52 protein-coding genes (1 of these 52 only partly in view) are annotated in these 55,938 nt (G+C 72.7%); 26 read left to right on the forward strand and 26 right to left on the reverse strand.

The genetic code is table 11. The features are described from left to right. Window positions 1–90: 90 nt before the first annotated feature. The gene (locus K7G60_RS21605) at window positions 91–1,614 is read left to right on the forward strand and encodes a glycoside hydrolase family 3 protein (protein ID WP_225802584.1); all 1,524 of its coding nucleotides are present in this window, start codon (window positions 91–93) and stop codon (window positions 1,612–1,614) included. A 68-nt stretch (window positions 1,615–1,682) separates the two neighbouring features. On the opposite strand, the gene nagB is transcribed toward K7G60_RS21605, so the two are convergent. Then, window positions 1,683–2,468: a glucosamine-6-phosphate deaminase gene (gene nagB / locus K7G60_RS21610; protein WP_225802585.1), complete on the reverse strand. Its 786-nt coding sequence runs from the start codon at window positions 2,466–2,468 to the stop codon at window positions 1,683–1,685. A 510-nt stretch (window positions 2,469–2,978) separates the two neighbouring features. Between nagB and K7G60_RS21615 the strand changes: the two genes are divergently transcribed. Next, window positions 2,979–4,445: a sensor histidine kinase gene (locus K7G60_RS21615; protein WP_225802637.1), complete on the forward strand. Its 1,467-nt coding sequence runs from the start codon at window positions 2,979–2,981 to the stop codon at window positions 4,443–4,445. A 150-nt stretch (window positions 4,446–4,595) separates the two neighbouring features. Here the strand turns inward: K7G60_RS21615 and K7G60_RS21620 are convergent, their stop codons facing one another. Both K7G60_RS21620 and K7G60_RS21625 read right to left on the reverse strand, forming a co-directional pair. After that, window positions 4,596–4,853: a WhiB family transcriptional regulator gene (locus K7G60_RS21620; protein ID WP_003953983.1), complete on the reverse strand. Its 258-nt coding sequence runs from the start codon at window positions 4,851–4,853 to the stop codon at window positions 4,596–4,598. Between the two features lie 319 nt (window positions 4,854–5,172). After that, entirely contained in the window at window positions 5,173–6,141 is a 969-nt protein-coding gene (locus tag K7G60_RS21625; protein ID WP_225802586.1) for a diacylglycerol kinase family protein, read from the reverse strand. A gap of 108 nt (window positions 6,142–6,249) precedes the next feature. Between K7G60_RS21625 and K7G60_RS21630 the strand changes: the two genes are divergently transcribed. After that, a complete protein-coding gene (locus tag K7G60_RS21630; protein WP_225802587.1) occupies window positions 6,250–6,666 on the forward strand; it encodes a hypothetical protein in 417 nt (138 codons plus the stop codon). 6 nt (window positions 6,667–6,672) lie between these two features. Here the strand turns inward: K7G60_RS21630 and K7G60_RS21635 are convergent, their stop codons facing one another. The 3 genes from K7G60_RS21635 to K7G60_RS21645 form a co-directional block, all read right to left on the reverse strand. Further along, entirely contained in the window at window positions 6,673–7,713 is a 1,041-nt protein-coding gene (locus K7G60_RS21635) for an RNA polymerase sigma factor SigF (protein WP_225802588.1), read from the reverse strand. Next, a complete protein-coding gene (locus K7G60_RS21640; RefSeq protein ID WP_030688746.1) occupies window positions 7,710–8,123 on the reverse strand; it encodes an anti-sigma regulatory factor in 414 nt (137 codons plus the stop codon). The genes K7G60_RS21635 and K7G60_RS21640 overlap by 4 nt, the downstream gene beginning before the upstream one ends. Window positions 8,124–8,383: 260 nt before the next feature. Next, complete coding sequence (locus K7G60_RS21645) at window positions 8,384–8,644, reverse strand: UBP-type zinc finger domain-containing protein (RefSeq protein WP_225802589.1); 261 nt, start codon at window positions 8,642–8,644, stop codon at window positions 8,384–8,386. A gap of 40 nt (window positions 8,645–8,684) precedes the next feature. Between K7G60_RS21645 and K7G60_RS21650 the strand changes: the two genes are divergently transcribed. Further along, window positions 8,685–10,280: a Na+/H+ antiporter gene (locus K7G60_RS21650; protein ID WP_225802590.1), complete on the forward strand. Its 1,596-nt coding sequence runs from the start codon at window positions 8,685–8,687 to the stop codon at window positions 10,278–10,280. 15 nt (window positions 10,281–10,295) lie between these two features. Here K7G60_RS21650 and K7G60_RS21655 read toward each other — a convergent pair whose 3' ends face one another. Then, window positions 10,296–11,258 (reverse strand): 1-aminocyclopropane-1-carboxylate deaminase/D-cysteine desulfhydrase, encoded by a 963-nt coding sequence (locus K7G60_RS21655; RefSeq protein ID WP_225802591.1) that lies wholly within the window; start codon window positions 11,256–11,258, stop codon window positions 10,296–10,298. A 52-nt stretch (window positions 11,259–11,310) separates the two neighbouring features. Then, a complete protein-coding gene (locus K7G60_RS21660) occupies window positions 11,311–11,901 on the reverse strand; it encodes an N-acetylmuramoyl-L-alanine amidase (RefSeq protein ID WP_225802592.1) in 591 nt (196 codons plus the stop codon). A gap of 253 nt (window positions 11,902–12,154) precedes the next feature. On the opposite strand from K7G60_RS21660, the gene K7G60_RS21665 reads away from it, so the two are divergent. Both K7G60_RS21665 and K7G60_RS21670 read left to right on the forward strand, forming a co-directional pair. After that, complete coding sequence (locus tag K7G60_RS21665) at window positions 12,155–13,570, forward strand: family 2B encapsulin nanocompartment shell protein (protein WP_225802593.1); 1,416 nt, start codon at window positions 12,155–12,157, stop codon at window positions 13,568–13,570. Between the two features lie 119 nt (window positions 13,571–13,689). Then, complete coding sequence (locus K7G60_RS21670) at window positions 13,690–14,733, forward strand: family 2 encapsulin nanocompartment cargo protein polyprenyl transferase (protein ID WP_225802638.1); 1,044 nt, start codon at window positions 13,690–13,692, stop codon at window positions 14,731–14,733. Window positions 14,734–14,748: 15 nt separating this feature from the next. Here the strand turns inward: K7G60_RS21670 and K7G60_RS21675 are convergent, their stop codons facing one another. After that, window positions 14,749–15,324 (reverse strand): TetR/AcrR family transcriptional regulator, encoded by a 576-nt coding sequence (locus K7G60_RS21675; RefSeq protein WP_225802594.1) that lies wholly within the window; start codon window positions 15,322–15,324, stop codon window positions 14,749–14,751. Between the two features lie 101 nt (window positions 15,325–15,425). Here K7G60_RS21675 and K7G60_RS21680 point away from each other — a divergent pair, with 101 nt between their 5' ends. Genes K7G60_RS21680 through K7G60_RS21690 form a run of 3 tightly spaced genes read left to right on the forward strand, consistent with a single transcriptional unit; the run spans window position 15,426 to window position 16,765 of the window. Next, entirely contained in the window at window positions 15,426–16,007 is a 582-nt protein-coding gene (locus K7G60_RS21680) for a dihydrofolate reductase family protein (RefSeq protein ID WP_225802639.1), read from the forward strand. Window positions 16,008–16,063: 56 nt separating this feature from the next. Then, a complete protein-coding gene (locus tag K7G60_RS21685; protein ID WP_225802595.1) occupies window positions 16,064–16,303 on the forward strand; it encodes a hypothetical protein in 240 nt (79 codons plus the stop codon). Window positions 16,304–16,345: 42 nt separating this feature from the next. Next, window positions 16,346–16,765: a DUF6304 family protein gene (locus K7G60_RS21690; RefSeq protein WP_225802596.1), complete on the forward strand. Its 420-nt coding sequence runs from the start codon at window positions 16,346–16,348 to the stop codon at window positions 16,763–16,765. A 52-nt stretch (window positions 16,766–16,817) separates the two neighbouring features. Here K7G60_RS21690 and snpA read toward each other — a convergent pair whose 3' ends face one another. Further along, entirely contained in the window at window positions 16,818–17,471 is a 654-nt protein-coding gene (gene snpA / locus K7G60_RS21695; RefSeq protein ID WP_225802597.1) for a snapalysin, read from the reverse strand. A gap of 186 nt (window positions 17,472–17,657) precedes the next feature. Between snpA and K7G60_RS21700 the strand changes: the two genes are divergently transcribed. Continuing rightward, window positions 17,658–18,623 carry a LysR family transcriptional regulator gene (locus tag K7G60_RS21700; RefSeq protein WP_225802598.1) on the forward strand — a complete coding sequence of 322 codons (966 nt, stop codon included), beginning with the start codon at window positions 17,658–17,660 and terminating at the stop codon, window positions 18,621–18,623. Then, window positions 18,620–19,117, forward strand: coding sequence for a GNAT family N-acetyltransferase (locus K7G60_RS21705; protein ID WP_225802599.1), 498 nt, complete (start codon window positions 18,620–18,622; stop codon window positions 19,115–19,117). The genes K7G60_RS21700 and K7G60_RS21705 overlap by 4 nt, the downstream gene beginning before the upstream one ends. Before the next feature lie 59 nt (window positions 19,118–19,176). Here K7G60_RS21705 and sodN read toward each other — a convergent pair whose 3' ends face one another. Continuing rightward, window positions 19,177–19,572, reverse strand: a complete 396-nt coding sequence (sodN, locus tag K7G60_RS21710) for a superoxide dismutase, Ni (protein ID WP_030688769.1) — start codon at window positions 19,570–19,572, stop codon at window positions 19,177–19,179. Between the two features lie 162 nt (window positions 19,573–19,734). Between sodN and sodX the strand changes: the two genes are divergently transcribed. Next, window positions 19,735–20,169, forward strand: a complete 435-nt coding sequence (gene sodX, locus K7G60_RS21715) for a nickel-type superoxide dismutase maturation protease (protein WP_225802600.1) — start codon at window positions 19,735–19,737, stop codon at window positions 20,167–20,169. Here the strand turns inward: sodX and K7G60_RS21720 are convergent. Beyond that, entirely contained in the window at window positions 20,073–20,702 is a 630-nt protein-coding gene (locus tag K7G60_RS21720) for an ABATE domain-containing protein (protein ID WP_225802601.1), read from the reverse strand. The genes sodX and K7G60_RS21720 overlap by 97 nt on opposite strands. 94 nt (window positions 20,703–20,796) lie before the next feature. On the opposite strand from K7G60_RS21720, the gene K7G60_RS21725 reads away from it, so the two are divergent. Continuing rightward, window positions 20,797–21,546, forward strand: a complete 750-nt coding sequence (locus tag K7G60_RS21725; RefSeq protein ID WP_225802602.1) for a trans-aconitate 2-methyltransferase — start codon at window positions 20,797–20,799, stop codon at window positions 21,544–21,546. A 56-nt stretch (window positions 21,547–21,602) separates the two neighbouring features. On the opposite strand, the gene K7G60_RS21730 is transcribed toward K7G60_RS21725, so the two are convergent. From K7G60_RS21730 to K7G60_RS21740, 3 genes are read right to left on the reverse strand one after another with little or no spacing between them, the layout of a single operon-like run. Further along, window positions 21,603–22,370, reverse strand: a complete 768-nt coding sequence (locus K7G60_RS21730) for an amino acid ABC transporter ATP-binding protein (protein WP_308081793.1) — start codon at window positions 22,368–22,370, stop codon at window positions 21,603–21,605. Continuing rightward, window positions 22,367–23,317 (reverse strand): amino acid ABC transporter permease, encoded by a 951-nt coding sequence (locus K7G60_RS21735; RefSeq protein WP_225802603.1) that lies wholly within the window; start codon window positions 23,315–23,317, stop codon window positions 22,367–22,369. Before K7G60_RS21735 ends, K7G60_RS21730 begins: the two co-directional genes overlap by 4 nt. A 31-nt stretch (window positions 23,318–23,348) precedes the next feature. Further along, window positions 23,349–24,314 carry an ABC transporter substrate-binding protein gene (locus K7G60_RS21740; RefSeq protein WP_225802604.1) on the reverse strand — a complete coding sequence of 322 codons (966 nt, stop codon included), beginning with the start codon at window positions 24,312–24,314 and terminating at the stop codon, window positions 23,349–23,351. A 536-nt stretch (window positions 24,315–24,850) separates the two neighbouring features. Between K7G60_RS21740 and K7G60_RS21745 the strand changes: the two genes are divergently transcribed. The 3 genes from K7G60_RS21745 (at window position 24,851) to K7G60_RS21755 (ending at window position 28,690) form a co-directional block, all read left to right on the forward strand. Continuing rightward, the gene (locus tag K7G60_RS21745) at window positions 24,851–26,062 is read left to right on the forward strand and encodes an NADP-dependent malic enzyme (RefSeq protein ID WP_225802605.1); all 1,212 of its coding nucleotides are present in this window, start codon (window positions 24,851–24,853) and stop codon (window positions 26,060–26,062) included. Between the two features lie 195 nt (window positions 26,063–26,257). After that, the gene (locus tag K7G60_RS21750; protein WP_030688786.1) at window positions 26,258–27,223 is read left to right on the forward strand and encodes a zinc-binding dehydrogenase; all 966 of its coding nucleotides are present in this window, start codon (window positions 26,258–26,260) and stop codon (window positions 27,221–27,223) included. Window positions 27,224–27,313: 90 nt separating this feature from the next. Continuing rightward, window positions 27,314–28,690, forward strand: a complete 1,377-nt coding sequence (locus K7G60_RS21755) for a cellulase family glycosylhydrolase (protein WP_225802606.1) — start codon at window positions 27,314–27,316, stop codon at window positions 28,688–28,690. Window positions 28,691–28,813: 123 nt separating this feature from the next. On the opposite strand, the gene K7G60_RS21760 is transcribed toward K7G60_RS21755, so the two are convergent. Next, window positions 28,814–29,713 carry a PadR family transcriptional regulator gene (locus K7G60_RS21760; RefSeq protein WP_225802607.1) on the reverse strand — a complete coding sequence of 300 codons (900 nt, stop codon included), beginning with the start codon at window positions 29,711–29,713 and terminating at the stop codon, window positions 28,814–28,816. A 1-nt stretch (window position 29,714) separates the two neighbouring features. Next, complete coding sequence (locus K7G60_RS21765) at window positions 29,715–30,590, reverse strand: DUF4097 family beta strand repeat-containing protein (protein ID WP_225802608.1); 876 nt, start codon at window positions 30,588–30,590, stop codon at window positions 29,715–29,717. 150 nt (window positions 30,591–30,740) lie between these two features. Here K7G60_RS21765 and K7G60_RS21770 point away from each other — a divergent pair, with 150 nt between their 5' ends. Continuing rightward, window positions 30,741–31,556, forward strand: coding sequence for a hypothetical protein (locus tag K7G60_RS21770; RefSeq protein ID WP_225802609.1), 816 nt, complete (start codon window positions 30,741–30,743; stop codon window positions 31,554–31,556). A gap of 33 nt (window positions 31,557–31,589) precedes the next feature. Here the strand turns inward: K7G60_RS21770 and K7G60_RS21775 are convergent, their stop codons facing one another. Next, on the reverse strand, window positions 31,590–31,775 hold the full coding sequence (locus K7G60_RS21775) for a DUF6104 family protein (protein WP_024761804.1): 186 nt from the start codon (window positions 31,773–31,775) through the stop codon (window positions 31,590–31,592). Window positions 31,776–31,874: 99 nt separating this feature from the next. Here K7G60_RS21775 and K7G60_RS21780 point away from each other — a divergent pair, with 99 nt between their 5' ends. The 7 genes from K7G60_RS21780 (at window position 31,875) to fxsT (ending at window position 43,463) form a co-directional block, all read left to right on the forward strand. Then, window positions 31,875–32,312 (forward strand): CU044_2847 family protein, encoded by a 438-nt coding sequence (locus K7G60_RS21780; protein WP_225802610.1) that lies wholly within the window; start codon window positions 31,875–31,877, stop codon window positions 32,310–32,312. Beyond that, on the forward strand, window positions 32,309–34,342 hold the full coding sequence (locus K7G60_RS21785) for a trypsin-like peptidase domain-containing protein (protein ID WP_225802611.1): 2,034 nt from the start codon (window positions 32,309–32,311) through the stop codon (window positions 34,340–34,342). The genes K7G60_RS21780 and K7G60_RS21785 overlap by 4 nt, the downstream gene beginning before the upstream one ends. Window positions 34,343–34,568: 226 nt before the next feature. Continuing rightward, window positions 34,569–35,585, forward strand: coding sequence for a MoxR family ATPase (locus K7G60_RS21790; protein WP_225802641.1), 1,017 nt, complete (start codon window positions 34,569–34,571; stop codon window positions 35,583–35,585). 7 nt (window positions 35,586–35,592) lie between these two features. Next, entirely contained in the window at window positions 35,593–38,733 is a 3,141-nt protein-coding gene (locus K7G60_RS21795; RefSeq protein ID WP_225802612.1) for an SAV_2336 N-terminal domain-related protein, read from the forward strand. A 90-nt stretch (window positions 38,734–38,823) separates the two neighbouring features. Next, window positions 38,824–39,030 (forward strand): hypothetical protein, encoded by a 207-nt coding sequence (locus tag K7G60_RS21800; protein ID WP_225802613.1) that lies wholly within the window; start codon window positions 38,824–38,826, stop codon window positions 39,028–39,030. A gap of 78 nt (window positions 39,031–39,108) precedes the next feature. Then, the gene (locus tag K7G60_RS21805; protein WP_225802614.1) at window positions 39,109–40,386 is read left to right on the forward strand and encodes an HEXXH motif-containing putative peptide modification protein; all 1,278 of its coding nucleotides are present in this window, start codon (window positions 39,109–39,111) and stop codon (window positions 40,384–40,386) included. Window positions 40,387–40,445: 59 nt separating this feature from the next. Beyond that, entirely contained in the window at window positions 40,446–43,463 is a 3,018-nt protein-coding gene (gene fxsT, locus K7G60_RS21810; RefSeq protein WP_225802615.1) for an FxSxx-COOH system tetratricopeptide repeat protein, read from the forward strand. A 78-nt stretch (window positions 43,464–43,541) separates the two neighbouring features. Here fxsT and K7G60_RS21815 read toward each other — a convergent pair whose 3' ends face one another. The 6 genes from K7G60_RS21815 to K7G60_RS21840 form a co-directional block, all read right to left on the reverse strand. Next, window positions 43,542–47,312, reverse strand: coding sequence for a multifunctional oxoglutarate decarboxylase/oxoglutarate dehydrogenase thiamine pyrophosphate-binding subunit/dihydrolipoyllysine-residue succinyltransferase subunit (locus tag K7G60_RS21815; protein ID WP_225802616.1), 3,771 nt, complete (start codon window positions 47,310–47,312; stop codon window positions 43,542–43,544). 331 nt (window positions 47,313–47,643) lie between these two features. After that, on the reverse strand, window positions 47,644–48,696 hold the full coding sequence (locus tag K7G60_RS21820; protein ID WP_374115659.1) for an ATP-binding protein: 1,053 nt from the start codon (window positions 48,694–48,696) through the stop codon (window positions 47,644–47,646). Between the two features lie 56 nt (window positions 48,697–48,752). Next, window positions 48,753–49,490 carry a response regulator transcription factor gene (locus K7G60_RS21825; protein ID WP_030688813.1) on the reverse strand — a complete coding sequence of 246 codons (738 nt, stop codon included), beginning with the start codon at window positions 49,488–49,490 and terminating at the stop codon, window positions 48,753–48,755. Between the two features lie 71 nt (window positions 49,491–49,561). After that, a complete protein-coding gene (locus K7G60_RS21830) occupies window positions 49,562–50,233 on the reverse strand; it encodes a spermidine synthase (protein ID WP_225802617.1) in 672 nt (223 codons plus the stop codon). A 117-nt stretch (window positions 50,234–50,350) separates the two neighbouring features. Beyond that, window positions 50,351–50,881, reverse strand: a complete 531-nt coding sequence (locus tag K7G60_RS21835) for a hypothetical protein (RefSeq protein WP_225802618.1) — start codon at window positions 50,879–50,881, stop codon at window positions 50,351–50,353. A gap of 55 nt (window positions 50,882–50,936) precedes the next feature. After that, on the reverse strand, window positions 50,937–51,575 hold the full coding sequence (locus K7G60_RS21840) for a GNAT family N-acetyltransferase (RefSeq protein ID WP_225802619.1): 639 nt from the start codon (window positions 51,573–51,575) through the stop codon (window positions 50,937–50,939). Window positions 51,576–51,706: 131 nt separating this feature from the next. On the opposite strand from K7G60_RS21840, the gene lon reads away from it, so the two are divergent. Together lon and K7G60_RS21850 are read left to right on the forward strand one after the other, a co-directional pair. Then, window positions 51,707–54,118 (forward strand): endopeptidase La, encoded by a 2,412-nt coding sequence (gene lon, locus K7G60_RS21845; RefSeq protein ID WP_225802620.1) that lies wholly within the window; start codon window positions 51,707–51,709, stop codon window positions 54,116–54,118. 100 nt (window positions 54,119–54,218) lie between these two features. Beyond that, window positions 54,219–54,812 carry a DUF4240 domain-containing protein gene (locus K7G60_RS21850; RefSeq protein ID WP_225802621.1) on the forward strand — a complete coding sequence of 198 codons (594 nt, stop codon included), beginning with the start codon at window positions 54,219–54,221 and terminating at the stop codon, window positions 54,810–54,812. On the opposite strand, the gene K7G60_RS21855 is transcribed toward K7G60_RS21850, so the two are convergent. Continuing rightward, on the reverse strand, window positions 54,809–55,696 hold the full coding sequence (locus K7G60_RS21855; protein ID WP_225802622.1) for a lytic polysaccharide monooxygenase: 888 nt from the start codon (window positions 55,694–55,696) through the stop codon (window positions 54,809–54,811). The two genes, K7G60_RS21850 and K7G60_RS21855, sit on opposite strands and share 4 nt — an antisense overlap. Before the next feature lie 188 nt (window positions 55,697–55,884). Beyond that, a protein-coding gene (locus K7G60_RS21860; protein ID WP_225802623.1) for a lysozyme crosses the window boundary here: on the reverse strand, window positions 55,885–55,938 show its final stretch. 789 nt of this gene lie beyond the right edge of the window; 54 of the gene's 843 nt are visible here — the last part of the coding sequence; the start codon falls outside the window, past its right edge; it ends in the stop codon at window positions 55,885–55,887.

Consider the following 55,938-nt stretch of genomic DNA (forward strand, 5'->3'; position numbering starts at 1 on the left):
GCCCTCCCCGTGCTCCTCGTCTTCCTCTTCCTCCAGCGCAAGGCCGTCGGCGGCATGACCGCCGGCGCGGTGAAGGGATAACGGCTCTCCATGACCACACTGGTACACGGTTCGGACACCCTGACCCGTGACGCGCTCACGGTCCTCCAGCCCGGATTCGTCGGCACCACCGCCCCCGACTGGCTGCTCCGCCGCATCGGCGAGGGCCTCTCCTCGGTCGGACTCTTCGGCCGGAACATCGCCGGCCCCGAGCAGCTCGCCGCCCTCACCGCGCGGCTGCGCGCCGAGCGGGACGACGTCCTCGTCGCCATCGACGAGGAGGGCGGGGACGTCACCCGCCTGGAGGTCAAGCAGGGCTCGTCCTTCCCCGGCAACTACGCGCTCGGCAGGGTCGACGACGTCGAGCTCACCCGGGCCGTCGCCCGCGAGCTCGGCCGCCGGCTCGTGCAGTGCGGCGTCGACCTGAACTGGGCGCCCTCGGCGGACGTCAACTCCGACGCCGAGAACCCGGTCATCGGGGTCCGCTCCTTCGGACCGGACCCGGACCTGGTCGCCCGGCACACCGTGGCGTACGTCGACGGCCTCCAGGGCGTCGGGGTCGCGGCCTGCACGAAGCACTTCCCCGGACACGGCGACACCAACGTCGATTCGCACGACGCGCTGCCCCGGATCGATGTGGACCTCGCCACACTGCACGCCCGTGAGCTGGTGCCTTTCCGCGCGGCCGTCGCCGCGGGTACCAAAGCGGTCATGAGCGCGCATATCCTGCTCTCCGCGCTCGACCCCCGCCGTCCGGCCACCCTGAGCCCGCAGATCCTCACCGGTCTGCTGCGCCAGGAGCTGGGCTTCGAGGGGCTGATCGTCACCGACGGCATGGAGATGAGGGCCGTCGCGGCGACGTACGGCATCGAGCGCGGATCCGTCCTCGCGATCGCCGCGGGCGCCGACGCCATCTGCGTCGGCGGCGGGCTGTGCGACGAGGACACCGTGCTGCGGCTGCGGGACGCCCTCGTCGACGCGGTACGGACCGGTGAACTGCCCGAGGAGCGGCTGGCCGACGCCGCGGCGCGCGTGCGCGCCCTGGCGGCCTGGACCCAGGCGCACCGGGCCAGGGGGGCTGGATCGGTGCCGGGCGCGGCAGTGCAGGAGGGGACCGCGCCCGGCACCGACATCGGGCTCGTCGCGGCCCGCCGCGCCCTGAAGGTGACCCGGGGGGAGCGGCCCCACACGCCGATGACCGGCGCTCCCTACGTGGCCTCCTTCACCCCGGTCGCGAACTTCGCGGTCGGCGACGAGACGCCCTGGGGCGTCGCGGCCGAGCTGGAGCGCCTGCTGCCCGGCACGGAGACCGGCTCGTACGGCGAGTCGTCCGTGGACGCGGTCCTGGCCGCCGCGGGGGAGCGGCGGATCGTGGCGGTCGTACGGGACGCCCACCGGCACCCGTGGATGATCCGGGCCCTGGACGGCCTCCTCGCGGCCCGCCCCGACACCGTCGTGGTCGAGATGGGCCTCAACGAGGCGGAGCCCCGCGGGGCCCTGCACATCGCCACGCACGGCGCGGCCCGGGTCTGCGGCCGCGCGGCGGCGGAGGCCGTCGTCGGGACCGGCGCCTGAGTCCACGGACGCGCGCGAAGGGGCCCGGCACCTGATCCAGGTGCCGGGCCCCTTCGCGCGCGTACGCCTCAGATGCCCTGCCAGGCGGGCTTGTTCGCGAAGGTGTGGCGGAAGTAGCCCGCGAGCTTCAGCTTGGAGGCGGCCGCCTCGTCCACGACGACCGTGGCGTGCGGGTGCAGCTGCAGCGCGGAGGCCGGCACGAGCGCCGCCACCGGGCCCTCGACGGTCTGCGCCACGGCCTCGGCCTTGCCCTCGCCGGTGGCGAGCAGCACCAGGTGACGGGCCTCCAGGATGGTGCCGATGCCCTGGGTGATGACGTGGTGCGGCACCTGCTCGATGTCGTCGTCGAAGAAGCGGGCGTTGTCCACGCGGGTCTGCTCGGTGAGCGTCTTGATCCGGGTGCGGGAGGCGAGCGAGGAGCACGGCTCGTTGAAGCCGATGTGCCCGTCGGTGCCGATGCCGAGGATCTGCAGGTCCACGCCGCCGGCCTCGGCCAGCGCCTTGTCGTAGGCCTCGCAGGCCGCCAGGACGTCCTCGGCGGAGCCGTCGGGGCCCATGAAGGCCTCCGGGGAGAGCCCGAGCGGCTCGACGACCTGCCGGAGCACGGTGGAGCGGTACGACTCCGGGTGCCCGGCGGGCAGGCCGACGTACTCGTCCAGCTGGGCGATCCGGGCCCGGGAGGCGTCCACGGCGCCGGCGGAGACCCGGGCGACGAGGGCGTCGTAGATCGGGATCGGAGTCGATCCCGTGGCCACGCCGAGCAGCGCGTCGGGCTTGCGGCGCAGGAGGTCGGCGATGCCGTCCGCGATCAGCTCGCCGCCGGCCTTGGCGTCCTTGACGATGACAACTTCCACGCTGTGCCTGCCGATCTGGTGAGGGGCCGGTGGTATAGACCAATCTGGGTCCAAATCTAGCAGAGGGAAGGCCGTCTCCTCACGTCGTTCCGCCCTGCGGACGGCACCGTCTCCATCGTCGGCCGCACCTGTCGCGGCAGCCACTCGAAGGGCTCGGGAAGGGGATCGGAAGGGGGTGTGGCGGCCCCGGAAAAACCCGCGGGCCGCGGCGCCCGGCGGGACCCTCAGCCCGCCCGGCACCGCAGCCCGGAGTTGCCCGGCCGGGGGTGTGCGGTCCCTCGGCCGTGTGGGAGGTCTCGACGCAGTCAGGGCAGAGAGCGCCGGGTACCTCGTTCCATCCTCCTGTGCGGGGAGGATGGAGGCTCTGTATTTTTCATTGTGGACTAGACCATTCTTGTCTGTCCATCCACAGGAACACGGTCCTTCCCGGCCCATCCTCCAACACGGAGCCCCGGAGATCCAGGTTCACGGCCCCTGTAATTCCGCAGGTACGCTCGCATCGTGCCCTCCATGAACGACCTCGTCCGCCAGCACACCGCCCTGAGCGACTCCGACCTCGAGTGGCTCCACCTGCTGGTGTCGGAGTGGCAGCTGCTCTCCGACCTCTCCTTCGCCGACCTCGTGCTCTGGGTCCCCACCCTCGACGGCACGCGGTACGTCTCCGTCGCCCAGATGCGGCCCAACACCGGCCCGACCTCCTACCAGGACGACATGGTCGGCCACCTGGTCCCGCGCGGCCGCCGTCCGCTGCTCGACGCCGCCCTCGACGAGGGCCGGATCGTCCGCGAGGGCGACCCCGAGTGGCGCGAGGAGGTCCCGGTGCGGGTCGAGTCCATCCCCGTGCGCCGCGAGGGCCGGGTGCTCGGGGTCATCGCCCGCAACACCAACCTGCTGACCGTCCGCACCCCCTCCCGGCTGGAGCTCACCTATCTCCAGTCGGCCTCCGACCTCGCCCAGATGATCGCCGCCGGAACGTTCCCCTTCCCCGGCGAGCAGGTCGACATGGACTCCTCGCCGCGCGCCGGCGACGGTCTCGTCCGCCTCGACGCCGAGGGCGTCGTCCAGTACGCCTCGCCGAACGCCCTCTCCGCGTACCACCGGCTCGGCCTCGCCGCCGACCTGGTCGGCCAGGACCTCGGCCAGATCACCGCCGAACTCGCCCCCTCCCGGGGCCCGGTGGACGAAGCCCTGGTCAAGCTGGCCTCCGGCTACGCGCCCCGCGAGTTCGAGGTCGAGGGCAACGGCGGGGTGATCCAGCTGCGGGCGATCCCGCTCAAGCCCAAGGGCACCCGCATCGGTTCGCTCGTCCTGCTCCGGGACGTCACCGAACTGCGCCGCCGCGAGCGCGAGTTGATCACCAAGGACGCCACCATCCGGGAGATCCACCACCGGGTGAAGAACAACCTCCAGACGGTGGCCGCCCTGCTCCGCCTCCAGGCCCGCCGGATGGACTCCGACCGGGGCCGCGAGGCCCTCAACGAGGCCGTGCGGCGCGTCGGTTCGATCGCCATCGTCCATGAGACGCTGTCCCAGAACCTGGACGAACGGGTGCAGTTCGACGAGATCGCCGACCGGGTCATCGCGATGGTCGCCGAGATCTCCCCGGGCAAGGTCACCTGTCGGCGCAACGGCCGCTTCGGCATCCTCGACGCCGAGGTGGCCACCCCGCTCTCGATGGTCCTCACCGAGATCCTGCAGAACGCGCTCGAACACGCCTTCGCGCAGGGGGAGCAGGGCACGGTCGAGGTCAGCGCCGTCCGCGGCGAGATCCGGACGGACGCCCGGCTCCTGATCACGGTCCAGGACGACGGCCGCGGACTGCCCGAGGGCTTCGACCCGCAGCGGGCCGGCAACCTCGGCCTGCAGATCGTACGGACCCTGGTGGAAGGGGAGTTGGGCGGCTCCTTCGACATGCTGCCGGGCGCCGAGCGCGGCACCAAGGTGGTCCTCGACGTCCCCGTGCGGCCGCAGAAGTAGCCGCACGCGCGAGCGCGCAGCAGCGAGCCCCGGACCGAAGGGAATCGGTCCGGGGCTCGAATGCTGTGGGTTACTGCTGCGCGCTGCGGCTCGGGGGCGGTGATTGCGTACGCGGTGTACGCGCCGCGTGCCTCAGGCTGTGCAGGTGGCTCAGGCGCTGGCGTTACGCGCCCGGTTGCGAGCGGCACGGCGCTTCATCGCGCGGCGCTCGTCCTCGCTGAGGCCACCCCAGACGCCGGAGTCCTGGCCGGACTCGAGCGCCCACTGCAGGCACTGCTCCATGACGGGGCAGCGGCGGCAGACGGCCTTGGCTTCCTCGATCTGCAGCAGCGCAGGACCGGTGTTGCCGATGGGGAAGAACAGCTCGGGGTCTTCCTCACGACAAACGGCGTTGTGACGCCAGTCCATGGCTGCTACCTCTCTCAGGTGTTACGTGCGAGTTGCTTGTGAATGTGAACGCTTTCACGAATCCCTCCGCAAGGGAAGGGCCGACTGCCAGGTGAACTGGTGTGGTCCTTGTTGCTGAGGAGGGGTTCTGGCTCTCAGTGGAGGCCGGTGTTGCGGGCCGTCCCGATCGCCAAGAAGAGACTCCCAAACCCCAGCAACGGATACAACCCCTTCCGGAAAGTTTTTTTTGATTCCTCGGTGTCGGCTAGGTCACAGCCGTACTTCTAAGGGGTGGATGCGCGCCTAAACGTTCGAGTGAAAGGACTTTGGGCCCTTCCACTCACACAATCACACGCAGTGCACGGCGTACGCCTGTGAACGTCACGCTCGTACGCAGTCCGAGGTGGTCTCCGTCCATCTGCAGAGGGAGGGGAACCTTCGAATGCAAGGTGAAGTCGGTCAGGTCGTGCAGAGACACGGCATGCCTGCCGCGCGGACCCCGCTCCGGGGTCGAGGTGAGCAGCTGGGCGCCGTAACGGGCCACCGCCGGAGTGGAGAGCCGGTGCAGCCCGAGCACGTCGAGCGCGGTCTCGAAGGACGCCTCCGGGGACGCGTACACCGGACGATTGCCCAGGTAGGTCCAGGGGGAGGTGTTGCAGATTATGGAGAGGACCAGGTCCTCGACCGGCTCCGCGCCCGGCCGCTCCAGGGTGATCGTGCCGTGCCGGCGGTTCGGCTCCCCCAGGAACTGGCGCACCACCTGACGCAGGTAGAGGGCGTGCGTCGATCTCTTCCCGCGCTCGCGCTGCTGTTCGACCCGGCCGATGACGCTCGCGTCGAAACCGAGCCCGGCGCAGAAGGTGAACCAGCGTTCCGGCACCGCCTCGTCCTCGGTGCCCGGCGTCCCGGACGCGAGCCCGAGGCTCACCGTCCGTGTCCGCCGCTCACGCAGCGCGTCGAGCAGGGCGCCGGTCGCCTCGACGGCGTCGTTCGGCAGTCCGAGGGCGCGGGCGAAGACGTTGGTCGAGCCGCCGGGGACGACCGCGAGGCCCGGCAGCCGGTCCGGATCGGGCCCGTCGTGCAGCAGTCCGTTGACGACCTCGTTCACCGTGCCGTCCCCGCCGAGGGCCACGACCAGGTCGATGTTCCCGGCCTCGGCGGCCCGCCGGCCCAGGTCGCGCGCGTGCCCGCGGTACTCGGTGGTGACCGCCTCCAGCTTCATCTCGCTGGCCAGCGCGTGGATGAGCACGTCACGGGTGCGGGCACTGGTGGTGGTGGCTGCCGGGTTGACCACGAGAAGTGCGCGCATGAGCGCCAGCGTACCTACCCGGCGGTACCGGGCCCAGTCCAGGCCGAGGGGTGGACGCCCACCGGGCGGCCTCGGCCGGGCACCGGCGCCCCGGCTACCCTGCCCTCTATGAGCAGTGCGGAGCAGACCCCCCGGCCCACCCGTCTCGCCGCCGCGGCGGCCGTCGCCGGCATCGAGGCCCTCGGGCTCGTCGCCGGTGGTGTGTACATGGTGGTGAACGCCCTGACCGGGACGGCCGGCGACCTCACCGGCGCGGTCATGGGCGCCGCGACCCTCGTCGCCCTCGGTCTGATCCCGCTCGCGGCCGCACGCGGCCTGTGGCTGCGCCGCTCCTGGAGCCGCGGCCCGGCCGTCATCACCCAGGTCCTGGCCCTGCCCGTCGCCTGGCAGATGCTCCAGGCGAACAGCGCGATGATCCCGGCCGGCGTCGTCCTGGCCGTCCTCGCCGTGACCGGGCTCGTCCTCCTCGTGAACCCGGCCACGACCGAGGCACTCGGCATCCGGCGCCCCGGCCGGGAGGCCTGACGGAGGTCACTCCTCGACGAGGAGCTTCTCCCGCAGCTGGGCGAGCGTCCGGGCGAGCAGCCGGGAGACGTGCATCTGCGAGATGCCCACCTCCTGCGCGATCTGCGACTGCGTCATGTTCCCGAAGAAGCGAAGCAGCAGGATCCGCTTCTCCCGCGGCGGCAGGTCCTCCAGGAGCGGCTTGAGCGACTCCCGGTACTCGACCCCCTCCAGGGCCTCGTCCTCCGCGCCCAGCGTGTCCGCCACCGCCGGCGACTCGTCGTCCGTGTCCGGGACGTCCAGGGAGAGCGTCGAGTAGGCGTTGGCCGACTCCAGCCCCTCCAGGACCTCCTCCTCGGAGATCCCCAGCCGCTCCGCCAGCTCGTGCACCGTCGGCGAGCGGCCGTGCTGCTGCGAGAGCTCCGCCGTCGCCGTGGTCAGCGAGAGCCGCAGCTCCTGGAGTCGGCGCGGCACCCGCACCGCCCACCCCTTGTCACGGAAGTGGCGCTTGATCTCGCCGACGACCGTCGGCGTCGCGTACGTGGAGAACTCCACCCCGCGCTCCGGGTCGAACCGGTCGACCGACTTGATCAGGCCGATCGTCGCCACCTGCGTCAGGTCGTCCAGCGGCTCGCCGCGGTTGCGGAAGCGCCGGGCCAGGTGCTCCACCAGCGGCAGGTGCATGCGCACCAGCCGGTTGCGCAGCTCCGCCTTCTCCGGGGAGCCCTCGGGCAGCTCGCGCAGCTCGACGAAGAGGGCGCGGGCGCCGCTCCGGTCGTGCGGGTCCGGGAGGACGTGGGCGTCCGGGCCCTCGTCGTCCTCGTCGCCGCCCCCGGCCTTCTCCGCCGAAGCCGCCTCGACCACCCCGACCGCCCCGACCGCCCCGACCGCCTCGGCCTCGTCGGGGGCCGGCGCCCCGGGGCTCGCGGGGGCCGCGGAGACTCCCGGTGCCTCGGGAACCTCGGGGTGCTGCTCGTGCTCGCTCATCTGGTCCGCCTGCTCCGTAGCGACCCTGTTCGGCCGCGCCTGCTGCTCAGGGATGCCGGCCGTCGCGTCCCCGCTCCTCACGCCGGGCCTGGCCCCGCGCCGCGCTGTTTGTACAGGCTGATCGAGACCGTACGGTCATCGGCCACCGACGACTCCACCTTCCCGGCCAGCGCCGACAGCACCGTCCAGGCGAAGGTGTCCCGCTCGGGCGCCCTGCCGTCCGTCGTCGGGGCGGAGACCGTCACGTCGAGCGAGTCGTCGATCAGCCGGAAGACACAGCTGAGGACGGACCCCGGCACGGCCTGCTGGAGCAGGATGGCGCAGGCCTCGTCGACCGCGATCCGCAAGTCCTCGATCTCGTCGAGGGTGAAGTCCAAGCGCGCCGCGAGGCCGGCCGTGGCCGTACGCAGCACGGACAGATAGGCACCCGCAGCGGGCAGCCGGACTTCCACGAAGTCCTGGGTCCCGGGCTCGCCTGCGATCTGGGACACCCTCACCTCCAAGGTGGCACAAGCTCATTCGGGGCTCGGGGGAGAGAACCCCGAACCGGGCGGTACGCAGGGAGCCTGCGCGGTCCGCCGTGACGCTATCGCGATCCATCCTGCCGTGTCGCCGTGAGCCCTGGAGACCGACGGTCTCCTCGCCCCCCGCACCGGCAGCCGCGGAGAACCCGCGGAGGGGTGACGTACCCAGCGTCCGGGCCGTCGAACCGTCCGTGACCGCACCGGCCGCCGGGCGACCGCGTCCGCCGTCAGACGATCGAACCGTCGACGAAGCACCAGCGCCAGGCCTCACCCGGCTCGAAGGTCCGCATCACCGGATGCCCGGTCGAGGAGAAGTGCCCCGTCGCGTGCCGCCCCGCCGAGGAGTCGCAGCAGCCCACGTGTCCGCAGCTCAGACAGAGCCGCAGCTGGACCGGGTGCGTGCCGTCCGCCAGGCACTCGGGACAGGTGTCGGCCAGCGGCGCCGGTTCGGGGCGCGGCATTTCGGCCAGGTGCAGGCACTCGCTCATGATGGCCAGGTTACGTTGCGGCAGGGGAACGGGGTCGGACATGGACGCACTACAGCTGGTGGCACTGGTGGCGGCGAGCGCGGCCGTGGCCGGGTTCGCCCGCAGGACCCCGGTGCCCGCCCCCCTGCTGCTCGTCGCGGTCGGCCTCGCCGCCTCGTACGTGCCGGGGGTCCCCGACTACACCCTCGACCCGCACATCGTGCTCCCGCTGATCCTGCCCCCGCTCCTCTACACGGCGGCCGTCGACTCCTCGTACCTCGACCTGCGGGCCAACATCCGGCCCGTCGCGCTGCTCTCCGTCGGGTACGTCCTCTTCGCCACCGTGGCCGTGGGCTGGCTCGCCTACGTCCTCGTGCCCGACCTGCCGCTCACCGCCGCCCTGGTGCTCGGCGCCGTGATCGCCCCGCCGGACGCGGTCGCCGCCACCGCCATCGCCCGCAGGCTCGGCCTGCCGAACCGGATCACCACGATCCTCCAGGGCGAGTCCCTCGTGAACGACGCCACCGCGATCACCGCCTACAAGGTCGCCCTCGCGGCCGCCGTCGGCGAGGGCGTCAGCTGGGCCGGCGGCTTCGGGGAGTTCGCGCTCGCCGCGATCGGCGGCATCGGCGTCGGCCTGGTCCTGATGGTCCCGATCCACTGGCTCCGCATGCACCTGCGCGAGGCCCTCCTCCAGAACACCCTGTCCCTGCTCATCCCGTTCATCGCGTACGCCGCCGCCGAGGAGGTCGGCGCCTCCGGCGTGCTCGCGGTCGTCGTGGTCGGCCTCTTCCTCGGCCACAAGGCCTGGAAGGTCGACTTCGCGACCCGGCTCCAGGAGGAGGCGGTCTGGAAGATGGTCGCCTTCGTCCTGGAGTCCTCCGTCTTCGCCCTGATCGGCCTCCAGCTGCCGTACGTCGTCAAGGGGCTCGGACGGTACGGCATGGGCGAGGCGGCCTGGTACGCGTTCGGGGTCTTCGTCGCCGTGGTCGTCGTCCGGTTCGTCTGGGTCTACCCGGCGACCTTCCTGCCCCGCTGGATGTCCACGGGCATCCGGGAGCGGGAGCCGGAGGTGGACTGGCGGGCGCCGCTCGTCGTCGGCTGGGCCGGCATGCGCGGCGTGGTCTCCCTGGCCATCGCCTTCTCGATCCCCGTCGTCACCGACGGCGAGGAGTTCCCGGCCCGGAACCTCGTCCTCTTCCTCACCTTCACCACCGTGATCGGCACCCTCGTGGTGCAGGGCCTCACCCTGCCGCCCCTCATCCGCCTCCTGAAGCTCCCCGGACGCGACCGGTACGCCGAGACCCTGGCCGAGGCGCAGGCCCAGAGCGAGGCCTCGCGGGCCGCCGAGGAACGCCTCGACGCGCTCCTCGCAGACGAGCGCAACACCCTGCCGAAACCTCTCGCCGACCGGCTGCGCACGGTCCTGGAGCGGCGCCGCAACGCCGTGTGGGAACGCCTCGGCGCGGTCAACGAGCTCACGGGGGAGACCGCGGACGACACCTACCGGCGCCTCTCGCGCGAGGTGATCGACGCCGAGCGCGAGGTCTTCGTCCGGCTCCGCGACGCCCGCCGGATCGACGACGAGATGATGCGCACCCTGCTCCGCCGCCTGGACCTGGAAGAGGCGGCGGCCTACCGGGAGGCGGACGGCTAGGGCTTGTCCTTCGGGTCAGGCCGGATCGGGGGAGCGGGGCCGGCGGGAGTCCGACGGCAGGGCCTGGGCGGTGCTCCGCGCCCCGGCCTCGGGCGCCCCCGTGATCACCGCCGCGAGCCTGGTGCCCGCCGGGAAGGCGCCCTCCTCCGCGAGGGCCGTCAGGCCGTACAGCATTTTGGCGACATACAGCCGCTCGATGGCGAGTTCATGCCGCGCCTCGAAGTCCTGTGCGAACGCCTCCAGTGCGGGGGACACGCGCGCGTAGCCCCCGCCGTGGAAACGCTCGTCCAGGCTCCACTCCCCGCGCGGCCCGCCGAAGGCCGCCTCCTGGAGGGCGCGGACCTCTCCGCCGAGGAAGCCGCCCTTGAGGACCGGGACGCCCAGCGCCCGCTGCCCCGGCGAGAGCCCGGCCGCCAGCCCCGCCAGGGTGCCGCCCGTGCCGCAGGCGACCGCGACCGTGTCCGCCGCCCCGGCCAGCTCGCGGCCCAGCTCCACGCACCCGTGGACCGCGAGCGCGTTGCTGCCGCCCTCCGGGACCACGTACGCGCCCGCGGGGGCCCGTTCCAGGAGCGCCGCGAGCGTGGCCGGGTCGTTCTTCGCGCGGTACGTGGCCCGGTCCACGAACTCCAGACGCATCCCGTCCGCCGCGCACCGCGCGAGCGAGGGGTTGAGCGGGCGCCCGGCCAGCTCGTCGCCGCGGACCACCCCGACCGTCGGGAAGCCGAGCAGCCGGCCGGCGGCGGCCGTCGCCCGCAGGTGGTTGGAGTACGCCCCGCCGAAGGTGAGCACGGGCCGGCCCGCCGCCTCGCGCAGGTTGAGCGCGAGCTTGCGCCACTTGTTGCCCGGCAGGTCCGGGTGGATGAGGTCCTCGCGCTTCAGCAGCAGCGTGAGGCCGCGCCGGGCGAAGCGCTCGTCCTCCACCGGCTCCAGGGGCGAGGGGAGCCGGGGCCGCAGACGGGACAGGTCGAGCGCGTTCACCCGGACATTCTCGCCGCACCCCCGGCAGCCGGCGCGACAGGCCGGCCCGGGGTCAGCGCAGCAGGTCGGCGATCCGCTCCCGCATCGACGACATCGTGAACCCGCGCGGGTCCACCTTCCCCGGCTGCCACTCCCGGTGCCCGATGACCGAGCGGTGCGTCCAGCCGTGCACCCGGCAGACGGCGGCCGCCGCCTTCGCGATGGCCTCCAGCTGGACCTTCGGCCACGGGTCCTGGCCGTCGCCGAGGTTCTCGCACTCGAAGCCGTAGAAGTGCCGGTTGCCGTCCGTGGTGGCCTCGTCGTCCGGCGGCAGCCGCCGCTCGGCGATGACCGCCCGGAGGACCTCGTCGTCGCCGAGCCCCGCGTGGTTGGCGCGGCCGTAGCCGACGAGGTGGACCGTGCCGTCCTTGGCGATCACGCCGTGGCAGAGCGGCCCCGGGAGGGCCTCGTAGCCGTCCCGGCAGATCCGGACGGTCTGGGCGGTGCCGCGGGTCACGGTGTGGTGGATCATCACGCCGTGCACCGGGCCCCAGGGGCCCTTGTGGTTGCGGTTGTGGGTGGACCAGTCGCCGACCTGGACGACCGCGAGGCCCTCGTGGCGCAGCGCGCCGAGGAACCTGTTCGCGGACATGGGTGAGGCCATGACCGACTCCTTCCGGAGGACGGGGTGAACTTCCGGAGTACCGGAGTCCGCCACTCCGCTGCCATCCGTTCGGACCGTGTGCGAGTCGTTCCGGACAGAGCGTCAGGAGACGGGTGGGGATGCGCTGTTCGGATGGAAATCGCGTGACATGCCCCGAAGATCGTCGAACAGTCCCACCCGAATGTGTAATGGCGCCGACACGTTCCGTGCTGAAAGGCTTCTCTCGCAACTCAGTCATACGAGAGGGAGTTCCATGTCCGTTGGTTCGGTTGACGGCGAGGTCCGTGCGGAGCGGCAGGCCCCGCAGCAGAGTCTCGGCACCGCCGCCGCGCGGAACCTCGCCACGACCACCAAGTCGGCTCCGCAGATGCAGGAGATCACCTCCCGGTGGCTGCTGCGGACGCTGCCGTGGGTCCAGGTGCAGGGCGGCACGTACCGGGTGAACCGGAGGCTCAGCTACTCCGTGGGCGACGGCCGCGTCACCTTCGTCCAGACCGGGGAGCGCGTCGCGGTGATCCCCGCCGAACTCGGCGAACTCCCCGCACTGCGCGGTTACGAGGACGAGGCCGCGCTGACCGAGCTCGCGGCCCGCTGCACCCAGCGGGAGTACGCGGCGGGAGAGCTCATCGCCGTGGCGGGCGCCCCCACCGACCGGGTGCACCTCCTCGCGCACGGCCGCATCGAGCAGATCGGCGAGGGGCCCTACGGCGACGAGGCCGTGCTCGGCGTCCTCGCCGACGGCGCCTACCTCGGCGAGGACGCCCTGGTCCGGGAGGACGCCACCTGGGACTGGACCGCCCGGGCCGCCACCGCCTGCACGGTCCTGGAGCTCACCCGGGACGACGTGCGGAACCTCGCGGAGCGCGCCGGCTCGCTCGCCGCCCACCTGGCGGGCGTGGCGGCGATGCCCGAGCAGCGCACCAACACGTACGGCGAGGCGGCCATCGACCTCTCCGCCGGTCACGTCGGCGAGGCGGTCGTCCCGCACACCTACGTCGACTACGACGCCTCGCCCCGCGAGTACGAGCTGAGCGTCGCCCAGACCGTGCTGAAGGTCCACAGCCGCGTCGCCGACCTCTACAACCAGCCGATGAACCAGACCGAGCAGCAGTTGCGGCTCACGGTCGAGGCGCTCCGCGAGCGCCAGGAGCACGAGCTCATCAACAACAAGGAGTTCGGCCTCCTCTCCAACTGCGACTACGGGCAGCGGCTCCAGCCGCACGACGGCGCCCCCAGCCCGGACGACATGGACGAGCTGCTCTCCCGCCGCCGGGGCTCCAAGATGTTCCTCGCCCACCCGCGCGCCATCGCCGCCTTCGGCCGCGAGCTGAACAAGCGCGGACTCGTGCCCGAGACGATCGAGATCGCGGGCAACCGCATCCCGACCTGGCGCGGTGTGCCGATCTACCCGTGCAACAAGATCCCGGTCTCGGACGCCCGGACCACCTCGATCATCTGCATGCGTACCGGCGAGGCCGACCAGGGCGTCATCGGCCTGCACCAGACCGGCCTCCCCGACGAGATCGAGCCCAGCCTCTCCGTCCGCTTCATGGGCATCGACGAGCAGGCGATCATCTCCTACCTGGTCACGGCCTACTACTCGGCGGCGATCCTCGTCCCGGACGCCCTCGGCGTCCTGGAGAACGTCGAGGTCAGCCGCTGGCGTTGAGCCGGCGACGCCCGGGGGCGGGGGCCGAACCCGCCCGCCCCCGGGCGCACCCGGCCCCGGGCGCCGAAGAACCGCCGCGCGGGACCGCCGTGAAGGATGCGAGGGAAAAGACCGTGACCATGACCAGCACGGACGTCGTCGCCGACGGCCAGGGGGCCGTGACGCTCCTGGACCGGACGCGCACCGCCGTCAATCCCCAACTGCGCTCGACCGTCGAGTCCCTGCCCGCCTCCATACGGCGGGTGGCGATGTACCACTTCGGCTGGGAGCGCGCCGACGGCACTCCGGACGCGGGGCAGCCGGGCAAGGCGATCCGGCCCGCCCTGGTCCTCGCGGCGGCCCGTGCCCTCGGCGCCGACGAGACCCGGGCCGTGAAGGCCGCGGCGGCGGTGGAGCTCGCGCACAACTTCACCCTGCTCCACGACGACATCGTCGACGAGGACCCGACCCGGCGGCACCGGCCCACCGCCTGGACCGTCTTCGGCATCCCCGACGCCCTCATGGCCGGCGACGCGATGAGCGCGCTGGCCCTGCGGCTGCTCGCCGAGGACCCGCACCCCGCCTCCGCGGCGGCCTCCGCGCGCCTCGCCGCCTGCATCATCGAGCTCTGCGCCGGACAGCAGGCCGACTGCGCCTTCGAGCAGCGCGACCCGCGCGAGGTCTCCCTCGACGAGTGCCTGGCCATGGCCACCGCCAAGACCGGTGCCCTGCTCGGCTGCTCCTGCGCCCTCGGCGCGCTCTACGCGGGCGCGGGGGAGGAGGAGGTCGCGGCGATGGACGCCTTCGGCCGGGAGGCCGGCCTTGCCTTCCAGCTGATCGACGACCTCATCGGCATCTGGGGCGACCCGGACCGCACGGGCAAGCCGGCCGGCGCCGACCTCGTCGCCCACAAGAAGTCGCTCCCCGTGGTGGCGGCGCTCACCTCCGGCACCCCCGCGGGGGAGGAGCTGGTCGAGCTCTACTCCCGGCCGACCCTCGACGCGGCGGCGGTACGGGCGGCGGCGGACGCCGTCGAGCGGGCCGGCGGGCGTGACTGGGCGCAGGCCCAGGCGGCCGAGCGCATGGGCCGTGCCGTCGAGCACCTGGCCCAGGCGGTGCCGGATCTGGCGGCGGCGGAGGACCTGCTCGCCCTCGCGGAGTTCGTCACGCGGCGCACGCGCTGACCCGGCCGCGGCGGCTCAGGCCTCGGGGACGATCCGGGTGACCACGGTCTCGATCATGTCGTCCAGGTCCCGGTCGCCGAGGAGGCCGGGGACGGTGAAGTGGTCGAGGAGGAGCCCGGTCAGGGCGACGTAGAGCACCCGGACGGTGTCCGCGTCGCCCGGCATGCCGGAGTCGAGGTGGAGCCGGATGTTCAGGTCGAGGTCGGCCCGGAGCACCTCGGTGAACCGCTTCTGCAGTTCGGGGCGGCGCGCGGCCTCCAGGCGCAGCTCGAAGAGGCCCAGGTAGCAGGTGCGCTCGGCGGTCATGCGCCGGGCGAGCCAGCGCATGAGCTCGACGACCAGCGCACGGCTGGGCGCCGGCCGCAGGGCGGTGTCGATGGCCCCCGGCTCCGGGGTGAGGCGTACGAAGATCCGGTCGGCGACCTGGGAGAGCAGCTGGTCCCGGTCGGCGAAGTAGTTGGACGAGGTGCCCGTGGGGACGCCCGCCCGGGCGTCGACCGCCCGGAAGGTCAGCCCCCGGGCGCCTTCGTCCGCCAGGACCTCGATCGCTGCGTCGAGCAGTGCCGTACGGCGTTCAGGGTTCCTCGCCACGTCGGCTCCTTCCGAAAAGGGTCTTGCACAACCACTACAGATGAAGCACTATAGCTGTCGTGGTTGCGATCGCAGCCGCCCCCGAGACGAAGAGGACCGGTTTGCGCAAGCTCACCTACTACATCGCCTGCACCATCGACGGCTTCATCGGCGACCCCGAGGGCGACGCCACCTCCATGTTCAAGTACTCGGAAGGGCCTTACATGGCCTGGATGGGCACCGAGTACCCGGAGACCATTCCGACGCAGGGCCGCGAGATGCTCGGCGTCGACGGCGAGAACAGGCACTTCGACACCGTCATCCAGGGGCTGGGGTCGTACCAGCTCGCCCTCGACATCGGCGTCACCAGCCCGTACAACCACCTGCGCGAGTTCGTCGCCACCCGCTCGCTCGCCGAGTCGCCCCACCCGAACGTCGAGCTGATCGCCGACGACCTGGTGGGCCGCGTCCGCGAGCTCAAGGCCGAGGACAGCCCGCTGGGCATCTACCTCTGCGGCGGCTCCACCATCGCGGGCGAGCTCATCGAGGAGATCGACGAGCTGGTCATCAAGACGTACCCGCAGGTCTACGGCACCGGCATGCCGATGTTCGGCGCCGGCTTCGAGCCCCGGGACTTCGAGCTCGGCGACGTCCGCGCCTTCGAGAACGGCGTGCTCGTCCGTACGTACACCAGGAAGCGGTAGCGGTCCTCCTCCGGCGGTGGCGGGCGCCCTCGCGCGGGGCGTCCTACCCTGGACGCATGGGTGAGGAGACGCCTCGTACGACGCGGGACCCCCTGGCCGAGCGCCACTGCCCGGCCTGCGGCCAACCGCTCGCCGTCCTGGCCACCCGGCACAAGGTCCTCGGGGCCTGGGTGCCGGAGTGGGAGGTGCAGCCCTGCCGCAACCCCGAGTGCCCGCTGCACGAGCGGGCGGAGGACGCCGGCGCGCACGTGACCGGCAAGAACGGCGAGATCGGGAGAAGTCCGGCCTCGGGGTGACCGGACGCGCGGCGGAGCCGGTCATACCGCTACAGTCCGCGCATGTCATCGGAGTCGACAGAAGTCTGGACCGGCTGGTACCGGGACCGCAGCGGCGCGGAAGCGATCGTCATCACGGCCGACGGGCGGCACGTCGCCACCCGGATCAGGGGGGTCGAGTACACGGGCGAGGGCTTCGCCGCGCTCGGCGCCGCCGACGAGGGCGGGCGGCCCCTCACGGGATGCGTCCTGGAGTGGGACCTTCCGCTCCCCGTCGTCGTGGACGGCGCCGCCCAGCAGGCCACGCTGGCCTGCCTGCTGACGCTCGGCGAGCGCGCCGACCTCAGCCTGACGCTGCACTACGGCGGCGCCGCCTTCGAGGCGTGCGTCGCGGGGGGCGATTTCGAGGAAGCCCTGGAGCGGGTGCGGCGGCAGCTGCCGCCCGGCGCGGACTTCGGCCGCAGGCTCCTCCAGGCGGCCTGAGGCCGGGACGGCGGCGCCCCGGGGAGGGGTGCCGCCGCCGTGCGAATCGGTGTCAGTCCTTGAACGCGGAGGCGAGGCCGTAACGCCACAGCTGGTCGACGCGGGAGCGCTCCTGCGCGTTCGGCTGGGCGTTCTGGCAGGACGTGCCGGGGCCGCCGCCCGACATCAACTCGCTGCACGGGCCGCTGTAGTGGTCCGGCAGCCCGAGGACGTGCCCGGTCTCGTGGGCGGTGACCCGGGTCGAGTTGTACTGCTGGTTCTGCCGGTAGTCGAGGAAGATGTAGCCGTTGCCGTGGCCGTCGGTGCTGGCGTACGAGCCACGGGAGTCGTTGCCCTCGTAGTAGGCGAAGTCCGGGTTGCTGCCCTCGACGAGCCGGACGTTCACCACCGAGCTGTTCCATATCTGGGTGGAGCGGGCGATCTGGGTGCGGAAGGTCGGCGCGTTGGCGGCGCTGTAGACGACGGTGACGGCGGTCGCGCCGGGCGTGGCGGCCCGCTTCCTCGCGACCGACTTCACGACGGCCTCGAAGAAGGCCTGGTTGGCCTTGGCCTCCTCGGCCGAACCGGCGTACGCCACGGAGGCGTTGCCGGTGGTGCCGGTGGTGCCCGTGCCGACCGCTGCCGCCGGGGCCGCGCCGAGGGAAGCGGCGAGACCGAGACCGAGGGCGGCGGTCAGCACGGAGGTGAGGACCTTGGGGTGACGCATGGGGGGCTCCTCCTGTTGGTGTCGGAGAGAGTCTCGGGGGAGCCGGCCCGCGCGGGGATGATGCCAACCACCGATAGCTCCACCGCATCACGGGGCAGAGCTGCGTCAACTCCCTTGGAGTGAAAGGAGATTGACGGCTTCCGGGTGTCTGGTGCGACTCGGGGGAGCCGCCCTACCCTCGGGGGCATGGAGCTGGAGGTGAGACACCTGCGCGCGCTCTGCGCCATCGCGGACACGGGCAGCCTGCACAAGGCGGCCCGGCAACTGGGCATGAGCCAGCCCTCGCTGACCACCCAGCTGCGCCGGATCGAGAACTCCCTCGGCGCCGAGCTCTTCTCCCGCGGCCGCACCGGCTGCCGCCCCACTCCCCTCGGCCGCTCCCTGCTCAGCCGGGCCCGCCCGCTGGTCGCCGACATGGCCGCGCTCGTCACCGAGACCCGGGCCGCCGCCCGCGCCGACGGCCCCGGACTCCGCGTCGGCTCCACCGCCAGCCGGGCGCTCCCGGGCTGGCTGCGCCGGCTCCGGCAGCGGCTGCCCGGCACCGAGGTCGGCCTCCGGGTGGACGTCTCCGCCAACGCGCTGCTGCGCACGGTCGCCACCGGACAGCTCGACGTGGCCTTCGTGCACGAGGTGGAGGGCTGCCCCCTGCGGGTCCCCGAGGGGCTCACGGGCCGGGTCCTGGTCGCCCGCGAACCCCAGTTCATCTCCATGGCCCACGACCACCCGGCCGCGGCCGGACCCGTCGTGGACCTCGCCGACCTCGCCGCCGACCACTGGATGGTCGACCCGACCGTCGACGGCGAATGGGACGGCCTCCGGCGGGTCCTCGGCGCCGCCGGCATCGACCCGCCCCTGCTGCACGGCGACTACCACACGGCCGCCTCGCTCATCGTCCTCGGCGAGGCCGTCGCCCCCTGCCAGCCCACCTCGGGCCCGCGCGAGGACATGGCCATCCGGCCCCTGCGCGGCGACCCGCTGGGCGTCCGGCTCCTGCTGTACGCGCGCCCGGGCGCGCCCTTGGACGTGCTGTACGCGGAACTCGCGGCGGCCTACCGGGAGGTGGCCCTGCGTGCGGCCCCGTACCGCGAGTGGCTCCGCCGCCAGGGCGCGACGGCCACCCTGTCGGTGGGGCCGTGCATGATGACCGCATGAGCGAAGATCCCGGCCGGACAGAGGTGCGCCACGCACGCCCGGAAGACCTGCCCCGCGTCGTCGAGCTGATCACCGAACACGCGGCGTACGAGAAGGCCGCGCCCCCGGCCCCCGGCCTCGCGGACCGCCTCGCCGGCCTCCTCTTCGGCCCCGGGCGCCCCCGCCTCCGCTGCTTCGTCGCCGCCCTCCCCGACGGCACCCTCGCGGGCTACGCCACCTGTGCCCCGGAGCTCTCCACCTGGGACGGCACGGAGTACCTCCACATGGACTGCCTCTACCTCACGGAGACCTCCCGCGGCCACGGCCTCGGCCCCCTCCTGATGGCGGCGCTCCGTGCCGAGGCCCGCGCCCTCGGCCTCCCGGAACTCCAGTGGCAGACCCCCGTCTGGAACGAGGACGCGATCCGCTTCTATGACCGCCTGGGCGCCACCTCGAAGGAGAAGCGCCGCTACACGTGGCCGACGGAGGCGTGGAAGCGGCCGACGGAGGCGTAGAAGCACCGAAGGGGTACGACCGCCGAGCGGTCGTACCCCTCCGGGTGGGGATCGGAAGGTCAGGCCTTCTTCGTCTCCCAGAAGATGCGGTCGATCTCGGCGATGAGCTCCAGCGCCTTCTCGCCCGTCTTCGGGTCCGTCGACGCCTTGGCGGCCGAGAGGGCCTTCAGGGTGTCGTTGACCAGCTGGTTGAGCTCGGGGTACTTCTCGAAGTGCGGGGCCTTGAAGTAGTCGCTCCAGAGCACCGAGACGTGGTGCTTGGCGAGCTCGGCGCGCTGCTCCTTGATGACCGTGGCGCGCGCGCGGAAGTGCGGGTCGTCGTTGGCCAGGTACTTCTCCTGGACAGCCTTGACGGACTCGGCCTCGATGCGGGCCTGGGCCGGGTCGTACACGCCGCACGGGAGGTCGCAGTGGGCGCTGACCTTCACCTTGGGGGCAAACAGGCGGGAGAGCATTGAGCCGTCCTTCCTCGTGATCGTCTTCTCAGGTGGGACATTACTCGGTGAGAAGGGCGTTTTCGCGGGCGCCCCCTGGGGCTTAGGTCAAAAGTCCAGGGTCACCATGGGACTCGTGTACGAGTGGACGAGTCGACGCAGGAGCGGACCGGGAGGTGCCGGATGACGGGAGAGGGGCGGGAGAGGGTGGCCGAGACCGGTGCACCGTTCGGGATCGCCGAAGTGACGGGGGTGTCGATGGTGCCCACGCTGTTGCACGGTGACCAGCTGCTCGTGCAGTACGGGGCGCGTCTGCGGGCCGGGTGCGTGGCCGTGCTGCGGCATCCGCTCCAGCAGGATCTGCTCATCGTGAAGCGGCTGATCGAGCGACGTGACGGCGGCTGGTGGGTGCTCGGTGACAATCCGGACGCCGAGGGGGACAGCCGGGTCTTCGGGGCCGTACCGCCCGAACTGGTTCTCGGGCGGGTGCGGGCGCGGTACCGGCCGGTGACGCCGGGGCGTCAGCGTTCGCCGGGTGTGATGCTCTCCTGGCTGGTCTCCTCCGTGAGGCCCGTGTGGTCGGTCCGCTCGGCCTCCAGGCGTTTGCGGGCCCGGTAGGCGGCCACGTTGGCGCGGGTCGCGCAGCGGTCCGAGCAGTAGCGGCGGGAGCGGTTGGTGGAGGTGTCCAGGTAGGCGTTGCGGCAGGGCGGCGCCTGGCAGAGGCCGAGCCGGTCCGCGCCGAACTCCGTCAGGTGGAAGGCGAGGCCCATCGCGGAGATCGCGGCGTAGCCCGTGGTCGCGTTCGAGGAGTGGTCGGCGAGGTGCATGTGCCACCGGGGGCGGCCCTCCTCGTCGAGGGTGTCGTGGCCGGAGATCTGCGGGCTGACGGGGAACTCCAGGAGGAGCGAGTTCAGCAGGTCCACCGCCCCCGTGTGGTCGCCCTCGTCGGCCGCGGCGAAGACCGCGCGCAGCCGGGCCCGCACCGTGCGGAAGCGCGGCAGGTCCGCCTCCGTGACCCGCCGGGCCATCTGGGTGGCGGGGCCGAAGAGGTCCCGGAGCACCTCGACGGAGGTCAGCGTGTCCTTGTTGCGGGCCGGCTCCTCGGTGTTGACCAGACGTACGGCGAAATCCGAGTAATGGGCCAGTTCCACTTGTAGTCCTTACTTCGGGGGGCTAGTGTCCCGGTCGGAAGGGGTAACGCCTGTTTCCCCTTCGAGGGTATTACGAACGCGGGGAGGAACGACCATGACCGGAACCGACTGGGCGGCCTGGCAGCAGAGCTGGGACCGTCAGCAGGAGTGGTACATGCCGGACCGGGAGGAACGGTTCCGCGTGATGCTCGACATGGTCGAGGCACTGGTGGGGCCGAAGCCCCGCGTCCTCGACCTCGCGTGCGGTACGGGGAGTATCACGAACCGGCTGCTCCGGAGGTTCCCCGACGCCACCAGTGTCGGCGTCGACCTCGATCCGGCCCTCCTCGCCATAGCCGAAGGCTCCTTCGCCGGCGACGAGCGCGTCACCTTCGTCACCGCCGACCTCAAGGACCCCTCGTGGGTCGCGAGCCTGCCGTACGACTCGTACGACGCCGTCCTCACCGCCACCGCCCTCCACTGGCTCCACAGGGAGCCCCTGACGGCCCTCTACGGACAGCTCGCCGGCCTCGTCCGCGACGACGGCGTCTTCATGAACGCCGACCACATGATCGACGAGACCGCGCCCCGCATCAACGCCGCCGAGCGCGCCCAGCGGCACGCCCGCATGGACCGGGAGAAGGCCTCCGGGGTCCTCGACTGGGCCGACTGGTGGGCCGTCGCCGCCAAGGACCCGGTCCTCGCCGAGCCCACCGCCCGCCGCTTCGAGATATACGGCGAGCACGCCGACGGCGACGCGCCCTCCGCCCACTGGCACGCCGAGACCCTCCGCGCCGCCGGCTTCGGCGAGGCCCGGACGGTCTGGGCCTCGCCCTGCGACACGCTGGTGCTCGCCGTGAAGTAGCCGCGGTGCGCGAAAGGGGCGGTACGGATCGCCCGTACCGCCCCTCTTCGTGCGTCTTACAGCACCTTCGACAGGAACGCCTTCGTCCGGTCCTGCTGCGGGTTGCCCAGGACGTCCCGCGGGTTGCCCGACTCGACCACCACGCCGCCGTCCATGAAGACCAGCGAGTCGCCGACCTCCCGGGCGAAGCCCATCTCGTGCGTGACGACGATCATCGTCATGCCCGACTCGGCCAGGTCCCGCATGACGTCGAGGACGTCACCCACGAGCTCCGGGTCGAGCGCCGAGGTCGGCTCGTCGAAGAGCATCAGCTTCGGCTCCATCGCCAGCGCGCGGGCGATGGCCACGCGCTGCTGCTGGCCGCCGGAGAGCTGGGACGGGTAGTTCCCCGTCTTGTCCCGCAGGCCGACCCGGTCGAGCAGGCGCTCGGCCCGCTCGCGCGCCACCGCCTTGGACTCGCCCTTCACCTGGATGGGCGCCTCCATGACGTTGGCCAGGGCCGTCATGTGCGGGAAGAGGTTGAAGCGCTGGAAGACCATGCCGATGTCACGGCGCTGGACCGCGACCTCGCTGTCCTTCAGCTCGTAGAGCTTGTCGCCCTTCTGCTTGTAGCCGACCAGCTCGCCGTCGACCGAGAGCCGGCCGCCGTCGATGCGCTCCAGGTGGTTGATGCAGCGCAGGAAGGTCGACTTGCCGGAGCCGGAGGGGCCGACGAGGCAGAAGACCTCGCCGTTCTGCACTTCGAGGTCGATGCCGCGGAGGATGTGGGCGGCGCCGTACGACTTGTGGACGCCCTCCGCCTTGACCATGGGCTGGCCGGTCATGCCGATGCCTCCGGGGAACGCTTGAACGTGGTCAGGTTCGTCTTGACCCGCTGCCACGGGGTGGGCGGCAGGTTGCGCGTCGAACCGCGCGCGAAACGCCGCTCCAGGTAGTACTGGCCCACGCTGAACACGCTGGTCAGCGCCAGGTACCAGATGGAGGCGACGAACAGCATCTCCATCACGGCGCCGGCCGTGTTGCCGATGTTCGACGAGGCGCGCAGCAGTTCGGTGTACTGCACGGCCGAGACCAGGGACGAGGTCTTCAGCATGTTGATGAACTCGTTGCCCGTCGGCGGCACGATCACCCGCATGGCCTGCGGGAGCACGATGCGGCCCATGGTCTTCGTCTGGGACATGCCCAGCGCGTGCGCCGCCTCGGTCTGGCCCTCGTCGACCGACTGGATGCCGGCGCGGACGATCTCCGCCATGTAGGCGCCCTCGTTCAGGCCGAGGCCGAGCAGGGCCACCATGAACGGCGTCATGACGTCCACGGTCTCGTTCTTGTAGATCGGCCCGAGGTTGATGTACTGGAAGATCAGCGACAGGTTGAACCAGACGAGCAGCTGGACGTAGACCGGGGTGCCGCGGAAGAACCAGATGTAGAGCCAGGCGACCGCGCCGGTCACCGGGTTCTTGGAGAGCCGCATCACGGCGAAGATGATGCCGAGGACGAGGCCCAGCGCCATGGACGCGATGCTGATGATGATGGTGTTCCACATGCCGTCGATGACGGAGGGGTCGAACACCTTGTCCCACACCGTGTCCCAGACGACGTCGCCCTGGGAGAAGGCGTAGACGAGCCACCCGAGGAGGACGACGACCACGACACCGCTGACCCAGCGGCCGTAGTGGCGCACGGGGATGGCCTTGATCGCCTCGTACGGGACGCCCGGGGGGGTGGGCCCGGCCGGAGCGGCGGCCGGGTCCTTGCTGATCTTGTCAGTCATGACGACTGCCCTTCAGTGGTACGAGGAGAGGTCACTTGCCGGCGTTGATCGTGGCCGACTTGACCGCGCTGTCCTCGACGTCCCACTTCTTCAGGACCTCGGCGTAGGAGCCGTCCTTGATGATCGCGTCGAGCGCCTCCTTGACGGCGTCGCGCAGCTGGGTGTTCTCCTTCGAGACGCCGATGCCGAAGAGGCCGACGTCGCTCTGGCTGCCGACGACCTCGAAGTCGTTGCCGCCGCCCGAGGTCTTCGCGATGTACGCGGCGACCGGGTAGTCGTTCAGGTCGGCGACCGCGCCGCCCGCCTTCACGCGGGTCTGGGCCTCGGCGTCGGTGTCGAAGGCCTGGATGGTCAGCTTCTTGTCGCCGCACTTGGCGGCCTGCGCCTTGAAGGTGTCCTCGTAGATCGTGCCGCGCTGGACGGCGACGGTCTTGCCGCAGAGGTCGTCGAGGGAGTTGACGCCCTGCGGGTTGCCCTTCTTGACCAGCAGGGAGACGCCGGAGCTGAAGTAGTCGACGAAGTCGATGCCCTTGCCGATCTTCTTCCCGTTGTCGTCCAGGCCCTCCTGGCGCTTCTTGTTGTCCGTCATCGAGGACATGATCAGCTGCTGGCGGCCGGTGTAGATCGAGGTGATCAGGCCGTCGAAGGTGCCCGAGACGAACTCGAGCTTGACGCCGAGCTGCTTGCTGAGGGCCTCGCCGAGGTCCGGGTCGACACCGACGATCTTGCCGCCCTCGGTGAACTCCATCGGGGCGTACGAGGCGTCCGTGCCGACCTTGATGACACCCGACTTCTGGATGTCGGCGGGGAGCTTCGAGAAGAGCGGAGCCTTGCTCGCGGCGGCGGAGGAGGAGCCGCCCTCCTTGGTGCTGCCGCCCTCGGTCTGGTCGCCACAGGCGGTCAGCAGCATCGAGCCGGCGACCGCGATGGCGGCGACCGCGGCAAGACGGGACGTGCGGGTCTTGGCGGTCGTACAGCGCGTGGAGCGTGCGGTCATGGTCGGGTTCCTCCGGCGTGTGAAGTGCTGCCAGGTGGTCGCGTACGTACCTTCGAGTGTCGCGACCTCGTGTGATTACGGCATCTTGCCATTCGGACTGCCACAAACCGACGGCCTCGGATGTCAAAATCGGGTAACAGGTGACCCCGAAATCCCGACAGGCCGGTACATCAGGGCCGGATCTTCTGCGGAATCCCTCCCCCGTCACCGGAAAATCTGCGGTTCATCTCGCCATTCGGACGAGCGGAAGGCCGCCAATCGGGTGGCGGGACCATCTATCGGGACATCGGGTGACGTGTCGTCTCCTATCCACGTGCGGATGCACTCGGTATGAGTCGCGTCACCGAACGGATATGAACTCGTCTGCGGTGCCGTCCGTCCGGTAAGAAGGATCCTTACACCCCTCATCCGGGGCTCAGGGCGCGTTGTGCGGCGCGCCCGCGCGGCTGCCAGACACGGCGGCCGCGGGACCCGCCCACCGCTCCACACCAGGAGCGGCCCACCCTCAAATGAAGCAGACTTAAGGGGTCAACCCAATGGCAGCGGAGATCGTCAATCCTCGCAACGACAGTGGTACGGATGGAGCTCCCGAGGAGCCCTTCGATCCTGTCTTCGCCCTTCACCGGGGCGGCAAGATGGCCGTGCAGGCCACCGTTCCCCTCCGGGACAAGGACGACCTGTCCCTCGCGTACACGCCCGGCGTCGCCAAGGTGTGCACCGCGATCGCGGAGCAGCCCGAGCTGGTCAACGACTACACCTGGAAGTCCCAGGTCGTCGCCGTCGTGACCGACGGCACGGCGGTGCTCGGCCTCGGCGACATCGGCCCGGAGGCCTCCCTCCCGGTCATGGAGGGGAAGGCCATCCTCTTCAAGCAGTTCGGCGGCGTGGACGCGGTCCCGATCGCCCTGGCCACCACCGACACCGACGAGATCGTCGAGACCGTCGTCCGGCTCGCCCCGTCCTTCGGCGGCGTGAACCTGGAGGACATCTCGGCCCCGCGGTGCTTCGAGATCGAGCGCAAGCTCCAGGAGCGCCTCGACATCCCGGTCTTCCACGACGACCAGCACGGCACCGCGATCGTCACCCTCGCCGCCCTGCGCAACGCGGCGAAGCTGACCGGCCGGACCCTCGGCGACCTGCGCGGTGTCATCTCCGGCGCCGGTGCGGCCGGCGTGGCCATCGCGAAGTTCCTCCTGGAGGCCGGCCTCGGCGACGTCTGCGTCGCCGACCGCAAGGGCATCGTCAGCCGCGACCGCGAGGACCTCACGGACGTCAAGCGCGAGATCGCGGAGCTCACCAACAAGGCGGGCCTCAGCGGCTCCCTGGAGAGCGCCCTGGCCGGCGCGGACGTCTTCATCGGCGTCTCCGGCGGTACGGTCCCCGAGGCGGCCGTCGCCGCCATGGCCCCGAACGCCTTCGTGTTCGCCATGGCCAACCCGAACCCCGAGGTCCACCCCGACGTCGCGCACAAGTACGCGGCCGTCGTGGCGACCGGCCGTTCGGACTACCCGAACCAGATCAACAACGTCCTCGCGTTCCCCGGCATCTTCGCCGGCGCGCTCCAGGTCCGGGCCTCCCGGATCACCGAGGGCATGAAGATCGCCGCGGCCAACGCCATCGCGGACGTGGTCGGCGACCAGCTCGCCGCCGACTGCGTGATCCCGTCGCCGTTCGACGAGCGGGTCGCCCCTGCCGTCGCGGCCGCGGTCGCCGCCGCCGCCCGCGCCGAGGGCGTCGCCCGCCGCTGACGCCCCACCCGGCCGCGCGGTCACCGCTGCCGCGCCCCGGCCACGCCGAAGGGCCCCGTTCCGCACGCCGGGACGGGGCCCTTCGGCGTGCGGGGCGCACGGCAGAAGGGGGCGCCGGCGCGCTCTGTCCAGGCGACAGGGGTCACACGGGTGCGTGGTTCCGTCGCCCACCGGCGGCGGCCTAGGGTCGGGGCCATGTTCGCTGCCTACGCTGCCCGAATCGACCGCGACCAGCCCCTGAACGGCCTCGAATTGGGCGAACGTCCCGAACCCGAGGCGCGGCCCGGGTGGACCACCGTCACCGTCAAGGCCGCCTCGCTCAACCACCACGACCTGTGGTCGCTGCGCGGGGTCGGCCTGCCCGAGGAGAAGCTGCCGATGATCCTCGGCTGCGACGCCGCCGGCATCGACGAGGACGGCAACGAGGTCGTCCTGCACTCCGTCATCGGCCAGACGGGCCACGGTGTCGGCCCCGACGAGCCCCGGTCCATCCTCACCGAGCGCTACCAGGGCACCTTCGCCGAGCGGGTGACCGTCCCCAGCTGGAACGTGCTGCGCAAGCCGAAGGAGCTGTCCTTCGAGGAGGCCGCCTGCCTCCCCACCGCCTGGCTGACCGCCTACCGCATGCTCTTCACCAACGCCGGCGTGCGGCCCGGCGACTCCGTGCTCGTGCAGGGCGCGGGCGGCGGCGTCGCCACCGCCGCGATCGCCCTCGGCAAGGCGGCCGGCCTGCGGGTCTTCGCCACCAGCCGCGACGAGGCCAAGCGGAAGCGGGCCGTCGAGCTCGGCGCCGTCGAGGCGTACGAGCCGGGGGCACGGCTCCCGCAGCGCGTGGACGCCGTCATCGAGACCGTCGGCGCCGCCACCTGGTCGCACTCGGTCAAGTCGCTGCGGCCCGGCGGCACGCTCGTCATCTCGGGCGCCACGAGCGGTGACCGACCCTCGCACGCCGAGCTGACCCGGATCTTCTTCCTGGAGCTGAAGGTCGTCGGCTCGACGATGGGCTCCAAGGACGAGCTGGAGGACCTTCTGTCGTTCTGCGCGGCGACGGGCCTGCGGCCGGTGATCGACGAGGTGCTGCCGCTGGACCGGGCGCGGGAGGGCTTCGAGAAGATGGCCTCCGGCGAGCTCTTCGGAAAGATCGTCCTGAAGACCTCGTGACGACCCCTTGATGACTCGTCAGTACTGCTGATGGGATCTCCGGCACGCGAAACGTGAACATCTCTCACTTCCTCGTGCCGGAGGTCTTCCTTGCTGCGAACGCGAACCACCCTCGCGGCGACCCTCGTCGTCGCCGCCCTGCTCGCCCCGACGGCCGCCCACGCGGAGCCGGCGGAAACCGGCATACCCGCCCTCACCGACGAGCACGGCCGGGTGCTCACCCTGCGCGGCTGGAACGTCGAGGACAAGGCCAACCGGGGCGACGCCGCCCTCTCCGCGATCACCGAGAAGCACTTCCGCGACCTGCGGGCCAAGGGCTTCGGCTTCGCCCGCCTGCTCGTCTTCTGGGACGACCTGGAGCCCCGCCCGGGCCGGTACAGCCAGGCCTACCTGCGGAAGATCGAACGCATCCTGGACTGGGCCGGGAAGTACGACGTCAAGGTCCTCGTCGACGCCCACCAGGACGTCTTCGGACCCGCCTTCGGCCACCGGGGCGTGCCGGCCTGGGCGACCAGGACCGACGGGCTGCCCTTCACCCCGCACCCGGACGACTGGTTCTCCGAGTACTTCGAGCCCGCCGTCCAGCGGGCCTTCACCCACCTGTACGAGGACGAGGACCTGAGGCGCGCCCAGGCCCGCATGTGGCGGGTGCTCGCCGACCGCTTCGCCGACCACCCGGCGGTGCTCGGCTACGACCTCATCAACGAGCCGATGGGCGAGCTGCGGGAGGGCGAGGACCTGCCGACGGCGGCCCGGCGCATCGAACGGGACCAGCTCACCCCCATGTACAACCGCCTCGCGGACGCGGTCCGTTCGGCCGACCGGGACGCCTGGGTCTTCGTCGAGCCGACCCCGATCGTCGGCGAGGGCGTGCCCACCGGACTGGGCAGGATCGACGACCCGAAGATCGTCTACGCCCCGCACTTCTACAACACCGGCATGGAGGCGGGCGCCGACTACGACCCCGCCGCCGGCTGGATCGAGAGCTACGAGCAGGCCGTCACCCTGTACCCCAAGGAGTACGAGGTGCCCGTGGTGGTGGGGGAGTGGGGGCCGCTCAACAACTCCCTGCCGAACATGAACCGCTTCTACCGCGAGGCCATGGCCTCCCTCGGGCGCTACACCTCCGGCTGGGCTGGCTACGTGTGGTGCTACGGCGGCGGCTACTGCGCGGTGGACGGCGCCGGCGCCTTCCGCACGAACAAGGAGCTGACCGCCGAGCCGTACGCGGAGGCGGTCGCGGGCACGGTCCGCTCCGCCGCGTACGACTCCGGGTCCGGTGTCTACCGCCTGTCCTACGACGCGGCCGGCCGGCGGGGCCCCCGCGTCACCGAGCTCTCCCTCCCGCCCGGCGACTGGGGGGTCACCGCCCGCGGCGCCGCGCTGGTCCTCCGCAAGGACCGCGGCAGGGCCTGGATCCTCGCGACCCCCGGCGCCCGGGTGACGGTCACTGTCACCCGGGGCTGAGACGGCCGGGGCGGGGCCGGTCGGCCCGTGCCGGTCCTTCCGGCCCGGTCCGCAGGGCGCCCCCGGTGCTCGCCGGGGTGGCTCTCGGCGCTCGCGCCCCTCAAGTCGCCGCCGGGCGCCCCCTCAGCCCTTTCGCTCCGGGTGGAGCAGGGTCGTGATCCGGGTCGCCGCCGTGGACAAGTGGCGTCGGGCTTCCGTGAGTTGGTCCTCCGACACCCCGTGGTCGCGGGCCGCGTCACGGACTTCGTCGCGGAAGCGGTCGAGGAGGCGGTCGAGGTCGCGGGCCGGGTCGCCCGAGCTCGTCGTGTCCCGCGCCCACTCCGGTGCCTCGTCGGCCGGGGTCTTCGCGAGCGGCGGCTCCGGCGACGCGGCCTTCGGGTGGGCCGTGCCCGCCACCAGGTCGCCGAGCTGGGCCGTGATGCCCGAGATCCCCTCCCAGACCCCCTTGGGCCAGTCGCCCCGTGAGAACCGGTCCTGAACCTCCTCCTGCACCTGCTGGGCGATCCGCTGGAACTCCTTCGCCTGGCGGCGCGCCGAACGAGCCTCCTCGCGGGCCTCGCGGGCCTGCTCCTTCCACTCCTGTCTGACCCGGCGCAGCTCCTCCTTGGCCTCGGCGAACGAGGGGGGATCCACCGCGCGGGTCCGGCCCGCGGCCGCGCGCATCTCGCTGCGCACCCGGCCGGCCGCGCCCCGCACGTCGTCGCGGATCTCCGCCGCCAGCTCCGAGACCGACTCGCGGATCTCCCGCTCCAGGTCGTCCAGTTCGGCCCCGCGCCCGGCCAGCTCGGCGCGGCCGGCGTCGGTGATCGAGTAGACCTTGCGGCCCCCCTCACTGGCATGGGTGACGAGCCCCTCGGCCTCCAGCTTGGCGAGGCGCGGATAGACCGTGCCCGCCGAGGGCGCGTACAGCCCCTGGAAGCGCTCCTCCAGGAGCCGGATCACCTCGTACCCGTGGCGCGGGGCCTCGTCGAGCAGCTTGAGGAGGTAGAGGCGGAGGCGTCCGTGGGCGAAGACGGGCGGCATGTCAGAGCACCTTTCCGGTCGCGGAGGGGGCGGACGAGGGGGCGGCGTCGCCGTCCTCCCCGGACTCGGGGCGGCGGAGCAGGGCGATGGAGCCGGAGATGGTGGTCGCCTTGAGCGTCCCCCGGCCCGAGCCGAGGGTGCCGGTGATGGACTTGGCGCCCCACTGGCCTCCCACCCGCAGGTCCTCGAAGGCGTTCGACACGGCGCCGCTCGTGGTGCTCGCCTCCACCCGGGCGTCGGCCGGGTGCGGAAGCCGGATGGCGACCTCGCCGGAGACGCTGGTGAGCCGGATGTCGGCGGGCGGTCCGTCGAGCCGGGCCGGGTCGAGGTCGATGACCATGTCGCCGCTGACCGTGTCGGCCTTCACGGAGGAGCCCGCGCCCTCGATCACCGTCACGTCCCCGGTCACGGAGTTGACGCGCAGCGCGCCGGTGACCGACTGGGCCTCCAGGTTCCCCGAGACGGTCTCGGCCCGGACCGGGCCGGAGAGTCCGAGGAGGGTGGTGTCGCCCGTGACGCCGCGCACCTCCGTACGCCCTCTGATCCCCGTGACGACCGCCTCGGCGCCGACCACGCCCACCTCGACGTCGACGCCCGCCGGGACGGCGACGGAGACGACGGCCCGGCGCCGGTACTCCTTGCGCTCGAACCACTTGAGGATGCTCTTCCACTGCAGGTCCTCGTAGGTCACGGTCAGCGTGGAGCCGTCCTGCGTCACGACCAGCGGCGGGCCCTCGATCTCGGAGACCTCCAGGCGGACGGAACTCTCGTCCGTCCCCACCACGTTCACCGTGCCGTTGACGATGCGGACCTGCAGCAGCGTCACGGGGTCGGCCGGAGCCAGCTTCGTCGGCTCGGTGACGGACCACTCTGTCATGGTGCTGACCTCCCGTGTCGGCAACGCAACATATCGCGTCTCTCGATAGACACGATATATCGCGGCCTTGCGAAGTCAACCCTGACTCATCCCTGACAGGGGAGGGGGGAATCTCCGTCGTATGCGGACAAATTGCCCTAGCGTGGGGCCATGAACGCGACATCCGGACCACAGTCCGTCGGAGCCCTGCTGCTCTGCCGCGGTGAGCCGCCGGAGGTCCGGCCGCCGGCCCTGCTCCTCCGGGAACAGCTGCTCCTCGCCCCCGCGGGCGCCGAGTGGACCGTGCTCGTACCGGAGGGGAAGCCCTGGCTGCGCGGCGGGGAGTCCGTCGAGCGGGTCGTCACCGGCTGGGCCACCGCCCTCGCCGTCCCGGCCGGCGGCCGGCCCGTCGTCGCGCTCTGGTGGGACCGCGACCGCGCCGGTCTCACGCTCGCCGCCGGCTTCCGCCGCACGGTCGGCTACACCTGGCTCGCGGACGGCACACCCGTCGGAGAGGACGAGGCCATGCGCACCTTCGCCGCCCGGCTCGCCCTCGATCCCGTCCTGGACGTGCAGGCCCTCCAACCGCTCACCGAGCCCGACCCGGACGCCGACGCCCACACCCGTCTCATCGGCGTCGTCGCCGTCCTCGCCCGTGCCGGACTCGCCCTGCCCGCCGGACTCGTCCCCGGCCAGAGCGCCGACCGGCTCCGCTCCGCCGCCCTCGACCAGGGCGCCGAGCAGCTCGAACGGCACGGCCTGCCCGATGTCCTGCGCGCGGAGCTCGACGTGGTGGAGAGCGGCCCCCTCGGCCCGTACCTGCGCGGCCCCAAGGCGCGCGTCCTGGGCGGGGCGCAGCTCCTCGCGGGGATGCCGCTGCTGCTCTGGGGCGCCGCCCGGCGCAACGGCGGCTGGGCGACGGCCGGCGCGCTGCTCGTCGCGCACGGCGCGCTCGGGCTCGCCTACGACCGGCTGCGGGAGCGGTGACCGGGCCCCCGGTCCCGCAGCCGGGCGGGCTTCCTACTCGTCGTCGTCCTCGTCGTCGTCCAGACGGGCCAGCCAGGTCGCGAGGCGCTCGACCGGCACCTCGAAGTCGGGGTTGAGGTCGACGAACGTCCGCAGCTGCTCGGCGAGCCACTCGAAGGTGACCTCCTCCTCGCCGCGCCGCTTCTCCAGTTCCTCGATGCCACGGTCGGTGAAGTACATGCGATCAGGATAGGCCGTACCCCTCACGTCCCCTGTCGCCCGTCAGTCCCACCGATTAGCCTTCTGGATCCAACATCGCTTCGGGGAGCGGGGGCCGCTGTGGCACACGGGATCGCTCGGATTCGACTGGACGACGGCACGCCCGTGTGGGCGCGGGTCGGCGACGTGGAGGAGCTCGGCCGGGGCGGCTTCCAGGACACCGGCGTCAGGGACCGGGTCGTCTCGATGGCCGGCGGGCTCACGGACGTGGTGCGCGGCGTCGTCGGCTCCCTGCGCGCGGGCCTCGACCCCCAGGGGCCGGTGGAGGTCGCCGTCAGCTTCGGCATCGAACTCTCGGCGCAGTCCGGAAAGGTCATCGGCGTCCTCGCGGACGGCGCGGGCAAGGCCTCCGTCAACGTCTCCCTCACCTGGACGGAACCGGGCCCGGCGGCCGGGCGTGCGGCGGAGTCCGCGCCCGGCTCCGCCGAGCCGGCGGCCGCGGAACAGCGGTCGGGCATCGTCCCGCAGCGGCGCCCGGCGGCCGATGGCACCGCATGAGCGCCTTCGACGCTCTCGTGCGCCCCGCACTCGTACGCATCGGCGCTCCCGACGGCGGGTATGACCCGCACGGCGACCGGTTCTGGGGCACCGGCTTCTTCATCGCCCCGGGCTGGGTGCTGACGTGTGCCCATGTCGTGGCCGAGGGGGGTGGCGAGGTGTGGAGGAAAGAGCCGGCCGTCGGCATCACCTGGCAGGACGGCAGGACCGCGCGCCGGTCCGTCGGCACGGTGGTCCTCGCCCTGCCCGAGCCCGGCGACACCGGCGAACGCCACGAGCCCTGGGGGTTCCCCGACGTCGCGCTCGTGCGCGTGCCCGGCACGCGCAAGGCCTCCTGCGTCCTGCTCGCCGAGCGCCCTCCGGCCCGGACCACCGAGGTCGGCCTGCACGGCTGGTCACGGGAGACCGGGGAGCTGGGCATCCGTCAGGTGCACGGCAGGCTCAGCGGCGTCGACGCCGGCGCCCTCGTCACGAAGGGGGTGCTGCCCGTCGAGGGCTGCTCCGGCGGCCCCGTCGTCGACGACCTCCAGGGCGCCGTGATCGGCTTCAACAAGGGACGCTGGTCCGACCAGGGCGCCCTCGTCCCCCTCACCGCCCTGCGCCGCCTGCACGACGCTCCGGGGGGCGGGTTCTGGGCCGAGGCCCTGCGTGACCACGACCGTCACCACCTCGACCACTACCTCCAGTCGCTGGAGGACGGATCCGACTGGACGCGCGCGCAGGAGCGGCTCGGCGGCCCGCACCCGCTGAGCCCGAACCTGCGGACCAGACTGCGGGGACAGCTCGCCGCGCTGCCCCCGCCGATCAACCCCGGCGAGATCATGGACCTCGTCGACCGGGTCAAGGCCTGGATCAGGAACACCACCACCCCGGACGCGTTCGAGGACGACCCGCGCACGTGGAGCGAGGGCGCCGCCCAGCTGTACGGGCTGCGCGCGCCCGACCGCAGCGATCCGGGGGACCCCGGCCTCGACGCCGTGCTCCTGTACGCGGCCCACGTCGTCCGGCGGGTCTCCGGGCGGCCCGGCGGGCTGGGCGACGCGGCCGCCTTCCGGAGCTGGCTCATCGACCGGGCCGCCGACGCGGGCCCGTACCTCCGCCGGGAGATCGACGGCCTGATCGGCTCGGGCCGCTCGGCGGCCTCCGGCACCGTCCGCGAGCGCCGGGCACGCGCGGACGTGCTCCTGGAGATCGACACGCCCCGCTGGGACCGGCGCTACCCCTGGCGGGTGAAGCTGCTCCGCGACGGGCACATGGTCACCCCGCTCAAGGGCGACGACCGCGGCGTCGAGCGGGCCCGGCTCAAGGAGACCTTGCGCGGGCCGCTCGCCGAGGCCCTCCGGCTCGGCGACAACGGACCGTACCTGGCCTCCGTGGAGGCGGTGCTGCCGCGCGAGCTCTTCGACGAGCCGCTCGACACCTGGCGGCTCGAACCTCCGCAGGGCCCCGACGAGGAGTGGGGGGCCGTCACCCTCGGGCAGCGCCGCATCGTGGTCATCCGGGACGCCCGGCGCCACGGCAAGGAGCCGTCGCCCGAGTGGCGGGAGCGCTGGGAGGCCGGGAAACGGGGACCGCTGCGCGCGGCCCCGCTGCGCGCCGAGGTGCCCGGCGCGGGCCCGGACGCCCACACCCCGCGCGTGCGCCGGGAGACCTGGGCGGAGACGTACGACCGGCTCCGGGAGGCCGAGGGCGGCACCGTTCCCGTCTTCTGCGGCCCGGTGGGCAGCGGCGACGGACTCATGGCGATGAACGCGGCCCTGACCGCCGGCCATCCGCTGGCCCTCTGGCGGACCGGCGCCCACGACCACACCGACTGCGCGGCCTTCCACGTGGAGGCGGACTGGATGCTCGCGGACGCGCGCACGGCCCCAGGGCTCGGCGAGCCCGTCCGTTCCCTGCGCGCCCTGGTGCCGGAGCGGGCCGACCTCGCCTGGGCCGAGACCATCGCCGTCCTGTACGACCCGCCCGACCGCCCGCCGCCCGCCGGCCGCCTGGAGGCCCCGACGCTGTTCGGCGAGGAGTACCCGTGACGGCGGCGGACCCCGCCTCGGGCCCGGGCCGGGCAGGTCCCGTGGCGGTGAGGGAGCGCGCCTCCGCCCCGGGTCGCCCACCGGCTCCGTCCCACCCCGTGCGCCCCATGGGTCCGGCGGCGTCCGGACCCGCGTCGGACGACCGGTTTGGGGGTCGGCAGGGGTGGCACCCGAGCAGTACGTTCGGAGGGCCCGGCCGGCACACCACAGCCAGAAGGAGTTCATGGTGAACGATTGGCGGATCTACCGTGGGGCCGGGCATCCGCACGACGAGATACGGCGCCTGCCCGCCCCGCCGCCCTGGCGCGACTTCTCGACGGGCGGCGCCGACGACACCCTGGCCGGCTCCGACCGCCGACTCGGCGTCAAGCGCAGACTCGTCCAGAACCACCACCCGCGGCCCGCGGAGACCGACGCGGTCAACGCCGCCCTGTACCTGCGGCGCCCGCTCCTCGTCACCGGCAACCCCGGCACCGGAAAGTCCACGCTCGCGCACGCCGTCGCCCACGAGCTGCGCCTCGGCCGCGTGCTGCGCTGGCCCATCGTCAGCCGCTCCACCCTCCAGGACGGCCTCTACCGCTACGACGCCATCGGCCGCCTCCAGGACGTCCAGCTGGAGCGTGCCCAGCCCGGCGCGACGGGCTCCGCCGCCGCGGCCCCGGCCGGCATCGGCTCGTACATCCGGCTCGGACCGCTCGGCACCGCGCTGCTCCCCTCCGAGCAGCCCCGGGTGCTGCTCATCGACGAGCTCGACAAGAGCGACCTCGACCTGCCCAACGACCTCCTGAACGCGCTGGAGGAGGGCGAGTTCGCCATCCCCGAGCTGGAGCGGCTCGCCGACCGGGAGCCCGTCGTCGAGGTGCTCAGCGACGACGGCCGCAAGGTGCCCGTGTACGGCGGCCGGATCCGCTGCACCACCTTCCCCTTCATCGTGCTCACCTCCAACGGCGAACGGGACTTCCCCGCCGCCCTGTTGCGCCGCTGCATCCGCCTGGAGCTCGAACCGCCCGGCGAGGAGCAGCTCGGCGCGATGATCGAGGCCCACCTGGGGGCCGAAGCCGTGGCGGGCGACGGCGAACAGGGCCTCGTCCAGCGGTTCCTGAACCGCGAGCCGGGCGAGGTCATCGCCACCGACCAGCTGCTCAACGCGCTCTACCTCACCCAGCACGCCTCCCGCGCCGAGCGGGTGACCAGGGAACGCATCGCGGACATGCTCATGCAGCCGCTCGATCAGCCGAGGTGATGACCGGATGCACCGGACGCGCCGGATGCCTCTGGAGGAGTTGACCCGCAGACTGCGGGCGGGCGGGGCGGACCCGTCCGCCGAGGCGGTCGCGGACGCGCTCTGGCTGTCCCAGTGGCTGCCGGAACCGGAGGCTCCTGATCCGGATGCGCCGTCCCGCGCGGACGGCGGAGGCACGGAGACCGTCCGGGCCACCGGCGAGGAGCGAGATCCGGCCAATCGGGAGGAGGCGCCCGCGCGTACGCCCGAGCGGCCGCCCCAGCGCACCGGAGGCCACGAGTCCGTCGCCCTCCACATGCGCTCCGGAGCGGCCCCGGCGGACGGAGCGCACGGCGGCGCGGGCGGGGGTGCGCGACGGGGCGCCGCCCTGCCCGTGCGCGCGCCCGGTGCCAACGCCCTGCCCGGACTCCTCGGCCTGCAGAAGGCCCTGCGCCCGCTGCGGGGGTACGCGCCCGCCCCGCCCCGCCCCGGCGAGGGCACCCTCGACGAGGAGGCCACCGCCGAACGCAGCGCCGCCGCGGGCATCCTGACACCCGTCCTGCGCCCGGCCGCCGGCCGCCGCCCCGACATCCAGCTCCTCATGGACACCGGCCCCGCCATGGTCGTCTGGGACCGCATGGTCGAGGAGCTCCGCCAGGCCTGCCAGCAGTCCGGCGCCTTCCGCGACGTCCAGGTCCACCGCCTGTACGACACCGGCGAAGGCCCCCCGCTCGTCACCACCACCTCCGGCGCCGACGGCCGGCCCCGGCTCCGCCCCGTCGACCAGCTCCACGACCCCACCGGACGCCGGCTCACCCTCGTCGTCAGCGACTGCGTCGGCCCCCTCTGGCAGCGCGGCGCCGCCCAGCGCTTCCTGCGCCAGTGGCCCCGCCACTCCCCGCTCGCCCTCGTCCAGCCGCTCCCGCCGCGCCTCTGGCCGCGCACCGCGCTCCCCGCCGAACCGGGCACCTTCCAGCGCTCCGCCCGCCCCGGGGGCCCCGCCGCCTTCCGCTCCGACGACGAACCCTGGGCGGTTCCCGACCCGGCCAGACAGGCCGTCCCCGTGCTCACCCCCACCCCCGAGGCCTTCGCCTCCTGGGCCCGGCTCCACACCGGCCACGGCGGCGACACCGTCCGCGGCTGGGCCGCCTGGCTCGCCCCCGAGCCGACGCGACCGCCGCCGCCCCGGACACCCCGCGCGCCGCGCGGAGAAGAGGAACTCCTGCGCGCCTTCCGGGCGGGTGCCTCCCCGGGGGCGCTCCGGCTCGCCGTCCACCTCGCGGCGGCCCCGCTCACCCTGCCCGTCATGCAGCTCGTCCAGCGCGCGATGCTGCCCGACACCGGGCCGATGGAGCTGGCCGAGGTCCTGCTCAGCGGACTCCTGCGCCGGCTTCCCGGCCCCGCCCCGTACCCCTGCTTCAGCTATCCGCCCGGCATCCAGCAGTTCCTCCTCGGCTCGCTCGATCCCGGCGCCGCCGCCCTCGTCCTCAAGCACTGCTCGGCCTACGTGGAGCGCAACTTCGGCCAGGGCACGCGCAACTTCCCGGCGCTCGCCGCCGCCCGGCTCGCCGGCCACGGCCCCGCCGCCGACGGCGAGGGCGGTCCCGGCCCCGTCACGGCGCCCGACGAGACCGACGAACCCACCGGGCCCGAGGGCGCCGAGGCGGAGCTCTTCGCCCGCATCCCCGCGCGCGTGCTCCGCTTCTACCACCCCGACCTCGTCACCCCCGACCCGCTCACCGAAGCCCGCCGCCTCCTCGACCAGGGACGCGCCCAGTCCGACCCCGCCCTCCTCTCCGCCGCCCGCGAGCGCGCCGAGGAGGCGCTGCCCACCGCGCCCGTCGAGGCCCGGGTCGTCCTCGGCCGCATCCTGTCCGCCGAGGCGGGCACCGGGGCCGCCCGGCGGTCCGGCACCCGCCGCGAGCTCCTCGCCCGGGCCGCCGACACCCTCGTCCACGCCGGGGAGCTGGCCCGGCCCGGAGACGACCACTGGGCCGAGGCCCGCCTCGAGCAGGCCGTCGTCCATCACGCCCTGTGGCAGGAGACCGAGGACCCGCGGCAGCTCGACGCCGCCCTCGCCGCGCTCGCCGGGGACGCGGACCAGTGGCCCCCGGCCGCCCGGCCCACCCTGCACCTGCGCCGGGGCCGGCTGCTCCTGGCGCGCGGCGACGGCGCCGCGGCGGCCGAGGAGCTCACCGCGGCCCTCGCCCTCGGGGAGAGCGCCGCCGCCCTGCTCGACCTCGCCGACGCCCTGCACCTCGCCGAGGCCGGACCGGACCGCGTCGCCCCCGTCCTCGACCGCGCGGAAGCCCTCCTCGGCGACGGCCGTGCCCTGCGGCTGCGCCACGCCGGCGCGCGCGCCCGCCTGTACGAGGCCGCCGGCGACGGGCCGGCCGCCGACGAGGCGTACGAGCGGGCCACCCTGCTCACCCCCGCCGAGGGCGAGCAGCGCGGACTGCTCCTGCTCACCTGGGGCGAGTCCCTGCTGCGCCGTGCCGCCGCCGGCACCGGGACCCGGCCGGTCGACCGCGCCGAGTCCGTGCTGCGCGAGGCCCTCACCTGTCTCCCCGCCGGCGCCGCCGCCCGCGAGCGGGCCCGGATCCTCATCGGCAGCGTGCTCGCCCTGCGCTTCGACCGGGCGGGCTTCCTGCCGGACCTGTACGAGAGCCGCCACCTCCTCGAAGAGGCCCTCCGTGCCACCCGCGACCCGGCGACCCGGGCGGGGATCCGGCTCCAGCTGGGCTGGGTGCAACTGCAGCTGAGCGAGGCCGCGCGGGACGGGCAGCTCGTCGGCGCCCTCACCGCCTTCCGGCACGCCGCCGACGACGCCCGCGCCGCCCACGGCGACACCCCCGGCACGATCACCCTGGCGCGGGCGCTCCACGCCCAGGGGGCGGTGCTGTACCTGATGGACCGCGTCGGCCACGCCGCGACCCTCCTGGAGCAGGCCGCCGAGCAGTGGCGACGCCTTGACGGCGTGCTGGTGGCGGTGGACTGGGCGGACGTGGAACGCACCCGGGCCCTGCTCGCCGAGGTCGGCGCCGATCCCCGCCCGCGACCGGACCGCTTCTCCCGCGAGGAACGGCGCCGGGTCGCGCCGCCCTGGTGGGCGTGGCGCGAAGAGGACGCGGAACGGCTGGATAACGGGGGCGCGCATGGGCGCAGTTGAGTCGAACGGGTTTCCGCCTTTGGGGGGTCGGGAAGAACCGCTCCGCCGCTACGACCGTGGGGGACAAGGGTCGGTGAGGAGGAGCCGAGGGTGTTGGAGCACACGCAGCGGGTCGCAGGCGTCGACGGGGGCGGCGAGCGGCCATGGCGCTTCCCCGACCTCACCGGTGTGGACCTGCGGACCTTGCGCTTCATGGACGATCCCGAGCTGGCGGCCGCCGTCGAGCGGGTGCTCTGGCATCCGCAGGGACTGGCCGATTCCTGGGCGGAGACCGCCGGGGACAAGGCCCACGGCTGACCTCCGGCGGAGCGGCCGCGCCTACCGGCCGTTTTCGGTCAGATGCGCACCGCCCGCCGCAGGTCCATGGAGGCGGGAATGAGCATCGCGCCCCTGCCCGCGCCCGTCTTCGCCCGACTGGCCCGGCTCAGCCCCGCCCCGGACGGGCTCGCGCTGCTGCGGTCAGCCCTGCACGCCCGGCGGTTGCTGCTCCTCAAAGCGCTCCTGGTGCGCGTCCACCGGCACCGGGCGTCCGTCGAACCGGGCGCGCTCGACCGGTTCGAGCGCGCCTGGGAACTGCTCGAACGGGTTGAGCGGCGCCATCCCGCCGTGGTCCGGGACGTCCTCGACTACCCGACGACCGGGGCCTGGCTGGCCGGCGCGCTCGCCGAACCCGCCGGACCCGCCTTCGACGGGCTGCTCGGCCACCTCGACAACCTCGCGGTCACGGCCGCCCTGCGCGGCGGCGGCCCGCTCGACCTGACCCTGGAGACCCCGGACGGCCTGCTCGCGCTGCCCGGCGTGGGCCGGCTGAGGGTGGCCGCGGACCGCGTCCGGGTCAGCGCCGGTGAGCGGACCGTACGGTTCCACCCGGACGGCGCCCGCCACGCCGCACCCGCCGTCCTGGCCCTGACCGACCGGCGCCACGGCGTCCTCACGGGCCGCGGGCCCGGCTGGCGCGCGGTCCGCCCGCTGCCCCGCAGCGTCGCGCGCCTGGACGACCTCGACCCGCACCGGGTGCCGTCCGGCGCGGGCGGCGGCACGGTGGTCACCGCCGCCGACCCCGCCGACACCGATCACGCCGCCTGGTTCGCCACCTGGCGCGCGGCCCAGGACCTCCTCGGCCGTACGGACCCGGGCCGGGCGGCCGAGGTGGCCCGTGGCGTCCGCGCGGTCGTCCCGGTCGTTCCGCGCGGACCCCGGCACCTGGGCGCCACCCTGAGCGCCGCCCCCGGAGCCGTACTGACCTCACTGCCCGCCGAGGGGCGGGGGATGGCCGAGACGCTGGTGCACGAGCTGCACCACAGCAAGCTCGCGACGCTCCACGAACTCGTGCCGCTGTACGGCCCCGGGCGGGACGCCGTGCACCGGGTCGGCTGGCGGTCGGACCCGCGGCCCATCGCCGGCGTGCTGCACGGCGCCTACGCCCATCTGGCCCTGGCCGATCTGTGGCGGCGCGCGGTCACCGCCGAGGGGGTGCCGGCGGCCTGGCGGTCCACTGCCGGGCAACAGTTCGACGACATCCACGATCAGGTGGGCGGGGCACTGCGGATCCTGCTTGAATCCGATGAACTGACGGTGGACGGAAGGGAGTTCGTGCAGCAAATGAGGCTGCATCACGCGAGCCTCGGCGCGACTCCCCTGGTCGCCGGGTAACACTGTGCTCACGGCATACAACACTGCGTTGCGCGGGAGCGGGACGGGAGACACGACAGATGGCGGAACAGCGATCGGGTGGTGCGGCGGATCACGGAGTCAGGAGCGCGCCGGAACACGTCCTCGTGGTCTTCCCCGGCTACCACCGCCCGTGGGCCACCTGGATCAACCAGCGCCTCGACGCGTACGGCGTGCGCGCGAGCCTCCAGCGCTGGGACCCGCCGCGCGAGGTGCCCCTGGAGGACTCGCTCGGCGACCTGCTGCTCGCACGCGGCCAGGTGCTGCTCGTCCTGGACGACTGGTTCTTCCAGCTCGGCCCGCGTGCGGCCGGTGAGTGGAACGACGTCCTGCGCGGCTTCGTCGCCGCCCATGCCGAGCGGTTCGCCGCGGTCAACCTCACCAACCGGACCCTCCTCCCGGCCACCGCCGTCCTCGAACCCGTCAGCCTGTGGGGCGTCGGCGAGGAGGAGGCCGAAGCCCGGCTGCTCAGCCGGCTCGGCGTCGAACCCCGCCGCCCCACCGGCCGTCGGCTGCCCGTCGGCTCGCTCGTCCGCTTCCCGGACACCCCTCCCGAGATCTGGGGCGAGATCCCGCGCCGCAACCCCCGCTTCACCGGCCGGGACGACCTGCTCACCGAGCTCCAGGAACGGCTCATGGACGCCGAGCGCGGCAACGCCGCCTGCACCCTGCTCGGCATGTCCGGCATCGGCAAGACCCAGATCGCCGCCGAGTACGCCCACCGCTTCAGCTCCGACTACGACGTCGTGTGGTGGGTCAGCTCCGACGACCGCAACGTGCAGCGCGACCGCTTCGGGGAGCTCGCCACCGAACTGGGCCTGACCACCGGCAACGAACCCGGCGAACGCATCCGCGCCGTCCGCGAGGCACTGCGCCGGGGCGACCCGCACACCCGCTGGCTCATCGTCTTCGACGGCTGGGACGACACCGACGGCGCGAACGTCCTGTTGCCGCACGGCCCCGGCCACGTCCTCATCACCTCGCGCAACCGGGGCTGGGGCGACTACACCGACATCCTCGAGATCCCCGGCTTCGACCGCGCCGAGTCCACCGCCTACCTGATGCGGCGCGCCCCGCACGTCACGGCGCCCGAGGCCGACGAGGTCGCCGCCGAGTTCGGGGACGTACCCCTGCCGCTGGTCCAGGCCGCGGCCTGGCTCGGGGAGTCCCGCATGGAGGTCTCCGAGTACCTCCACATGGTCCGCGAAGGACGGATCTCCACCGTCGAGCCGTCCGGCGACGGCTTCCCCCAGGCGTCCCTGACCTCCTGGTCGATACTGATCAACCGGCTCCGACGCGCCCAGCCGCAGGCCATCGACGTGCTCAGCCTGTGCGCCTCCTTCGCCCCCGGCCGCATCCCGCTCGGCCTCATCCGCGCCTATCCGCAGGCGGACCTCCCCGAGGACCTGCGCTGGATGGTCACCGACCTCGCCGCCTGGTCCCGGGCCCTGGACACCCTGGTCAACTACTCGGTGCTCACCCGCGAGACCCGGGGCCCCGTCAACAACGCCGAGGTGGGGCCGCACCAGGAGTCCGTGCACATGCACCGGCTCGTCCACGACATCGTCGCCCGGCTCACCGAGGGCGACCACCGCGCCGCCCACCGCCAGGCCGTCCGCACCCTGCTCGCCGAGGCCGACCCCGGCAACCCCATGGACAGCCGGCAGTGGCCCCGCTACGCCGAACTCCTGCCCCACCTGGAACCCTCCGGCGCACTCCTCAGCCGCAACCCGCGCATCCAGACCGCCGTGCTCAACTGTCTGCGCTACTGCTTCCGCAGCGGCGAGTTCAGGGCCGGCATCCAGCTCGCCGAGAAGATCCGGGACAACTGGTCCACCTTCATGGACCCGCTGGACCAGCCCATGCTCGACCTGACCACCCAGCAGGGCAACATCCTGCGCTCCTTCGGCCGCTTCCGCGAGGCGTACGACCTCGACCTCGCCCAGCGGGAACGCCTCGCCGCCGCCCAGCCCCCCAACGAACTCGGCACCCTGCTCTCCAGCAGCGCCATCTCCAGCGACCTGCGCTTCCTCGGCCAGTACAAGGAGTCGGAGCGGCTCCAGCGCAGCGTCCTCGCCGACGCCGAACGCCTCCTCGGCAACAGCGAGTTCTCCACCCTCGTCGCCCGCCACAACCTCGGCGTCACCCTGCGGCAGCTCGGCCGCTTCCAGGAGGCGTACGAGTCCGACGCCGAGACCCTCGCCCAGAGCGAGCGGGTCCTCGGCAAACGCCACTCCCACACCCTCAACTCCAGCAACGCCCTCGCGCACGACCTGCGGCTGCTCGGCCAGTACCGCGAAGCCCTCGCCCGCCAGGAGGCCAACGTCCTGCGCCATGTGCAGGTGCTCGGCCCGCAGCACCTGCAGACCCTGTACGCCCGCACCCAGCTGGCCCTGTGCCGGCGCCGCGAGGGCGGCTTCCAGCAGGACCTCGGAGCCACCATGGCCAGCCTGCTCGACCAGATGCAGCAGGTGCACGGCCGCGGGCACTACCTCACGCTCAACGCCATCAACAACTACGCCAACTACCTCCGCGAGCACGGCGACCTCGACCACGCCCGCGAACTCAGCCACGAGGCCGAGGCCGGCTACCGCGCCCTCCTCGGCCCCGCCCACCCGGTCGCCACCGGTGTCCTCGCCAACACCGCGCTCGTGCTCCAGGCCTCCGGCCAGCGGGCCGACGCGCTCGCCATCCTGGAGGCCGCGCTCGCCGGACTGACCTCCTCCCTCGGACCCGACCACCCCTGGGTCCTCGGCTGCGCCCTCAACACCGGGGCGGCACGCAACTTCAACGGCCGGGTGCACGACGCGGCCGAGCTCAGCCGGGACACCCTGCGCCGGGCCCGGCACACCCTCGGCAACGAGCACCCGCTCACCCTGTCGTCCCAGGTGGCCCTCGCCACCGATCTGCGCGGGCTCAGGGAGAACGAGGAGGCCGGGAAGCTGGAGGAGGACGCGCTGCTCACCCTCACCCGCACCCTGGGGGCCCAGCACCCGCACACCCTGTCGGCGCGTCAGCGCAACCGGCCCTACTGGGACTTCGAGGCCAACCTGGGCTGAGCCCCGTACGCCCGGCAAAGACGCCGGAGGCCCGGCACCCCGAGTGGGGTGCCGGGCCTCCGCACGCGCTCCGGTCGATCAGGCGTCGAAGACCTCGTTGACCAGCTGCTGCTGCTCCGCCTGGTGGCGCTTGGCCGAGCCGACCGCCGGGGAGGAGGAGTGCGGACGCGAGATCCGGCGCAGGCGCTCGCCCGCCGGGATGTCCGCGCCGACCGCCAGGTCGAGGTGGTCGATCAGGTTGAGCGCGATGAACGGCCAGGCACCCTGGTTCGCCGGCTCCTCCTGCGCCCAGATGTACTTCGCCGCGTTCGGGTACTTGGCGATCTCGGCCTGCAGCTCGGCACCCGGCAGCGGGTACAGGCGCTCCAGACGGATGATCGCGGTCTCCGTGTCGCCGCGCTTCTGACGCTCGGCCTCCAGGTCGTAGTAGACCTTGCCGGCGCAGAAGACGACCTTCCGGACGTCGGCCGGGTTGACCGTGGTGTCGCCGATCACCGGGCGGAAGCCGCCGGTGGTGAACTCCTCCACCTTGGACGCCGCGGCCTTCAGACGCAGCATCGACTTCGGGGTGAAGACGATGAGCGGCTTGTGGTGCGGGTTGTGCACCTGCCAGCGCAGGAGGTGGAAGTAGTTCGACGGCAGCGTCGGCATGGCGACCGTCATGTTGTCCTGGGCGCACATCTGGAGGAAGCGCTCCGGGCGCGCGGACGAGTGGTCCGGGCCCTGGCCCTCGTAGCCGTGCGGCAGGAGCAGCGTGACGCCGGAGGTCTGGCCCCACTTCTGCTCGGCCGAGGAGATGAACTCGTCGACGACGGTCTGCGCGCCGTTGACGAAGTCACCGAACTGGGCCTCCCAGATGACCAGGGAGTCCGGGCGGGCCAGCGAGTAGCCGTACTCGAAGCCCATCGCCGCGTACTCGCTGAGCAGCGAGTCGTAGACGTTGTAGTGGGCCTGGTCCTCGGTCAGGTAGAGCAGCGGGGTGTAGTCCTCGCCGGTCTCCTGGTCGACCAGGACCGCGTGGCGCTGGCCGAAGGTGCCGCGGCGGGAGTCCTGGCCCGAGAGGCGGACCGGGGTGCCCTCCATCAGCAGGGAGCCGATGGCGAGGGTCTCGCCGAAGCCCCAGTCGATGGTGCCGTCGTCGATGGAGGCGGCGCGGCGCTGCATCTGCGGGAGCAGACGCGGGTGGACCGTGATCCGCTCCGGGACGTTGACCTGCGACTCGGCGATCCGCTTCACGACCTCCTGGGAGACCGCGGTGGTGACGGCGACCGGGAACTCGGCCTGCGGGTCCGGCACGGTGGCCGACGCCGGGGCGGCGGTGGCCTCGCGGACCTCCGCGAACACCTTCTCCAGCTGGCCCTGGAAGTCCTGGAGCGCCTGCTCCGCCTCTTCGAGGGTGATGTCGCCGCGACCGATGAGCGACTCGGTGTACAGCTTGCGCACCGAACGCTTCTTGTCGATCAGGTTGTACATCTGCGGGTTGGTGAACTGCGGGTTGTCGCCCTCGTTGTGACCGCGGCGGCGGTAGCAGATGAGGTCGATCACGACGTCCTTGTTGAACGTCTGGCGGAACTCGAAGGCGAGCCGCGCGACGCGGACCACGGCCTCCGGGTCGTCGCCGTTCACGTGGAAGATCGGCGCCTCGATCATGCGGGCCACGTCGGTCGCGTACATCGAGGAGCGCGAGGACTCCGGGGCGGCGGTGAAGCCGACCTGGTTGTTGATGACGATGTGGACCGTGCCGCCGGTGCGGTAGCCCCGCAGCTGCGACATGTTCAGCGTCTCGGCGACGACGCCCTGGCCGGCGAAGGCCGCGTCGCCGTGGAGGGCGATCGGCAGGACGGTGAAGTCCGTGCCGCCCTTGTTGATGACGTCCTGCTTGGCGCGGACGACACCCTCCAGGACCGGGTCGACCGCCTCCAGGTGCGAGGGGTTGGCGACCAGGGAGACCTTGATCTGCTCGCCGTCCAGGCCGGTGAAGGTGCCCTCGGCGCCCAGGTGGTACTTGACGTCGCCGGATCCGTGCATCGACTTCGGGTCGAGGTTGCCCTCGAACTCGCGGAAGATCTGCGCGTACGACTTGCCGACGATGTTCGCCAGGACGTTCAGGCGGCCGCGGTGGGCCATGCCGATGACGACCTCGTCGAGGCGCGACTCGGCGGCCGAGTCGATGACCGCGTCGAGCAGCGGGATGACGGACTCGCCGCCCTCCAGGGAGAAGCGCTTCTGACCGACGTACTTGGTCTGCAGGAAGGTCTCGAAGGCCTCCGCCGCGTTCAGCCGGCGCAGGATCCGCAGCTGCTCCTCGCGCTCCACGCGGGAGTGCGGGCGCTCGACGCGGTCCTGGATCCACTTGCGCTGCTTCGGGTCCTGGATGTGCATGAACTCGACGCCGGTGGTGCGGCAGTACGAGTCGCGGAGCACGCCGAGGATGTCGCGGAGCTTCATCATCGACTTGCCGGCGAAGCCGCCGACCGCGAACTCCCGCTCCAGGTCCCACAGGGTGAGGCCGTGCTCGGTGATGTCCAGGTCGGGGTGCTTGCGCTGCTTGTACTCCAGCGGGTCGGTGTCGGCCATGACGTGGCCGCGGACCCGGTAGGAGTGGATGAGCTCGAAGACGCGCGCGGCCTTGGTGACGTCGTCGTCGTGCGAGGCGTCGATGTCCTTGAGCCAGCGGACCGGCTCGTAGGGGATGCGCAGGGCCTTGAAGATCTCGTCGTAGAAGCCGTCCTCGCCGAGGAGGAGGTTCGCCACGATGCGCAGGAACTCGCCGGAGGCGGCGCCCTGGATGACGCGGTGGTCGTACGTCGAGGTCAGGGTCATGACCTTGGAGATGCCCAGCTTGTTCAGGGTGTCCTGGGAGGTGCCCTGGAACTCGGCCGGGTAGTCCATCGAGCCGACGCCCATGATGACGGACTGACCGGGCATCAGACGCGGCACGGAGTGGACGGTGCCGAGGCCGCCGGGGTTGGTCAGGGAGACCGTGACGCCGGAGAAGTCCTCCATCGTCAGCTTGCCCACGCGGGCGCGCTTGACGATGTCCTCGTACGCCTGCCAGAACTCGAAGAAGTTGAGCGTCTCGGCCTTCTTGATGCCCGCGACGACGAGCTGGCGGTCGCCGTTGGGCTTCACCAGGTCGATCGCGAGGCCGAAGTTCACGTGCTCCGGCTTGACCAGGGTCGGCTTGCCGTCCTTCTCCGCGAAGGAGTAGTTCATCGACGGCATGGCCTTGATCGCCTGCACCATCGCGTAGCCGATGAGGTGCGTGAAGGAGATCTTCCCGCCCCGGGCGCGCTTCAGGTGGTTGTTGATCACGATCCGGTTGTCGAAGAGCAGCTTCACCGGGACGGCGCGGACGGACGTGGCCGTCGGCACCTCCAGGGAGGCGTTCATGTTCTTCGCGACCGCGGCGGCGGGGCCGCGCAGCGTGATCAGCTCGGGGCCGGCGGGGGCCTCGGCGGCCGGGGCGGCCTTGACCGCGGCCGGGGCGGCGGCGGGCTTCGCGGCGGCCGGCGCGGGAGCCGCGGCGGGCTTCGCGGGGGCCGGGGCGGGCGCGGGGGCCGGAACGGCCGCCGGAGCCGAAGGCGCGGCCTGTGCGGGGCCCGCCTGCGGCGCGGCGGGCGCGCTCTGAGTGGTGGGGGCCGGGGCGGCCGGGGTCTCCGACGCTCCGGGCTTGTAGTCGGCGAAGAAGTCCCACCAGGCACGATCGACCGAATTCGGGTCCTGGAGGTACTGCTGGTAGATCTCGTCGACGAGCCACTCATTGGCACCGAAGGCGGCTGCAGGGTTCTGGCCCTGCCCGTCTTGGTCGGTCGGGGAGCTCGGGGTACTGGGGGACTGAGACGACACGGCGGCAACCGCCCTCTTCCGCTTCACAAGGTGATGGACAGCGGAAATAAAGGCTACGCCTGTCCGGCCGGGAGGTGCAGGCCGGGCAGTCCAACGTCGCGCAAGTCACACTTGACGAGGTGTTTCGGCGCCGTGAATGGCGGGAAACAACTGTGGTTCTGCAGGTGTGAGGGTACGGGAAAGCGCGAGCACGGCCCGGTTCGGCCGCACCCCCGATCACGTCCCGTTCACGGAGACGCAGGTCTCGCTCACGGAAGCGCAGTCCCGCTCACGTTGACGCAGGTCCTGCTCACGTACACGCAGAACGTGCGCTTCCGGTTCGAACCCTACGTCAATCTCTGGGGGGAAGGCTGCCCGGAAGAGTGACTCTGATGCGGCATCCACGTGACGATTCGGCCACTCCGATCCCGCCGCCGTGCAGATCCACCACCCAGCGGGCGATCGCGAGACCGAGCCCCGTGCCGCCGTCGCTTCCCGGCCCCTGCCGGTCCTTGGCCGAGCCCCGGTTGAACCGCTCGAAGACCTTGTGCCGCTCCGACTCCGGGATGCCGGGGCCCTCGTCCTCGACCTCCAGCTCCAGCGAGTCCGGATACGGGCCGCGCCGGGCCCGGACCGTGACCCGGCCGTGCGGCGGGGAGTGCTTCACCGCGTTGTCGATCAGGTTCGCCATCACCTGGTGCAGCCGTTCCGCGTCCGCGTGCGCGACCAGCTCGGGCGGCGAGACGTCCAGGTGGAGGTGCACGTCCGTACGGCGGTGCAGCCCCGAGGTGGACGAGAGGCCGCGCTGGGACGCGGCCAGGTTCGCCTCGCGCAGGACGCCCGACAGGTACGGCCAGACCTCGAAGCGGCTCGCCCGGAGCGTGACGACACCGTTGTCAAGACGTGACAGGTCGAGCAGGGTCTCCACGAGCCGGCCGAGCCGCTCCGTCTGCTTCAGGGCCGACCGCATGGTCTCCGGGTCGGCCTCGGACACCCCGTCCACGACGTTCTCCAGGACGGCCCGCAGCGCGGCGATCGGCGTGCGCAGCTCGTGCGAGACGTTGGCCACCAGCTCCTTGCGGTGCCGGTCGACGGCCTCCAGGTCGTCCGCCATGCGGTTGATCGTCGAGGCCAGGTCGCCCAGCTCGTCCCGCCGGTCCGCGCCCTGCACCCGGCGGCTGAAGTCCCCGCGCGAGATCGACCCCGCCACCGTGTTCATCTCGTCGAGCGGCGCCGTCAGGGACTGCGCCACGAACTGGGTGATCAGCAGGGTCGCGATCATCGCGAAGATCGTGATGTACCGGAACTCGGTGGAGGTGCGGATCGCCACGAGGGCCAGGCAGGAGGTCAGCAGGACCGCCCCGACGACCAGGGCGCCCAGCTTGGTCTTGATCGAGATCACGATCCGGCGGGGCCGGCGCGGCCCCTGTCCCGTGTGCGGCCTCCCGGGCACCGGCCGGCTCACGGCGCCGGGGTCTCCAGCGCGTAACCGACGCCGTGGACCGTGCGGATCCGCTCGGCCCCGATCTTCCGGCGCAGCGCCTTGATGTGGCTGTCCACGGTCCGGGTGCCCGAGGCGTCCGCCCAGTCCCACACCTCGGCGAGCAGCTGCTCGCGGGAGAGGACCGCCCGGGGGGTGCTCGCCAGGCAGACCAGCAGGTCGAACTCGGTCGGGGTCAGGTGCACGTCCTCCGCGCGGACCCGGACCCGGCGCTGCGCGTGGTCGATCTCCAGCTCGCCCAGGCGCAGGATGCCGCTGCGCGGGGTGACCGCCGCGAGCGCGGCCCGCTCCACGCGGCGCAGCAGCACGTGCACCCGGGCGGCCAGCTCGCGCATCGAGAACGGCTTGGTCATGTAGTCGTCCGCGCCGACGCCGAGGCCGACCAGCATGTCGGTCTCGTCGTCGCGGGCGGTCAGCATGAGGACCGGGACGGGGCGCTGGGCCTGGACCCTGCGGCACACCTCCAGGCCGTCGAAGCCGGGCAGCATCACGTCCAGGACCATCAGGTCGGGCTGCCAGGCCTCGGCCGCGTCGACGGCGGCGGGACCGTCGGTCGCGGTCTGCACGAGGAAGCCCTCGGCGCGCAGCCGCGCGGAGATCGCCTCCACGATCGTGGCGTCGTCCTCGACCACCAGGACGCGCCGCTGGGCCCCCGGAGTGGCCGCCGCACCGTGGTGAGTGGTGTGTGTCTGCTCCATTGCCCCGCCTCGCGTCGCCGATGTCGGTGCAGCAGCCTAGAGGTACCGGTGGCGTCCCGGCTATCCAGGAGCTACCTGGGACGGACGGCGAGGTGGACCACGTCGGGGACGCCCCGGGCAACGGGGATCTCTTCCGTCCGTACCCCGCTGAATCCGGCATTCCGCAACGACTCCTCGAAATCGGCGGACGGCTGCGCGGACCACACGGCGAGGATCCCGCCGGGGTTCAGCCGGGCCGCGCAGGCCGCCAATCCCTCGGCCGAGTACAGGGATTCGTTGTCCTCGGTGACCGTCCAGTCGGGCCCGTTGTCGATGTCGAGGCAGAGGGCGTCGTAGGTGTCGGTGGTGGTGCGGAGGTGGGTCACGAGGTCCGTGTGCAGGATCACGGTCCGCGGATCGGCGAGCGCGGCCCCCGAGATCGCCGCGAGCGGTCCCCGCCGGTGCCAGTCGATGATCGCCTCCTCGCGCTCGGCGACCGCGATCCGGCCCCAGCGGGGATCGGCGGCGGCGTGGGCCAGGGAGAAGCCGACGCCGAGGCCGCCGACGAGGACGGAGGCGCCGTGACGGGACTCCTCGGGAAGGGCGGCGAGGGCCGCGTCGATCAGGAGCCGCTCGGAGCGTCCGTCGGAGGTGTCCATCAGGAAGGTGCCGTTGGCGATGATCTCGTAGTGCTCGGCGCGGCGGCGGAGCACCACCTCTCCGTACGGCCCTTCGCGTCGGTCGAGGGTGACGGGGCTGGTCATGATCACTCCGTGGTCTCGGGTACGTCCGGTTCGTCCCGTCATCCTGGCGGGGCGCCGACGGCCGGGACAAACGCATAACGGGCCTTCGTCCGCGGGCGGCCTGCGGACCGGCCCCGCTCAGGGGTTCGTCGGCGGGCCGCCCTCGGGGAGGGCGGCGAAGACGCGCCGGAGGGCGGGCGGCCGCTCGCCGTCGTCCGCGACGACCAGCCGGTGGCGGTACGTCACGTAGTACTGGAAGCCGTCCGGGATCGGGCGGCCCGTCGGGCGCTCCGGGACCAGGGCGAACGCGGGGTCCTCCAGGGCCGCCCGGAGCTCGGCGGCCTCGGCGGGGGTCAGCCGGCCGGTCCGGGGCGGCTTGGTGCCGGAGCGGCTGGTCCAGCTGCCGTCGTAGTGGACGACGAGCTGGTTGCGGACGCCCGCCAGGCCGCCGTTGACGACCACCTCGACGAGGACCTCGCCCGGCTGGGGGTCCGCCGCCGGCGTGCCGGGGGCGGCCGTGGGGCTCGGCGCGGCCGGCGCGCTCGCGCTCGACGGCCCGCCGGGCGCGGGCGGCGTCCCGGGGCCGCAGCCGCTCACGCCGCCGACCAGGACGCCCGCCAGCAGCAGGGACCCGCACCACGTTCCCGTCCTCCGTACGCCTCGCGCCATGGGACGAGCATGCCCGCTCCGGGGCCCCGCGCGCAGCCGGACGAGGCAGGCGGTGTCAGGGGGCCGTCCGGACGATCCCGGTGAGCGGTCCCCGGTAGCGCCAGTCCAGCGAGTCGTAGAGGGCCAGGCCGTCCGTGGTCGCGGCGAGCACGCCGGTCTCGGCGCCGGCCTGGGCGGCGGCGGCCTCCAGGGTGCGCATGACGTTCGCGCCCAGGCCCCGGCGCCGGTGCGCGGGGTCGGTCTCGATCTGGTCGGCGACGGCGGTGGAGCCGGTCGGGGCGATCCGGCCGCGGGCGGCGAGGGTGCCGTCCGGGGCGAGGACGCGGACCCGGATGACGCCGCTGTCGACCTCGGTGGTGCGCGCGTACCCTTCGGGCGGCGCGGGGCGGACGCCGGGGTCCAGCCGCTTGACCATCATGAAGCCGGGGTCGTCGGGGACCGTCCACCCGTCGGTGATCCAGCCCGCCGCCTCCTCGGGGCCCGCCATCACCTTGAGCCAGCTGTACGGCGTGGTCAGCCGGGCGCAGAGCGCGCCGACGGAGGCCGCGTCGGGGGCGGGCAGGACGTGCCGTACGACGTGCCGGGGGAGGCCGACCTCGATCCGGTAGCCCCAGGGCTCGACGACCGCGGACGGGGTGCCCCGGGAGGCGGTCCAGCCCGCCACCCAGGCTGAAGTAATGGCTGCCATATCCATACAGGCATTACATCTGCCGTACGCGGGCGCGTGCGGGGGTGATCGCTCAGAGCGAACGGGCGTCCGGGAACATCCCCGGGCTCACAAGCATTGAGTGCACATAGCTCAACTTGACTGCCGAAGGGGAGATCATGGCTTCTGAGTCCATGGCGTCCGTGCCGCTCACTCTGCCTGTGCTGCCGCTCGACGACGAGGTCGTGCTGCCCGGAATGGTGGTGCCGCTGGACCTGTCCGACACCGACGTACGGGCTGCCGTCGAGGCCGCCCAGGCCGCAGCCCGCGCCGGCACGGGCAAGCCCCGTGTGCTGCTCGTGCCGCGCGTCGACGGGACCTACGCCGGCACCGGCGTCCTGGGCATCGTCGAGCAGGTCGGCCGTCTCTCCGACGGCGACCCCGGCGCGCTGATCCGCGGCCTCGGCCGCGTCCGCATCGGCGCCGGCACGACCGGCCCCGGCGCCGCCCTCTGGGTCGAGGGCAGCACCGTCGAGGAGACCGTGCCCGACCCGCTGCCCGGCTCCGTGGCCGAACTGGTCAAGGAGTACAAGGCGCTGGCCACCAGCTGGCTCAAGAAGCGCGGCGCCTGGCAGGTCGTCGACCGCGTCCAGCAGATCGACGGCGTCGGGGCCCTCGCCGACAACTCCGGCTACTCGCCCTTCCTCAGCGTCGAGCAGAAGGTCGAACTCCTGGAGACCGCCGACCCGGTCGCCCGCCTCAAGCTCGCCACCGCCCAGCTCCGCGACCACCTCGCCGAGCAGGACGTCGCCGAGACCATCGCCAAGGACGTCCAGGAGGGCGTCGACAAGCAGCAGCGCGAGTTCCTGCTCCGCCGCCAGCTCGAAGCCGTCCGCAAGGAACTCCGCGAGCTCAACGGCGAGTCCGAGGGCGCCGAGTCCGACGACTACCGCGCCCGCGTGGAGGCCGCGGACCTGCCCGAGAAGGTGCGGGAGGCCGCCCTCAAGGAGGTCGAGAAGCTGGAGCGGTCCAGCGACCAGTCCCCCGAGGGCTCCTGGATCCGCACCTGGCTCGACACCGTCCTCGAACTGCCGTGGAACGAGCGGACCGAGGACCGGTACGACATCCAGGGCGCCAAGGCGGTCCTGGACGCCGAGCACGCCGGCCTGGAGGACGTGAAGGAGCGCATCACCGAGTACCTGGCGGTGCGCAAGCGGCGCTCCGAGCGCGGCCTCGGCGTCATCGGCGGCCGCCGCGGCGGCGCCGTGCTCGCCCTGGTCGGTCCGCCCGGCGTCGGCAAGACGTCGATCGCGGAATCGGTGGCCCACGCCATGGGCCGGAAGTTCGTCCGGGTCGCCCTCGGCGGCGTGCGCGACGAGGCGGAGATCCGCGGCCACCGGCGGACCTACGTCGGCGCCCTGCCCGGCCGGATCGTCCGAGCCGTCAAGGAGGCCGGGTCGATGAACCCGGTGGTCCTGCTCGACGAGATCGACAAGGTCGGCTCCGACTTCCGCGGCGACCCGGCGGCGGCGCTCCTCGAAGTCCTCGACCCCGCGCAGAACCACACCTTCCGCGACCACTACCTGGAGGTCGAACTCGACCTCTCCGACGTCGTCTTCCTGGCGACGGCGAACGTCCTGGAGGCCATCCCGGAGGCCCTGCTCGACCGCATGGAGCTGGTCCGCCTCGACGGCTACACCGAGGACGAGAAGGTCGTCATCGCCCGCGACCACCTGCTCCCGCGCCAGCTGGAGCGGGCCGGCCTGGAGCCCGGCGAGGTCGTCCTCGAGGAGGCGTCGCTGCGCAAGCTGGCCGGCGAGTACACCCGCGAGGCCGGCGTCCGCACCCTGGAGCGTTCGATCGCCCGGCTGCTCCGCAAGGTCGCGGCCCAGCACGAACTGGGCGAGCGCGAGCTGCCGTTCACGATCGCCCCGGAGGACCTGCGGGCCCTCATCGGCAGGCCGCACCACGTGCCGGAGTCGGCCCAGGAGCCGGCCGAGCGGCGCACGGCGGTTCCCGGCGTCGCCACCGGGCTCGCCGTGACCGGCGCGGGTGGTGACGTCCTCTTCGTGGAGGCGTCCCTCGCCGACCCGGAGACGGGTGCCGCCGGCCTGACCCTCACCGGTCAGCTGGGCGACGTGATGAAGGAGTCGGCGCAGATCGCGCTCTCCTTCCTCCGCTCGCACGGCGCGGAACTGGAGCTGCCCGTCACCGGCCTGAAGGACCGGGGCGTGCACATCCACTTCCCGGCGGGCGCGGTGCCCAAGGACGGGCCGAGCGCGGGCATCACCATGACGACCGCCCTCGCCTCGCTGCTGAGCGGCCGGCTCGTCCGCACGGACGTGGCCATGACCGGCGAGGTCTCCCTCACCGGCCGGGTGCTGCCGATCGGCGGCGTGAAGCAGAAGCTCCTCGCCGCGCACCGGGCGGGCATCACGACCGTCGTGATCCCCAAGCGGAACGAGGCCGACCTGGACGACGTCCCGGCCGAGATCCTGGAGAAGCTGGAGGTCCACCCGGTGACGGACGTCCGCCAGGTCCTGGAGATCGCCCTCTCGCCGGCGGTGGTGCCGGTGGAGGTGGCCGCGTAACTCCCCGCGTTCCGGAGCGGGGTGCCGTCCGCGGCACCCCGCTCCGGCGCGCCAGGATCCCGTTACCCGGATGTCAGCCGGGACTGGCATGCTCGTACGCATGAACGACGACGCCTTCTGGGCTCTCATCGACGAGTCGATCCGCCGGACCGGTGACCGGGACGAGCGACTCGAGTGGCTGCGGGAAGAGCTGATACGGCGTCCGGTGGACGAGAGCGTGGCGTTCCAGGTGCGGCTGGAGCGGGCGACCGAGACGGCGGACACGCGCGAGCTGTGGACGGCGGCGAACCGCATCGAGGGCGGCGCCTGCACGGACGACGGCTTCCACTACTTCACGCTCTGGCTGGTGGGCCAGGGACGCAAGGTGTACGAGTCGGTCCTCGCCGACCCGGACGCGCTGGCCGACGTGCCCGGGGTGCGCGCGCTCGTGGGCCGGCACCACGACGACTGGGACGACGACGAGTGGCCCGAGTGGGAGGAGCTCGACTACGTCGCCCAGGACGCGTACGACGAGCTGACGGGCCAGGAGGACGACGACGGCGAGGAGTTCCTCGACGCCGTCGAGGAGGCGGAGGACGCCGCGGAGGCGGCGGGGGAGTGGGAAGAGGACGAGGAGCCTCGGGCGCCTCGGCCGGAGGGGTCGGCCATGCCCCGGCTCACCGCCCTCTTCCCGCCCGGTGCCTCCGGCTCCTAGGAGCCGGAGGAGTCGCGGCGGCGGCCCAGGAGCAGGCTGCCCGCCGCGAAGACGGCGAGGGCGCCCGCCCCCGCGAGGGCCGTCGGCAGCGGCGAGGAGGGGGCCTCGGCGGCGTCGGCGGAGAGGGCCGGGGGCCGCTCGTCGCCGCCGTGGCCCGCGTGGCTCACGGTGGACAGCCCGGCGCCGGCCGCGATCTTCGCCTCGGTCGGGGCCTGGGGCTGCGTCCGGGCCGTCGTCGCCGTCGTCGCGCCGCCGAAGGTGACGTCCGAGCAGCTGTAGAAGGCCTCGGGGCTGTCGTTGCGCTGCCAGATCTTGTAGACGACGTGGCGGCCGGTGCGGGCCGGCAGATTGCCGGTGAAGTTGTAGAAGCCGTCGGTCGCGGTGCGGGTCGTGTCGTGGACGGCGACGGGGGTCGGGTCCAGGTCCGACCACTTCAGGGGCTGGGTCGGGTCGAAGCCCGCCTTGGTGATGTAGACCGTCATCGTGCCCGAGTGCGGGGCCGTCACCCGGACCTTGAAGTCGAAGGAGCCGGCCGCGACGGCGGTCGAGGGCCAGTCGGTGCGCGCCCAGTCCAGGGCCCGGTACTTCTCGCGGTTGGCCGAGCAGAGCTTGCCGTCCGGGATGAGGGACCGGTGCTGCCCGGCGGCGTTGGCGATGTTGACCTCGTTCCAGTCGTAGAGCGGCTGGGTGCCGGAGTCTGCGACGAGGTCCTTGCACACCTGCGACCTGGGCGTCTCGGGGCCCTCGGCGTAGCACGCGGCCACCCGGCTCACGGGGTTGAAGACGGCGCCGTGGGCGCTCGCGGTGGCGGGGGTGAGGCTGACCAGGGCAGCGGCGGCGGACAGGGCTGCGACGCCGGTGACGGTGCGGCGGGAGGACGGCATGCGGGGGCTCTCTCTCGTGCGTGGGGGAGTACGGGGCGAGCAACGCGCTTGGGGCGCACGGAAGTTGGGTCCGGGCGACCGGCGGAGGAAGCCTCGCATTGGTCCATACCAATGAGCAAGGGGGTGGACGGAAAAAGCGGCCCCCCGGGGTGCCGCACACCCGGGAGGCCGCCGTCGGGCGGAGGGGGTCAGCCGTTCGCGAGCGCCTGGACCCGCGAGAGGTCGCCGTTGAACTTGTCGTG

The sequence above is a fragment of the Streptomyces sp. NK15101 genome, assembly GCF_020400725.1.
In the GTDB taxonomy this organism is placed as follows: Bacteria; Actinomycetota; Actinomycetes; order Streptomycetales; family Streptomycetaceae; genus Streptomyces.

Coding starts and splice junctions, on each gene's coding strand:
- K7G60_RS21605 (WP_225802584.1), top strand. CDS start 91: ATGACCACACTGGTACACGGTTCGGACACCCTGACCCGTGACGCGCTC.
- K7G60_RS21615 (WP_225802637.1), top strand. CDS start 2,979: ATGAACGACCTCGTCCGCCAGCACACCGCCCTGAGCGACTCCGACCTC.
- K7G60_RS21620 (WP_003953983.1), bottom strand. CDS start 4,853: ATGGACTGGCGTCACAACGCCGTTTGTCGTGAGGAAGACCCCGAGCTG.
- K7G60_RS21625 (WP_225802586.1), bottom strand. CDS start 6,141: ATGCGCGCACTTCTCGTGGTCAACCCGGCAGCCACCACCACCAGTGCC.
- K7G60_RS21630 (WP_225802587.1), top strand. CDS start 6,250: ATGAGCAGTGCGGAGCAGACCCCCCGGCCCACCCGTCTCGCCGCCGCG.
- K7G60_RS21645 (WP_225802589.1), bottom strand. CDS start 8,644: ATGAGCGAGTGCCTGCACCTGGCCGAAATGCCGCGCCCCGAACCGGCG.
- K7G60_RS21650 (WP_225802590.1), top strand. CDS start 8,685: ATGGACGCACTACAGCTGGTGGCACTGGTGGCGGCGAGCGCGGCCGTG.
- K7G60_RS21660 (WP_225802592.1), bottom strand. CDS start 11,901: ATGGCCTCACCCATGTCCGCGAACAGGTTCCTCGGCGCGCTGCGCCAC.
- K7G60_RS21665 (WP_225802593.1), top strand. CDS start 12,155: ATGTCCGTTGGTTCGGTTGACGGCGAGGTCCGTGCGGAGCGGCAGGCC.
- K7G60_RS21670 (WP_225802638.1), top strand. CDS start 13,690: ATGACCAGCACGGACGTCGTCGCCGACGGCCAGGGGGCCGTGACGCTC.
- K7G60_RS21685 (WP_225802595.1), top strand. CDS start 16,064: ATGGGTGAGGAGACGCCTCGTACGACGCGGGACCCCCTGGCCGAGCGC.
- K7G60_RS21690 (WP_225802596.1), top strand. CDS start 16,346: ATGTCATCGGAGTCGACAGAAGTCTGGACCGGCTGGTACCGGGACCGC.
- snpA (WP_225802597.1), bottom strand. CDS start 17,471: ATGCGTCACCCCAAGGTCCTCACCTCCGTGCTGACCGCCGCCCTCGGT.
- K7G60_RS21700 (WP_225802598.1), top strand. CDS start 17,658: ATGGAGCTGGAGGTGAGACACCTGCGCGCGCTCTGCGCCATCGCGGAC.
- K7G60_RS21705 (WP_225802599.1), top strand. CDS start 18,620: ATGAGCGAAGATCCCGGCCGGACAGAGGTGCGCCACGCACGCCCGGAA.
- sodN (WP_030688769.1), bottom strand. CDS start 19,572: ATGCTCTCCCGCCTGTTTGCCCCCAAGGTGAAGGTCAGCGCCCACTGC.
- sodX (WP_225802600.1), top strand. CDS start 19,735: ATGACGGGAGAGGGGCGGGAGAGGGTGGCCGAGACCGGTGCACCGTTC.
- K7G60_RS21725 (WP_225802602.1), top strand. CDS start 20,797: ATGACCGGAACCGACTGGGCGGCCTGGCAGCAGAGCTGGGACCGTCAG.
- K7G60_RS21730 (WP_308081793.1), bottom strand. CDS start 22,370: ATGACCGGCCAGCCCATGGTCAAGGCGGAGGGCGTCCACAAGTCGTAC.
- K7G60_RS21735 (WP_225802603.1), bottom strand. CDS start 23,317: ATGACTGACAAGATCAGCAAGGACCCGGCCGCCGCTCCGGCCGGGCCC.
- K7G60_RS21740 (WP_225802604.1), bottom strand. CDS start 24,314: ATGACCGCACGCTCCACGCGCTGTACGACCGCCAAGACCCGCACGTCC.
- K7G60_RS21745 (WP_225802605.1), top strand. CDS start 24,851: ATGGCAGCGGAGATCGTCAATCCTCGCAACGACAGTGGTACGGATGGA.
- K7G60_RS21750 (WP_030688786.1), top strand. CDS start 26,258: ATGTTCGCTGCCTACGCTGCCCGAATCGACCGCGACCAGCCCCTGAAC.
- K7G60_RS21760 (WP_225802607.1), bottom strand. CDS start 29,713: ATGCCGCCCGTCTTCGCCCACGGACGCCTCCGCCTCTACCTCCTCAAG.
- K7G60_RS21765 (WP_225802608.1), bottom strand. CDS start 30,590: ATGACAGAGTGGTCCGTCACCGAGCCGACGAAGCTGGCTCCGGCCGAC.
- K7G60_RS21770 (WP_225802609.1), top strand. CDS start 30,741: ATGAACGCGACATCCGGACCACAGTCCGTCGGAGCCCTGCTGCTCTGC.
- K7G60_RS21775 (WP_024761804.1), bottom strand. CDS start 31,775: ATGTACTTCACCGACCGTGGCATCGAGGAACTGGAGAAGCGGCGCGGC.
- K7G60_RS21785 (WP_225802611.1), top strand. CDS start 32,309: ATGAGCGCCTTCGACGCTCTCGTGCGCCCCGCACTCGTACGCATCGGC.
- K7G60_RS21795 (WP_225802612.1), top strand. CDS start 35,593: ATGCACCGGACGCGCCGGATGCCTCTGGAGGAGTTGACCCGCAGACTG.
- K7G60_RS21805 (WP_225802614.1), top strand. CDS start 39,109: ATGAGCATCGCGCCCCTGCCCGCGCCCGTCTTCGCCCGACTGGCCCGG.
- fxsT (WP_225802615.1), top strand. CDS start 40,446: ATGGCGGAACAGCGATCGGGTGGTGCGGCGGATCACGGAGTCAGGAGC.
- K7G60_RS21825 (WP_030688813.1), bottom strand. CDS start 49,490: ATGGAGCAGACACACACCACTCACCACGGTGCGGCGGCCACTCCGGGG.
- K7G60_RS21830 (WP_225802617.1), bottom strand. CDS start 50,233: ATGACCAGCCCCGTCACCCTCGACCGACGCGAAGGGCCGTACGGAGAG.
- K7G60_RS21835 (WP_225802618.1), bottom strand. CDS start 50,881: ATGGCGCGAGGCGTACGGAGGACGGGAACGTGGTGCGGGTCCCTGCTG.
- K7G60_RS21840 (WP_225802619.1), bottom strand. CDS start 51,575: ATGGATATGGCAGCCATTACTTCAGCCTGGGTGGCGGGCTGGACCGCC.
- lon (WP_225802620.1), top strand. CDS start 51,707: ATGGCTTCTGAGTCCATGGCGTCCGTGCCGCTCACTCTGCCTGTGCTG.
- K7G60_RS21850 (WP_225802621.1), top strand. CDS start 54,219: ATGAACGACGACGCCTTCTGGGCTCTCATCGACGAGTCGATCCGCCGG.
- K7G60_RS21855 (WP_225802622.1), bottom strand. CDS start 55,696: ATGCCGTCCTCCCGCCGCACCGTCACCGGCGTCGCAGCCCTGTCCGCC.